Genomic DNA, 56570 nt, shown 5'->3' on the forward strand with positions numbered 1-56570 from the left:
CCAGGATCAAACTCTCCGTAAATGTTTGATTGCACGACCCGACCCTTCGACAAGCTCAGGGACCGAGACGGCACATCTAGTGTGACTGACCGCCGGAATGGGCGGACCAGACACAAGTTTGAAACTGACAGAACAAATCATTACTGACTTGCTTTGTTGTTTAAATGTTTTCCAAAGGAATCTCTTCCGCGGTGCTCCCTAGAAAGGAGCCCTACGACCGAGGTTTTTGGCATTTGACATTGTGCACGCTGTTGAGTTCTCAAGGATCGGACGCACCCGACTTCAGGCCCTATAATGGGCTGTCGCTTCGGGGCAACTTGTATAACTTACCTGCCCGGCCAGACCCTGTCAAATCAAGGCCGGCAGCCTGTTTCGAGTGCACTAAAGCGACTCACAACAACTACCAACCAAGCCATAACAAGAAGCCGGGGAGAGTTACTATCTTAGGCCTCCCCCGCACCGATCCGAAACGGATACAAGCACTGGGCGAAGCTAAAAACCTTGGTTCCACGTGAGGCCGGGAAGCTCTGCGGCTTTCCGCACCTGTGGGGTACGTTTGAATACATTACGGTCCCCGCGCGGAGCCGTCAAAACCAGAAAACGCCCGGGCGTGTCACACCCCGAAAGGCAGAACGACCGGGCGGCATCCGACTGGATCAGACGACGGGATCAGACAACGAAAACGCCGGCCAGGGTCTTCTTCCCGCGGCGGAGCACGGCTACTCCCCCGGGGAGAACGGCCCCTTCGATGGTCTGCTCGTCGCTCAGCACCTTCACGTTGTTGAGGTAGACCCCACCCTGGCTGATCGCCCGGCGGGCTTCGCTCAGACTGGCAGTGAGTCCGGTGTCGACCAGCAGCTGCACCACGGGGGCGCGCGGGGCGGTGGTGGTGTTGGGAAGTTCCCGCAGCGCGGCTTCGAGGGTGGCCTCGTCGAGATCGGACAGTTCGCCCTGACCGAAGAGGGCGTGCGCGGCCTGGATGGCGGCATCCGTTGCAGCCCGCCCGTGGACGAGGCTCGTCACCGAAACGGCGAGCGTGCGCTGGGCCAGCCGCTTGAACGGCTCGGTCGCCACGGCACCCGCGAGTTCCTCGATCTCGGCCCGGGTCAGGAAGGTGAACACCTTGAGCCGGTTGATGACGTCGGCATCGTCGGTGTTGAGCCAGAACTGGTAGAACGCGTACGGGCTGGTGAGGGTGGGGTCCAGCCAGACCGCGTTGCCCTCGCTCTTGCCGAACTTGGTGCCGTCACTATTGGTGATCAACGGGGTGCCGATGGCGTGCGCGCCCTCCCCCTCCGCCTTGCGGATGAGGTCGATGCCGCTGGTGAGGTTGCCCCACTGGTCGCTGCCTCCGGTCTGGAGTACGCACCCATACGTGCGGAAGAGCTCGAGGAAGTCCATGCCCTGCAGCACCTGGTAGCTGAACTCGGTGTAGCTGATGCCGGCGTCAGAGTTCAGGCGGGCGCTCACGGCATCCTTCTTGAGCATGCTGCCCACCCGGAAGTACTTGCCGATGTCCCGCAGGAAGTCGATGGCGCTGAGCGGCGCGGTCCAATCGAGGTTGTTCACCAGGGTGACGGCGTTGTCGCCCTCCGAGCTCAGAAAGCGCGAGACCTGGTCCTGGAGGTAGCCCACCCACTGACCGACGACATCCCGCGAGTTGAGGGTGCGCTCGGCGGTGGGACGCGGGTCGCCGATCAGGCCGGTGGAACCGCCCACCAGACCGAGCGGCTTGTGGCCGGCCAGCTGCAGCCGGCGCATGAGCAGCAGTTGCACCAGGTTGCCGAGGTGCAGGCTCGGGGCGGTGGGGTCGAACCCGCAGTAGTAGGTGACGGGCGGACCGGCCAGCAGCTCGCGCAGTTCAGCGGCATCCGTGGACACCTGCACCAGGCCTCGCCAGGAGATCTCCTCCCACACGTCGTCGAAGGTCGGGTCATTGGCTTGCAGGGCGAGGATGGCTGGATCTGACACGAGCCAAGGTTATCAGCGCCCTCCCACGGCACCCCCTCGATGTCCCGAAGTTCATCACCTGGCCTTGACCTGCGTTAGTTAAGTCTGCAAACTGAATTCATACAGATTCATCTTTGATGCTTCATATTTGATCGCTTTGCTGGAGGTAGAGACCATGTTCGTGATCACCGCCGACCAAATCGGCAGCCGCACCGACCGCGACCGGGCCGGCGAGATGATCGCCGCGCTCAACGGCGAATTCGGTTCAGCCTTCATCCTGCCGCCCGACCAGACGGCCGGCGACGAGATTCAACTGCTGCTGCGGGATGCCGCCACAGCGCTGGCCGTGCTTCTCGCCCTGCACCGGGAGGGCCATTGGAGCATCGGCCTCGGCCTCGGCGAGGTGCGCACTCCCCTGCCGGCGTCGACCCGGCAGACATCCGGGGGTGCGTTCGTGGCGGCCCGCGCCGCCGTGACCCGGGCGAAAAAGGCCGAGGCACGGTTCGCCCTGGCCGTCGACCCGGCTCCCGACCCTGCTCCGGATGCCGGGCTCGCCGACGGTGCCGGCGAGTCGGGCGCGGGCTCGATTCTCGATGCCGAGGAGGTGGAGGCCCTGATCACGACGCTGCTCCTGCTGCGTCAGCGCCGCACGACGGAGGGCTGGACGGCCGTCGACCTGCTTCAGGCCGGACTGTCCCAGGTGGAGATCGCCGGCCGGCTCGGCATTTCGACCGCGGCTGTCAGTCAGCGCATTCGCAGCGCCCTCTGGAGGGTCGACCGGTCGGCCCAGCCCGCACTCGTTAGGCTGCTGGAGAACCTCGAGCACGCTACGACCGAAACGGACCCTGCCGGATGAACTCCTCGACCCTCCCGATCGTGGCGTACCTGTACTGGCTGCTCCTGCTGCTCGTCACGTCCGGTTCGCTCGCCTTCGCCATTCTCGCGTTCCGGCGCCAGAAGCTGCCGTTCGCCGCCGTTTCAGCCGGCGCTCTCGCTGCGGCCCTCCTGGTGGCCGCCCTCCCTTCCCCCGGTGGATCCGCGGTCTCGGGAGTCATCCTCGGCATGCTGGCACTCGGCCTGGCCGTGGTCGGCGGCGGCCCCGCGGCGCTGCTCGCGCTGCGGCTCGCCACCAACAACTCGGTACCTCAGGGCGAGCACGGCGGAATCCTGGTCGAGAACGGTGACGTCGGTGGGGCGCCGGCGCCGGCTCCCGCTTCGACACCGGCGACCGTGGCCGAGGCCGCTGGTGCTGGTGCTGGTGCTGGTGCTGGTGCTGGTGCTCCCGATGGTCCCGGTGCGGCGGGCGCTTCCGGCGCCTTCGTGCATGAGGTACTGCGCGGCGGTCTGATGATCGGCATCCTGGAGCGCCTCGCCGTGGCGGGTGCCATCCTGGCCGGTTTTCCGGAGGCCATCGCCGTCGTCGTGGCGATCAAGGGCGTCGGCCGGTTCACCGAACTGGCCACGGCCGAGGCCCGGGAGCGATTCATCATCGGCACGCTGGCCAGCCTGATCTGGGCCTGCGCGTGTGCCGCGCTGGTGCAGATCGCCCTGACCTAGAGCAGGTAGACCCTGCTCCTGACCGCGGGTGTCGGCCCCGTTTCGACTCTCGGCGCACCTTTCGGAAGCGGGCGCACGGTAGAACCTGCGCCGGCTTCCGAAAGGTGCGCCACGAGCCTCGCCCGAGTGACGGATGCGATCACCCGCCGACGCGCTTAGAGACGCTCGGGCGGGGCGACGAGCTTCGGATGCCGTCGGTACGTCGACACGGTCGCGTCGCCCGGGATCCAGAATCGCCACGGGTACTCCGCTCCCCCGCCGGCCCCGCCCACCCCGGTGCGGGGCCCGGAGAGGAACGGAGCCGGATGCTCGGGCAGCGTCAGCTCGAACGGTGCGTGACCGAGGTCGGCGCCGTCGTCTCCCAGGCCGATGCCGAGCGCCAGCGTGAGCCGCGCCGGGCCTCGCGCCAGGTCGAGGTCCAATCGGGAGGTAGGCCGACGCATCCGTGCCTCGGGCAGACCGGCCACGATCTCGCCGGCGCGCAGCAGCACGGCCGACGCCTCACCCTCCGGCGAGCAGACCACGTTCGCGCAGACGTGCCTGCCGTAACTGAAATACGCGTAGACGTGGCCGCTCGGGCCGAACATCGAGGCGTTCCGGCGGGTGCGTCCGCGAAACGCGTGTGAGCCGGGGTCGACGCCCTCGCCGAGGTAGGCCTCCACTTCGGTGATGCGCAGCAGCACCCCGGCGCGCCCGATCAGCGCACCCAACAGCAGTGGCGCGACCGTGGCCGCCGGTCGCGCCAGAATGCCGCCGGCGAGTGTCACATGCCGAGCGCAGCCGCAAGCGCGCGCACCCGGGTGACGAGCACCGCGCGCTGCTCGGCCACGCGCACCGGGGCGGTGCCGCCCTGGCCGTCGCGACGGGACACCGAACCGGTGATGGTGAGCACCTCGCGCACATCCGGCGTGAGGTGCGGCGACAGTGTGAGCAGCGCGGCGTCGTCGACCTCGTGCAGGTCGAGCCCGTTCTGCTCCGCGTACTTCACCAGCGCGCCGGTGATCTCGTGCGCATCGCGGAAGGTGACCTGCTGCTTGACGAGCCACTCGGCGACATCGGTGGCCAGGGAGAATCCCTGGGGGGCGAGCTCGGCCATCCGTTCGGTGTGGAAGGTCAGGGTCGCGATCATTCCGCTGAAGGCCGGCAACAGCACCTCGAGGGTCGCGATCGAGTCGAAGACGGGCTCCTTGTCTTCCTGCAGGTCGCGGTTGTACGCGAGCGGCAGTCCCTTGAGCGTGGTCAGCAGGCCGGTCAGGTTGCCGATCAGGCGGCCCGACTTGCCGCGGGCCAGTTCGGCGATGTCCGGGTTCTTCTTCTGCGGCATGATCGACGACCCGGTGGAGTAGGAGTCGTCGAGGGTGACGAAGCCGAACTCGCGGGTGTTCCAGAGGATGATCTCCTCGGCCAGCCGGGACAGGTCGATGCCGATCTGCGCGGTGATGAACGCGAACTCGGCGACCAGGTCGCGGCTTGCCGTGCCGTCGATCGAGTTCTCCACCACGGCGCTGAAACCGAGGTCGGCCGCGACCAGGTTGGCGTCGAGGCCGAGCGTGTTGCCGGCCAGCGCCCCCGACCCGTAGGGCGAGAAATCGGCGCGCTTGTTCCAGTCGGTGAACCGCTCGAGGTCGCGAACGAGCGGCCAGCAGTGCGCGAACAGGTGGTGCGCCAGCAGAACCGGCTGGGCGTGCTGCAGATGCGTGCGGCCGGGCATGATGGCGTCGCCGTTCGCCTCGGCCTGCGACGCCAGGGCGTCGATCAGGTCGATCACGTGGGCGGAAATGCCCTGCGCCTTGTCGCGCAGCAGCATGCGCACCAGGGTGGCAACCTGGTCGTTGCGGCTGCGTCCGGCGCGCAGCTTGCCGCCGAGTTCGACGCCGACGATGTCGATCAGGCCGCGTTCCAGGGACGAATGCACGTCCTCGTCGGATTCCGCGGGCAGGAAGCTCTCGTCGAGAACAGCCTGCATGAGGGTATCGAGGCCGGCGATCATGGCGACGAGTTCCGGGTCGGTCAGGTAACCGGCCGCGGCCAGGGCCCGCGCGTGAGCCTGGGAACCACGGATGTCGTAGGGAGCCAGCGGCCAGTCGAACTGGGTCGACTTGCTCAGCTTCGCCAGCTCCGGTGACGGCCCCCCGGCGAAGCGGCCGCCCCAGAGGGCGCCCGCCTTGCCGGCGCGGTTCTCGGTCGTGTCCTTGTCGCCAGCCACGTCGCCCTACTTGCCGGCGAGGTCGCGGCGAGCCGAGATCTTGCTCGGCAGCGACCACAACTCGATGAAACCCTTGGCCATGGACTGGTCGAAGGTGTCACCGGTGTCGTAGGTGGCGAGGTTGAAGTCGTAGAGGCTCTGCGCGGACTTGCGGCCGGTGACGACGGCGGTGCCGGCGTGCATCTTCAGACGGATGTCGCCGGTCACGTGCTTCTGCGTCTCGTCGATGAACACGTCGAGGGCGCGCTTCAGGCCGGAGAACCAGAGGCCGTCGTAGACGAGTTCCGCCCACTTGGACTCGACCGTGCGCTTGTACCGGGCCAGGTCGCGTTCGACGGTCATGTTCTCGAGTTCTTCGTGCGCGGCGATCAGGGCGATGCCGGCCGGAGCCTCGTACACCTCGCGGCTCTTGATGCCGACGAGACGGTCCTCGACGATGTCGATGCGTCCGACGCCCTGGTTGCCGGCGAGCAGGTTCATCATTTCGATGGCCTGCAGCGGGGTGACGGCGACGCCGTCGATCGCGACGGGAACACCCTGGTCGAAGCTGATGACGACCTCGGTGGGCTCGCGCGTCACGGCCGGGTCCTGCGTGTAGGTGTAGAGGTCTTCGATCGGGGCGTTCCACGGGTCTTCGAGGAAGCCGGTCTCGACCGCACGCCCGTAGACGTTCTGGTCGATCGAGTAGGGGCTCTTCTTCGACTGCGCGATCGGCAGGTTGTGCAGGGCCGCGTATTCGATGGCTTTGTCGCGGGTGAGCGCGAAGTCGCGCACCGGGGCGAGCGAGGTGAGCTCGGGTGCGAGGGCGGCGACGGCTGCCTCGAAACGCACCTGGTCGTTGCCCTTGCCGGTACAGCCGTGCGCGACGCTGTTCGCGCCGAGCTCCTTGGCCGTGGAGGCGAGGTACTTGGCGATCAGCGGGCGGCTGAGCGCGGAGACAAGCGGGTACCGCTTCTGGTAGAGCGCGTTGGCCTTGAGGGCCGGCACGACGTAGTCGCTGGCGAACTCGTCTTTCGCGTCGACGACGATGGACTCGACGGCGCCGCAGTCCAGGGCGCGCTGGCGGATGACGTCCATATCCTCGCCGCTCTGTCCGACGTCGATGGCGAGGGCCACGACCTCTTTGCCGGTCGCATCCTTCAGCCAGCCGATGCCCACCGAGGTATCGAGTCCGCCCGAATATGCCAGCACAACGCGTTCAGCCATGGTTCTCCCTAAAGATAGATCTGTTCAAGTTTACGGTTACGCTCTGACACCCGAGAGTGCCTGTTCCGGTCGAGAGTGACCGTTATACCGGGCACTCTCGACCGGAAAGGTCACTATGCGGGGGTGTTCTGGGCGAGCAGCCAGACGAGCAGGGCCTTCTGGGCGTGCAGCCGGTTCTCGGCCTCGTCCCAGATGATGCTCTGCGTGCCGTCGATCACGTCGGCGTCCACCTCGTAGCCGCGGTCGGCCGGCAGGCAATGCATGAAGTGCGCGTCGGGCTTGGCGAGGGCCATCATGGCCGCGTCCACGCGGTAACGACCGAGGTCGCCGAGGCGCGTGGCCTTCTCCTCCTCCTTGCCCATCGACACCCACGTGTCGGTCACGACCACGTCGACGCCGGTGACGGCCGCGAGCGGGTCGGTGAAGAGCTCGACGGAGCCGCCGGTGCGCTGGGCGATCGCCGTGGCATCCGCGACGACCGCGTCGCTGGGCGTGTAACCGGCCGGGGAGGCGATGCGCACGTGCATGCCCGCGGTCGCGCCGGCGAGCAGGTAGGACTGGCCCATGTTGCAGGCGCCGTCGCCGAGGAACACGATCGTCTGGCCGGCCAGATCACCACGGTGCTCACGGATGGTGAGCAGGTCGGCGAGCAACTGGCAGGGGTGGAAGTCGTCGGAGAGGGCGTTGACGACGGGCACCGTGGTGCCGAGTGCCATCTCCTCGAGTCCGGCCTGACCGTAGGTGCGCCAGACGATCGCGGCCACCTGGCGTTCGAGCACGCGGGCCGTGTCGGAGGCGGTTTCCTTGCCGCCGAGCTGGCTGTTCGCGGTGCTGATGATCAGCGGGCTGCCGCCGAGGTCGGCGATTCCCACGGCGAAGGAGACCCGGGTGCGGGTCGAGGACTTGTCGAAGATGACGGCCACGGTCTGCGGGCCGGCCAGGGGCTTGACCGCGAATCGGTCTCGCTTCAGCTCCAGTGCCAGGTCGAGGATCTCGGCCTGTTCGGCCGGTGAGATGTCGTCGTCGCGCAGGAAATGGCGGGTCACGGTGTCACTTTCGCTGTCAGGAATAGATTGTTCAACTCTAGAGGCTGGCCAGAGCGAGCCCGAATCGGCGCTCGAAATCGGCCAGTTCGGCATCGCCGACGATCAGGGGCGGGGCCAGACGGATGGTGGACTCGTTCGCGGCGTTCACGATCAGGCCGTTGCTCTGGGCCGCGGCCGTGAGGCGCGAGGCGACCGGCTCGGTCAGCCCGACGCCGATGAGGAGGCCGCGCCCGCGCACCTCGCCGATCAGCGGCGAGCCGAACCCGGCGAGGATCTGCCGCAGCTGCTCCCCGCGGCGCGCGGCGTTGGCGACCAGCCCGTCCGCCTCGATGGTGCCGAGCACGGCGTTCGCGGTGGCCGTGACGAGCGGGTTGCCGGCGTAGGTCGAGCCGTGCTGGCCGCGCTGGAACAGCTCCGACGCCGCGCCGAACGTGACGAGGGCGCCGATGGGCAGTCCGCCGCCGATCCCCTTGGCCAGCGTGATCGCATCCGGCAGGATGCCTTCTCGCTGGTAGGCGAACCACTCGCCGGTGCGGCCGGCGCCGGTCTGCACCTCGTCGATGATGAGCAGCACACCGTGCCGGGTGCACAGCTCCCGGGCCCGGCGGAGGAACCCGTCGGGCAGGTCGATCACCCCGGCCTCCCCCTGCACGGGCTCGAGGAACAGGGCGGCGACGGTGTCGTCGATGGCGGCGTCGAGCGCCTCGAACGTGGCGCGGATGTGCTCGACCCCGCCGGGCACGGGCAGGAACGGCTCGCGCATGGACGGCTTGCCGGACAGCGCCAGCGCCCCCATGGTGCGGCCGTGGAACGAGTCGTGCAGGGAGAGGATGCGGGTGCGTCGCCCGCCCACGGTGTTCAGCCGGGCCAGTTTGAACGCGGCCTCATTGGCCTCGGCGCCGGAGTTGCAGAGGTAGACCCGGCCGGCCGGGCCCGCACCGGTGAGGCGTTTCAGCCGTTCGGCCAGTTCCAGCTGCGGCGGCGACGCGAAGTAGTTGGAGACGTGCGCGAGCCGGCCGACCTGGTCGGTGACCGCGGCGACGAGTGCCGGATGCGCGTGGCCGAGCGAGTTCACGGCGATCCCGGCGAGGAAGTCGAGGTATTCCGTGCCCTCGTCGTCCCAGACGTAGCACCCCTCGCCGCGCACGAGCATCGCCAGCGGCGGCGCGATCGTGCGCATCAGGGCGGCGCTGAAACGCTCGCGCCAGTCGTGGGTGCCGGAGTCGGCCATCTGTTCGCTTCTCACTTCTGTCGGTGTCATGCGGGGACTACTTCGGTTCCGATCCCGCTGCCGGTGAAGACCTCGAGCAGGATCGAGTGCGGCACGCGGCCGTCGATGATGGCTGCCTTCGCAACGCCGCCCTCGACCGCGTCGAGGCAGGCCGTCATCTTGGGGATCATGCCCGACTCGAGATCGGGCAGCAGGGCGCGGAGCGAGTCCACGTCGATGACCGACACCAGCGAGTCGCGGTTGGGCCAGTCGCTGTACAGCCCCGCGACATCGGTCAGGATGACCAGTTTGGCGGCGCCGAGGGCGACCGCGAGGGCCGCGGCGGCGGCGTCCGCGTTGATGTTCAGAGACTGGCCCGGGACATCCGTGTCGGGCGCGATCGAGGAGACGACCGGGATGCGGCCCGCGGCGAGCTGGGCGTGCACGGCCTCGGGGTCGACGCCGATCACGTCGCCGACGAGGCCGAGGTCGACCTCCTCACCGTCGATCACGGTGCCGCGCCGCCGGCCCTGGAACAGCCCGGCGTCTTCGCCGGAGAGGCCCGCCGAGATGGGGCCGTGCTGGTTGATCCGGCTGACGAGCTCACGGTTGATCTGGCCGGTGAGCACCATGCGCACCACGTCCATCGCCTCGGGGGTGGTCACCCGGTAGCCGCCGCGGAACTCGCTCTCGATGCCGAGCCGGTCGAGCATGGCGGAGATCTGCGGGCCGCCGCCGTGCACGACGACGGGGCGGATGCCGCAGTAGCGCAGGTAGACCATGTCCTCGGCGAACGCGGCCTGCAGTTCCTCGCTGACCATGGCGTTGCCGCCGAACTTGACCACGATGATCTGGTCGTGGAACCGCTTGAGCCAGGGCAGCGACTCAATCAGCGTGGCGGCCTTGACGGCCGCCTCCGCGCGGCTGTTCGTCTCGTCGCGGCCGGTCTGGTCGCCGGGGGTTCCGTGGGCCGGGGTCAACTCGAGTACGCGCTGTTCTCTTCGACGTAGGCGTGGGTGAGGTCGTTGGTCCAGATCGTGGCCGTCTCGGTTCCCTCGTGCAGGTCGATCACAACGGAGACGGAGCGGGGGGTCAGGTCGACGAGCTCGCGCGGCTGGTCGGGCTCCCCCGCGGTGCAGACCTGCACGCCGTTGATGGAGACGTCGATGCCGTAGGGGTCGAAGGCGGCATCCGTCGTGCCGACGGCCGCGAGCACGCGTCCCCAGTTGGGGTCGTTGCCGAAGATCGCGGTCTTGAACAGGTTGCTGCGGGAGACCGCGCGGGCGACCGTGACGGCGTCGGCCTCGGAGGCGGCGTTCCGCACCGTGATGGCAACGTCGTGGGCGGACCCCTCGGCGTCGGCCTGTAGCTGCAGGGTGAGGTCCTGGCAGATGGCGACGAGGGCATCCGTGAATTCGGCCAGGTCGGCGGTGACGCCGCTGGCCCCGGAGCCGAGGAGGGTGACGGTGTCGTTGGTGGACATGCAGCCGTCGGAGTCGAGCCGGTCGAAGGTGACCCGGGTGGCCTGGCGCAGTGCCACGTCGAGCTGGTCGGAGTCGAGCACGGCGTCGGTCGTGAGGACAACGAGCATGGTGGCCAGGCCGGGTGCGAGCATGCCGGCGCCCTTGGCCATACCGCCGATCGTCCAGCCGGCGTCGGAGACGAGCATGGTCTGCTTGGGTGTGGTGTCGGTCGTCATGATCGCCTGCGCCGCGGCCAGGCCGGCCGCCTCGGAGCCGGCATTCTCACCCTGCAGGGCGAGGGTGGCATCCCAGACCCCGGCGGTGATCTTGCCCAGGTCCAGCTGTTCGCCGATCAGGCCGGTGGAGCAGACCAGCACCTCACCGGCGGAGATCTCCAGGCGGTCGGCGATGGCTTCGGCGGTGGCGTGCGTGGTCTGGAACCCGATGCTGCCGGTGTAGCAGTTCGCGCCGCCGGAGTTCAGCACGATGGCCTTGACCCGGCCGGCCTTCATGACCTGTTCGCTCCAGAGCACCGGGTTCGCTTTGCAGCGGTTGCTGGTGAAGACGCTGGCCGCACTGGTGAGCGGGCCGAGGTTCTGCACCACGGCAAGGTCGAGACCGCCGGAATGCTTCAGTCCGGCGGTGACTCCGGCGGCGGCGAACCCGGAGGGAGCGGTGACACTCATGGGGCAACTCCATTCGTGCAAAGGCCCGTGGTTTCGGGCAGTCCCAGGGCCAGGTTGGCGCACTGGATGGCGGCACCGGCGGTGCCTTTGGTGAGATTGTCGACGGCCGTGATCGTCACGACGCGGCCCACGGCCTCATCGACGGCGAGGCCGATCAGGGCGGTGTTGGCGCCGAGCACGTCAGCCGTGCGCGGAAACCGCCCCTCGGGAAGTACATGCACGAACGGCTCGTCGGAGTAGGTCTGCTCCCAGGCGGCACGCACCGCGGCCGCCGACGTGCCGGGAACGAGGCGGGCAGTGGCGGTGCAGAGGATGCCGCGACTCATCGGTACGATCACCGGGGTGAACGAGATGGTCGGGTGTGCGGCCCCGGCCCAGCGCAGGCTCTGCTGGATTTCAGGGATGTGGCGGTGCACTCCGCCGACCGCATACGGGTTGGCCGAGCCGAGGATCTCGCTGGCCAGGTTCGGCAGCTTCAGGCTCTTGCCGGCACCGGAGGGTCCGACCGCGAGCACGGCGACGAGGTCGTCGGGCTCGATCACACCGGCACGGATGCCCGGGGCCAGGGCCAGCGCCACCGTGCTCGCGTTGCAGCCGGGGGCGGCGATGCGGCGGGAGCCGGCCAGCCGGGCGCGCTGCGTGCCGCCGGCCACGGGCAGCTCGGGTACGCCGTAGGTCCACGCGCCGAAGTAGTCGCCGCCGTAGAACGCCGCCCAGTCCGTTTCGCTCTCGAGCCGGTGGTCGGCGCCGCAGTCCACGACGAGGGTGTCGGCGGGCAGGTGCGCGGTGAGTGCACCGGATGCCCCGTGCGGCAGGGCGAGGAACACCACGTCGTGCCCGGCGAGGGTTTCGGGCGTGGTGTCGACCAGGGTGAGGTGAGCGAGCGAGCGCAGGTGCGGCTGAACGTCGATCAGACGCTGGCCGGCATTGCTGTGCGCCGTGACCGTGCGCACCTCGAAGTCGGGGTGCCCGGCCAGCAGACGCAACAATTCACCGCCCGCATAACCACTCGCACCTGCCACCGCCACCGAAAAAGACATGTTCCAAACTTAGCGCGCCGCCTCGCGCGCCGAGAATCGCCATTCGCGCCGATAATCGCCGCTCGGGCGGCGACTGTCGGCAGATCGGGCGACTCTCGGCGCGCGTGGGGCGGAGCGGTCGGGCGGCACCGGGGCTCCTACTCGCGCAGGGTGGCCCCGAAGCGGGCGGCGGCCACCGCGACGCCGGCGAGCTTGGCGTCGCTGGCCTCCGCGGCGGTGAGGGTGCGATCGGGCGCCCGGAACCGCAGCGCGAACGTCAGCGACTTGCGGCCGGGCACCACGCCCGTGCCCCGGTAGTCGTCGACGAGTTCGGCGTGGTCGAGCAGCGGCCCGCAGCCCTCCCGCAGGGTGCGCAGCACGTCGCCGGCGGGCACGGCGGCGTCCACCACGAGGGACAGGTCCTGCGTGGCGGCCGGCATCGTGGCGATCGGGGTGGCGCGCAGCTCGGCTCCGGCCTCAGCGAAGACCGCGGTCAGGTCGATCTCGGCGACGGCGACGACCGCGGGCAGGTCCGCGCCGCGGGCGACGCGGGGCAGCAGTTCGCCGGCGTAGCCGACCGAGGTGAGCCCGGCATCCGTCGTCACGAACAGCTCGGCGGTGCGGCCGGGGTGCATCGCCTGGTGCGAGCCCTGACGCACGCTGATCGGCACACCGGCGGCCAGCGCCACCTGCTGCACGGCGGCAAGGGCATGCTGCCAGCTCGCCGGCACGACCGGCTGCCCCGGCTGGGGCCGCACGACGGAGCCGGTCAGCACGACCGCCACCGACAAGGGCTGCGGCGGGATGCCGGCGTTCAGCTCGGCCTCCAACTGCGCACTCGGGCGCACCGCGCCGGGCGGCACGACGGCGCTGCCGTAACGGATGCCGGCCACGGGCCGGAACACGAGGCCCAGTTCGAAGACGGCCAGGTCGACGATCCCGCGCGAGCGGTTGCGGTGTGCGATCTGCAGCAGCCCCGGCAGGATCGACGTGCGCAGGAACGGCGCCTCCCCGTCGAGCGGGTTGGCGACGCGGATCTGCGGAACGGCAGGCCCACCGGCCGGCACCACCGGCAGCCCGAACAGGTTGTTGGATTTCTCCGACACGAACGGGTACGCGAGCACCTCGGTGTGGCCGGTGGCGGCGAGCGTCTGCGCGACCTGGCGGCGCAGGATCTGGGCGTGGGTGAGGCCGCGCCCGGGCGGGGCGACGGGCAGTACCGACGGGATCCGGTCGTAGCCGACGATGCGGGCGACCTCCTCGGCCAGGGTCCACTTGTCGGTCAGGTCGGGGCGCCAGCTCGGCGCGGTGACGTTCAGCCCGGCCGGGGTCTCCTCGAGGGAGGCGCCGATCTCGGCCAGCGAGGAGCGCACCTCACCCGGGGTGTACTCGAGCCCGATCAGGCCGGAGATGAAGCCGGTCGGCAGCGCGATGGGCAGTCTCTCGGGGGTGGCGTCGTGCAGGGAGCCGAGGCCGTCGGCCTCTCCCCCGGCGAGTTCGACCAGCAGCTGCACGACGCGGGCGGCGGCGACCGCGGCCACGGCCGGGTCGACACCGCGCTCGAAGCGGCGGGACGCCTCGCTGGGCAGCTTGTGTCGGCGGGCCGTGCGCGCGATCGACACGGGATCGAAGTTCGCGGCCTCGATCAGCACATTCGTGGTGCCGGCGCCGATCTCGGTGCTCTGGCCGCCCATCACGCCGGCCAGGCCGATCGGCCCGGACTCGTCAGTGATCAGCAGATCTTCGGCGTTCAGGGTGCGGGTCACGTCGTCCAGGGTGACGAGCTTCTCGCCCGCCGCCGCGCGGCGCACGGTGATGCCGCCGGTCAGCGTGTCGAGGTCGTAGCCGTGGATCGGCTGGCCGAGCTCGATCATCACATAGTTGGTGACGTCGACGATCAGCGAGATCGAACGGATGCCGGCCAGCTTCAGCCGGGCGATCAGCCAGGCCGGAGACGGCCGGGTGGGGTCCACACCGCGCACCGCGCGGGTGACGAACACGCTCGCGCCGACGCGTCCGCGGATCGGGGCCCGGTCGTCGACCGTGACCGGGAAGGCGACCGTGGACGCGTCCGCGGTCAGGGCGAGGGCGGGATCACGGAAGGCCGCGCCGGTGGCGTGCGCGTATTCGCGGGCGACGCCGCGGATCGAGAAAGCGTAGCCACGGTCGGGCGTGACGTTGATCTCGACGGCGGTGTCGTCGAGGCCGAGGAGGGCGATCGCATCCGTGCCGATCTCGGGATCGAGGCCGAGGCTGCCGAGCACCAGGATGCCGTCGTGCTCATCGCCGAGGCCGAGCTCGCGGGCCGAGGCGATCATGCCGTCGGACACATGCCCGTAGGTCTTGCGCGGCATGATCGGGAACGGGCCGGGCAGCACGGCGCCGGGCAGGGTCACGACGACCTTGTCGCCGACGACGAAGTTGTGGGCACCGCACACGATGCCGTGCACGGCCGGGCCGCCGTCGGCCGCGAGCTCGCCGTCGGCGGCGACGCGCACCTGGCACCAGTTGATGGTCTTGCCGTTGGTCTGCTCTTCGCCGACGAACTCGAGAACCTGGCCGACCACGATCGGGCCGGTCAGCTCGAAACGGTGGATCTCCTCCTCTTCGAGACCCACGCTCACCAGGGCGGCGTGCACGTCTTCGGGCGTGGTGCCCGGGGCCAGGTCGACGAACTCGCCCAGCCAGCTCAGTGGTACGCGCATCAGACGGTCATCCCGTACTGCTGGCTGAACCGGACGTCGCCTTCGACCATGTCGTGCATATCCTTCACATCATTTCGGAACATCAGTGCCCGTTCGACGCCGACGCCGAACGCGAATCCGGAGTAGACCTCCGGGTCGATCCCGGCGGAGCGCAGCACATTGGCGTTGACCATGCCGCAGCCGCCCCACTCGATCCAGCGGGCGCCGTCCTTGAACGTCGGGTGCCACAGGTCGAGTTCGGCGCTGGGCTCGGTGAACGGGAAGTAGTTGGGGCGAAGGCGCACCTTCGCCTCGGGGCCGAACATGGCCTTCACGAAGTGGTCGAGGGTGCCGCGCAGGTGCGCCATGGTCAGTCCCTTGTCGATGGCGATGCCCTCGATCTGGTGGAACACGGGAGTGTGCGTGGCGTCGAGCTCGTCGGTGCGGAAGACGCGTCCGGGCGCGACGACGTAGACGGGCAGTTCGCGGGACAGCAGGGCGCGCAGCTGCACCGGCGAGGTGTGGGTGCGCAGCACCAGGTGGGCGTCGGGCGGGTCGATGAAGAAGGTGTCCTGCATGGCGCGGGCCGGGTGGTCCTCGTCGAAGTTGAGCGCGTCGAAGTTGAACCACTCGCTCTCGAGCTCGGGGCCCTCGGCGACCTCCCAGCCCATGCCGACGAAGACATCCGCGACCCGTTCCTGCAACAGGGTGAGCGGATGCCGCGCGCCGGCCTTCCAGGTGGACGCCGCCGCGGTCACGTCGACCGTTTCGGCCGCGAGCTGGGCGGTGGCCTCCGCCTCGGTGATCGCGGTCTCGCGGGCGGAGAACGCCTGGGCGACGGCACCGCGGGCCTGGCCGAGGAGCTTGCCGGCGGCGGCCTTCTGGTTGCCGGGCACGCTGCGCATCAGCGCGTTGAGCCGCGCCAGCGGGGAGGCCTCGCCGGTGTGCTCGGTGCGCACGGTTTTCAGGGCTGCGGAGTCGTTCGCGGCGGCAATGGCGGCGAGGGCGGCCTCGACGGCCGCGCTCACGACTGGTTCGGAGATCTCAGTGGGGTCAGACACAAGGCACAAGTTTAGTGCTGCTGCGCCTACGGCTTGCCCATCTGGTTGCCCAGCGCCGCCGGGTAGACCAGCTCGGGGTCGAGGGGCTTCTCGGGCGGAGCCTTCGTCTCCGTCGTCACGCCACCGGACTTGGAGCCGGTGCGACGGGCGATGACGCGGGCCAGCCAGGAGAGCAGCAGGTTCATCGTCAGGTAGATCGCGAGCACAACCAGGAAGAAGGAGAAGGAATAGCGGCTGCCGAAGAAGTTCGTCATCGAGGTGCCGCTGCGGAGCAGTTCCTCGTAGCCGACCACGAAGGCCAGGGACGTGTCCTTGAGGAGTACGACGAGCTGCGCGATGATGATCGGCAGCATCTGCCGGAACGCCTGGGGGAACTCGATCCGCAATCGTGTCGCCACCGGGGTGAGCCCGATGGCCAGCCCGGCCTCGCGCTGGCCGCGGGGCAGGCTCTTGATGCCGGCCCGGAGCGCCTCGCCGATGATCGCGCCGTTGTAGACGGAGAGAGCGGCGACGCCGGCCCAGAAGGAGCCGGTGGAGAAGACGAGCAGGATGAAGAGCATCATCAGCAGCACGGGCATGCCGCGCACGAATTCGAGCACGACCGTGGTCGGAATCCGAATCCATTTGGTGTCGGACACGCGTCCGAACGAGAACAGAACGCCGAGCAGCAGCGCGAACACCGCGGCGACGCCGGCCATCCGGAGGGTGTTCAGGGCTCCGCGGCCGAGGGTGCGCCAGACCTCGCGGTCGGAGAAGACATCCCAGCGGGTCGGATCCCACAGTCCCGGCTGCACGGCGCCGTTGGCACTGGTCTTGGGCGCGCCCAGGGCCAGGATGAGCCAGACGAGGCCCGCGGCGATGAGCAGTGCGGTGACCACGGAGAAAATGCGGGACCGCAGGATGGCCTTCGGGCCGGGAGCGTCATAGAGCACGGAGGTCATCGGAGTACCGCCACCTTCTTCTCGACCCGCGCGGCGATCAGGCCGAGCGAGATGGTGACCAGGAGGTAGAAGGCCGCGACCGCGAGCAGGATGGCGAGCACCTGGTCGCCGCGGTCGTTGGTGACCTTGCGGGCGGCGCCGAACAGTTCGAAGACGAAGAATGCACCGGCGACGGAGGTGTTCTTCGTCAGGGCGATGAACACGTTGATCAGCGGCGGGACGACCATGCGCACGGCCTGCGGCATGACCACGAAGGAGAGGGTCTGGGTGAAGGTCAGTCCCACGCTGCGGGCGGCCTCGGCCTGGCCCACGTGCACGCCGTTGACGCCCGAGCGCAGCGCTTCGGCGACGAACGGCGAGGTGTAGACCGTGAGGCCGATCATGGCGAGCACGAAGTAGCCCGGGGAGAACTGCAGGTACGGCAGGATGAAGGCGCAGAAGAACAGCACCAGGGTGAGCGGGGTGTTGCGCACGATCTCGGTGTAGACCGTGGCGAATCCGCGCAGGGATGCGACGGGCGAGATGCGCATGGCAGCGATGATGATGCCGAGCACGAGCGCTCCCGTGCCGGACAGAAGCAGAAGGCCCAACGTGTTCTTGAAGCCTTCCAGGAACACGGGAAGGTTTTCGATGACTGCGTCCACAACTCACCTCCTCTTCTGTAGTGACTGTCTGGGTATCGTGCGGGTGCACGTGGAACGTGATGATCGGGGCGGCCGTTCTTTGAGACCGGCCGCCCCGGTCAGCGTGTGGTGCTGGTTGTGCCTAGTACCGGTTGACGGTCGGCGGGGTCGGGGTCTCGAGCACCGTGCCGGCGGTCGCTTCCCAGGCCTTGGCCCAGGTGCCGTCGTCGAAGGACTCTTCGAGGACATCGTTGATGAAGGTGCGGAACTCCGTGTCGTCCTTCTTCAGGCCGATGCCGTAGGGCTCCTCGGTGAAGGGGTTGTCGACAACCTCGAACTCACCGGCGTTCTGGTCGGCGAGGCCGGCCAGAATGACGTTGTCCGTGGTCACGGCGACAACCTCGCCGCTGCGCAGCGGGCCGAGGCAGTTGGAGTACGTGTCGGTCGCGATCACGTTGTCGGTGTACGCGGCGATGTTCTTCTCCGACGTCGAACCGCTCACGGTGCAGACGGGCTTGCCGGCGAGGTCGTCCGGGCCGGTGATCTTGTCGGGGTTGCCGGCGAGCACGAGCAGGTCCTGACCGGCCAGGTAGTACGGTCCGGCGAAGTCGACGACCTCCTTGCGGGTGTCGTTGATCGTGTAGGTCGCGACGACGAGGTCGACCTGGCCGTTCTGCAGGAAGGGCTCGCGGTTCGCGGACACGGTCTCGGTCCACTTGATGTTCTCGGCGGAGATGCCGAGCTTGGCGGCGATGAGCTTGCCCATCTCCACGTCGAAACCGACCGGCTTGTCGTCCGGGCCCTTGAGGCCGAAGAGCGGCTGGTCGAACTTGGTGCCGATGGTGATCTTGCCGGCCTCGTTCAGCTTGGCCATGGTGGTACCGGCTTCGAACTCAACCGTTTCCTCAACCGGAGCAGCCTCAGGCGTCTCAGCGGAATCGGTGCATCCGCTGAGAGTGAGGGCGCTTGCGAGGGCAATGGCCGAAATCATTAGACCTTTTTTGAGTCTCATGGGTATCTCCTGATTGCTGTGTCGTCCTGCACACCGGTTAGTGGGCAAGTATTTTGGAGAGGAAGTCTTTCGCTCTCGTGCTCTGGGGGTTCGTGAAGAACTGCTCGGGCGTGGTCTCTTCGACGATCTCGCCCTCGGCCATGAAGATGACGCGGTCGGCGGCACGACGGGCGAAGCCCATCTCGTGCGTGACGACGATCATGGTCATGCCGTCGTTGGCGAGGTTGATCATGACCTCGAGCACCTCGTTGATCATCTCGGGGTCGAGCGCGCTGGTGGGCTCGTCGAGCAGGATGACCTTGGGGTCCATGGCCAGGGCCCGTGCGATCGCGACGCGCTGCTGCTGCCCGCCGGACAGCTGGGCCGGCATCTTCTTCGCCTGGTTGGCCACACCGACGCGCTCGAGGAGCACCATGGCCTTCTCCTCGGCCTCGGCCTTCGACAGCCCGCGAACCTTGATCGGTCCGAGGGTGACGTTCTCGAGAACGGTCTTGTGGGCGAACAGGTTGAACGCCTGGAACACCATGCCGACGTCGGCACGCAACTTGGCCAGCGCCTTGCCCTCGGCCGGCAGCTTCACGCCGTCGATCGTGATCACGCCGGCGTCGATGGTCTCGAGCCGGTTGATGGCCCGGCACAGGGTGGACTTGCCGGAACCACTGGGCCCGATCACCACGACGACCTCACCCCGGTTGACGACGGCGTTGATCTTCTTCAGCACGTGAAGTTCACCGTAGTGCTTGTCGACGTCGCTGATCACGACGAGAGGCTCACCGCGCAACACCGTGATGTTGGACGTCGCCGGCGCAGAATCTGTAGGCTCCATGTCCCCCAACCTAGGCTAGAGGGAGGGTCCTTCAGAACCACCGGCGTGCGTGGTTACCGAGCTGTGATGATCAGCTGCGCTGCGCGAAAGCACTTTCGTACAGGCAAACACTGGCGGCCGTGGCCAGGTTCATCGATTCGGCGTGACCGTAGATGGGCACCGAAATGGACCGGTCGACCAGGGCGAGGTCCTCGTCGGTGAGGCCGCGGGCCTCGTTGCCGAACAACCACGCTGTCGGCGCGACCAGGAGCCCCTCCGTGCGGGCGGCGAGAAGGTCCGTGCCCTTGACGTCGGCGGCGAAGATCTGCAGGCCGGCGAACCGGGCCCGCTCGCGCACGTCGGACAGCGTGGCGCTGACGGCGACGGGAAGGTGGAAGATGGACCCGGTCGAGGAACGCACGACCTTCGGGTTGTAGAGGTCCACGCTGCGGCCGGTGAGGATCACGGCGTCGGCGCCCGCGGCATCCGCCGCACGGATGATGGTGCCGGCGTTGCCGGGGTCGCGCACCTCTTCGAGGATGGCGATGAGCTTCGGCTCGCCCGCGAAGATGTCCTTGACGGAGGTCGGGAACTGGCGGCACACCGCGACGAAGCCCTGGGGCGTGACGGTGTCGGCCATGGTTTCGAGCACCTGCTCGGTGACGAATTCGAGGTCGGCACCCACCTCTTGCGCAACCTGCGCGATTTCGGGGTGACGCTCGAGGGCGGTGGGGGTCACGAACAGTTCGACGACGAGTTCGGGTCGGAAGTTCAGGGCTTCGGAGACGGCCTGGGGGCCTTCCAGCAGGAACAGCCCCGTCTCAGAGCGAGCGGCTCGATTCGCCAGTTTCGCGACAGCCCGCACACGCGGAGAACGGGGATTATCTAACATGCCTCCAGCTTACTTGCCGAGGCCGCACCCGGGGCGCTCTGGCAGGCGCACTGGCACGCAAAACGGGAGCGGGCGCTGGGCCCGCTCCCGTGAAGAGTGCGTGATGGTGCCGGTGCCGGCGGAAAGCTACGCGGCGACCTTGGGTGCCGACGTGTCGGCGGGCAGTGCTGCCTTGGCGCTCTCGACGATGGCCGCGAACGTGGCGGGCTCGTTGACGGCCAGCTCGGCCAGCATGCGACGGTCGACCTGGATGCCGGCCAGGGCGAGGCCCTGGATCAGACGGTTGTAGGTCAGGCCGTTCGCACGGGACGCAGCGTTGATCCGCTGGATCCACAGGCGACGGAAGTCACCCTTGCGTGCACGACGGTCACGGTAGCTGTAGGTGAAGGAGTGAGTCAGCTGCTCCTTGGCCTTGGTCACCAGACGCGAGCGCTGGCCGCGGTAGCCCTTGGCGCGTTCGAGAATTACGCGACGACTCTTGTGGGCGTTGACGGCCCTCTTTACTCTTGCCATTTTCTTAGTTCCTTACGGGGTACGGGTCTAGCGACCGAGAAGCTTCTTGATGACCTTGGTGTCGGCCTTGGCCAGCACCTGGTCGTGGTTCAGGCGGGACTTGCGCTGGGTGCTCTTGACCTCGAGGTTGTGGCGCAGGCCGGCCTGCTGCTTCATGATCTTGCCGGAACCGGTGACCTTGAAACGTTTCTTCGTCCCGGAGTGGGTCTTCATCTTAGGCATCTTTTTCCTCCAGTTTCGCTGCCTTATCAGCAACTTTGTCAGCCTTGTCGGCTACCTTTTCTGCCCGATCGGCAGCCTTGTGTGCGTTGATCTCAGCCTTGGCTTCCGCTTTGTTCTTCAGCGGGCCAACGACCATGACCATGTTTCGACCGTCGATGGTCGGGCTCGATTCCACGGAACCGAACTCGGCTACATCCTCGGCAAATTTTTGGAGCAGACGTACGCCCTGGTCGGGACGGGACTGTTCACGGCCACGGAACAGAATCATGGCCTTGACCTTGTCGCCGGCCTTCAGGAAGCCTTCGGCGCGTTTGCGCTTGGTCTCGTAGTCGTGCTTATCGATCTTGAGACGAAAACGAACCTCTTTCAGGATCGTGTTCGCCTGGTTGCGCCGGGCTTCTTTCGCCTTCTGCGCAGCTTCGTACTTGAACTTGCCGTAGTCCATGATCTTGGCAACTGGCGGCTTGGAGGTCGGTGCAACCTCAACGAGGTCAAGGTCGGCCTCCTGTGCAAGGCGCAGCGCAACATCGATGGCCACGACCCCTACCTGTTCGCCGTTGGGACCAACGAGACGAACTTCGGGGACGCGGATACGGTCATTTGTACGGGGATCGCTGATGCGTCTCTCCTCTTCTCATGCATCGTGGCTACAGCCAGGTGACGGATGTCGCCCGGAGACGAAGAGAGGAAGATCGCGTCTGGATTGCCGAGGATTTCTCCTCGTACATCACAGACGACACCCTGTCTACCTTCACGAACCGGACTCCTGTCGGAGTCCAGCGCCGCGAAGGCGGAGTGCAACTACCCGGTAACCTTGATGAAGCGGTATGCGCGGGTGGGAGATTATCCACTTTCGTACCGAGACTTGCATCTCGGAGCCCGGACGAGTCTAACAGAGGAATGCAGTGAGCAATAGCAACGACCAGGATGCCGCCCAGGCGACACGCGATATCGCCGATGTGCCGGCCGTGGAGATCATCACGACGGCCTCCGTCCACCTGATGAGCGCCGCCGCGGTCAAGGTCGGCCTCGCCGACGACCCGGACAACCAGATCGACCTGGACGAGGCGCGCAAGCTGATCACGGCCCTGGCCGGACTGATCACCGCCGCCGCCCCGGACATCGCCGACATGCATGCGCGCAGCCTCCGCGACGGCCTGCGGTCGCTGCAGCTGGCGTTCCGCGAGGCCTCGGCCATCCCCGACGCGATCGGCCAGGGCCCGGGCGAGAAGTTCACCGGCCCGGTCAACTAGCCCCCCTCACTCAGAAACCCGGCGAACCGACAGCTTGGGGGGGGTGCGGATGTCACCGCACCCCCCTTTTCTTGTCGGTTCGGCGGGTTTCTTCAGGTCTGGCATCGGGGGCACCAGGCGGTCACCCGCAGCTCGAGGTCCGAGCGGCCGAGGAGTCCGCGCTGGATGGTGCTGCCGCAGCGCCGGCAGGGCTGGCCGGCACGGCCGAAGACCCAGCTCTGCATGCCCCGGCGGCCGTTGCCGGTCGTGATCCGGTCCGTCCGGTCGCGGTTCGCCAGGATCAGGCGACGGGCCAGGGCCACCAGCCCCGGCACATCCGTCACCTCGCCGACCGGTCGGGTCGGCAGCAGGCCGCGCAGGAAGCACAGTTCGGTGACGTACTCGTTGCCGAGTCCGGCCAGATTGCCCTGGTCGGCCAGCGCGACGGCGACGGGCCGGTCGGGCCGGCTCTCGACGCGCCGAACCGCCTCCTCCGCGTGCCAGTCAGGGCCGAGCAGGTCAGGCCCGAGGTAGTCCAGCAGACCGGCCTCGGCGGAGATCGGCACCACCTCGAGAAGCCCGAGCTCGAAGCCCACCGCAACCCACTCCGCCGTCTCGAGCACGATGCGGGCCTGGAATGCGGGGCGGCGCCACGCGCTCCCCGGGCGGTAGACGTGCCACGACCCCTCCATCTTCAGATGCGAGTGGATGCTGGCCTCCCCCACGCGCATCAGCAGATGCTTGCCGCGGCTGAGAACCTCGTGCACGGTCTCCCCGGTCAGGTCGACGGTGGCGAAGGCCGGCACCCGCACATCGCAGCGGGTGAGCCGGCCACCGGCGAGGGCTCGGTGGAGGTTCTGGGCGCTGCGGTAGACGGTGTCGCCCTCAGGCATGGCGGTTCTCAAGCATGCAGTTTCAGCCCCCGCGGGGTGACGTCGAAGCCGGCCGCCTGCAGGGCGGTGCCCACCGGGGTTCCGATCACGAACACCCCGTTGACGGTTTCCACGCCGATCTTCGCGACCCGCCCGGCGGTGACCGTGCGGGCGAGGGACGCGGCGGCGGCGGTCACCACGGCATCCGTTTCGGCGGCCGGTTCCGCACCTCCGTCCGGCGCGGCCGGGTCGGCTGCCACGTCGAAGGCGAGCACGGTCTTGCCGCCGCGCTCGACGTAGAGCACCAACGCGCCGTCGACGAGCACGACCAGCGCACCGGCCTTGCGCCCCGGGCGGTGCCCGGTTCCGGTCGGCAGCGGCGGCCAGGGCAGCACGGAGCCGTACGGGTTGGCCGGGTCGGTGGCGGCCAGGGTGACGGCGGCGTGCTGCGCATGCTGCCCCTCGGCCACGAAGGACCGCAGCCGGTCGATCGTGCCGACCGTGGCGAACTGGGCGGCGCCGAGCCCCTCGATGAAGTAGCCGCGCCGGCACCGGCCCATCTCCTCGAAGCCGCTGAGGGTGCGGTAGGCGAGCGCGAACCCGCCGGTCACGCCCTCACCCATCACCGCGCCGCGCGTGACGACGCCGTAGCGTTCAAGCAACGTCTCGCCGAGGGCGTGCGCCCGCCGGGTGGGTGAGTCGTCGGCGACGGGCACGATCGACCAGCGGCCGGACACGGTGGGCGGCCCGGTGCGGGAGGGCAGGGTGCCCCGCGCCGGGATCCGCCCGCCGTGCAAGCGTGCCCGCGGGGCCGGCCGGCGGGTGCTGTGCGCCGCACGCCCGCCGGAGAGCAGGGCGCGCACGGGGGCGAACGTGTCGTTGCCCACCAACCCCGCCCAGACCAGGTCCCAGAGGGCGGCGGCAAGGGCGGCGTCGTCCTGGCTGCCGACGGCATCCGCCAGCTGCCGGAAGAAGAACCCTCCCCCACCGGCCAGGGTCGACAGGATCTCCTGCTGCAGCGCCGTGGTCTCCAACGGGGTGGGCAGCGGCAGGGTGAGCGGCGCTGTGTCGCGCAGGTGCAGGCTGACCCAGCCGTCGTTGCCGGCCAGCGTGCCGGCGCCTGCCCAGAGCACCTCGCCCGTATTGGTGAGCTCGTCGAGCAGGGCCGGCCGGTAGTCGGAGACGCGGGACGGCAGCACGAGGCTCTCCCAGGCCGACGCGGGAATGCGCGCGCCCTCCAACTGCTCGATGACGGATGCGACGCCGTCGATTCCGCGCAGGCGCCCGCCCACGTGCTGCCAGGCCGGCAGGAACCGGCCCATGGTGACCTGGTCGACCGGCTCCACCTCGTGCCGGAGCGCGGCCAGGGACCGACGGCGGAGGCGCCGCAGAACCTCGGCGTCGCACCACTCCGGCCCGGACCCGTGCGGACGGAATTCGCCCTCCATGAGGCGGCGGGCTCCGCCGAGGCGTCGGAGGGCGACAAGGGCGACCGCCGGGCCGAGTCCGAACCGCGCGGCCACCTCGGCGAGGGTGAACGGCCCGTGGGTGCGGGCGTAGCGGCTGATCAAGTCGCCGAGCGGGTCGGGCACCGGCTCGGTGAACACCGCCGGAACCCCCTGCGGCAGGGGAACCCCGAGCGCGTCACGGAGCCGGGCGGAGTCTTCGATGGCCGCCCACCACTGCTGGCCGGCGAATCCGACCGAGATGATGCGGCGGGTGCCGACAAGGACCTGCAGGCCCTCGGCTGCTCCCGGGGCAACGGCCGGGTCGAGGCGGGCGGCCACCTCCGCCTCGGTGAGCGGTCCGAGGCCGCGGAGCAGGTCGGCGATGCCTTCCACGCCGCGCGCCTTCCGATCGGGGGCGAGCCGTTGCAGTTCCAGGTCGGTCTGTTCGATCACGGCCGGGTCGAGCAGCTCCCGCAGCTCCACCCGGCCGAGGAGCTCCGCCAGCAGGCTGGAGTCGAGCGAGAGCGCGGTGGCGCGTCGCTCGGCGAGCGGGGAATCCCCCTCGTACATAAACGCGGCCACGTAGCCGAAGAGGAGGGTGCTCGCGAAGGGGCTGGCGGCATCCGTCTGGGTCTCGACCAGGCGCAGTGCCCGACTGTCGATGCGGCGGGTGAGGGCCAGCAGCGCGGGCAGATCGTAGACGTCCTGCAGGCACTCGCGCACGGTCTCGAGAATGATCGGGAAGGTGGGGAAGGCGCGGGCCACGTCGAGCAGTTGGGCGGCCTTCTGCCGCTGCTGCCACAACGGCGACCGGCGACCCGGGTTGTAGCGCGGGAGCAGCAGGGCCCGGGCGGCGCACTCGCGGAACCGTGCGGCGAACAGAGCCGATCCGCCGACCTCGTCGGTGACCAGCTGTTCGAGCTCGGCCGGGTCGAAAACGAAGAGGGAGCTGCCGGGCGGGTCGGACTCGGTGTCGGGGATGCGAACGACGATGCCGTCGTCGCTGGCGACGCAGGCCCCGTCGAGCCCGTAGCGCTCCCGCACGCGGGCACCGACGGCCAGGGCCCAGGGGGCGTGCACCTGCAGCCCGAACGGGGAGTGCAGCACCACCCGCCAGTCGCCGAGTTCGTCACGGAAGCGCTCGACGACGAGGGTGTGATCCGTCGGAAGGTGGCCGGTCGCGGCGCGCTGCTCCGCCAGGAAGGCCAGCAGGTTGTTGCCGGCCCGCTCGTCGAGGCCGCCGGTCCGGCAGCGAATCCGCGCCTCGTCGGCGGGGAGCGCCGACAGCTCCCGCAGGAACGCCCCGATCGCCTCGCCGAGCTCGGCCGGCCGCCCCAGGCCGTCGCCCTTCCAGAACGGCAGCCGCCCCGGCTCGCCGAACGCGGGGAGCACGAGCACCCGGTCGTGTGTGATCTCCTGGATGCGCCAGCTGGTCGTGCCGAGGGCGAAGACGTCGCCGACCCGGGACTCGTAGACCATCTCTTCGTCGAGTTCTCCGACCCGGCGGCCGGTGGTCTCGTCGCCGCCGACCATGAAGACGCCGAACAGGCCTCGGTCGGGGATGGTGCCGCCGCTGGTCACGGCCAGACGCTGGGCGCCGGGACGGCCCGTGAGGATGCCGGTGTCCCGGTCCCAGACGATGCGCGGGCGCAGTTCGGCGAACTGGTCGGACGGGTACCGGCCGGCGAGCAGGTCGAGGGTGGCCTCGTAGGCAGACCGCGGGAGCGAGTGGAAGGGCGCGGCGCGGCGGACGGTGTCGAACCATTCCTCGGCGTGGATGGGTTCCAGGGCGGTGGCTGCCACGGTCTGCTGGGCGAGGATGTCGAGCGGGTTGGACGGCACCTGGAGCGATTCGATCAGGCCGGCGGCCATGCGCTCGGCGGCGACGGCCGCATGGATGAGATCGGCCCGGTGCTTGGGGAAGATCACGCCGCGGGAGACCTCGCCCACCTGGTGCCCGGCCCGGCCGATGCGTTGCAGTCCGCTCGCCACCGACGGCGGGGACTCCACCTGCACGACCAGGTCGACGGCGCCCATGTCGATGCCGAGCTCCAGGCTGGACGTGGCCACCACGCACCGCAGACGCCCGGCTTTGAGGTCGTCTTCGATCAGGGCCCGCTGCTCCTTGCTCACGGAGCCGTGGTGGGCTCGGGCGAGCAGCGGCTCGGCTCCGTCGCTGTGGCCGCTCGCGCCCATGAGGGCGGCCGGCGCGCGGGACGCCGTTGCGCCGGCCGGCACCAGCGCCGGCTCCAGGGCATCTTCCAGGCGCTGTGCATAGATCTCGTTGAAGCGAGCGGTGAGGCGTTCGGCCAGCCGGCGGGAGTTCGCGAAGACGATCGAGGAGGTGTGCGCCAGCACCTCGTCAACGATGGCCTCCTCCACATGCGGCCAGATGGATCCGGTCTGCGGGGCGGCCGCGGCCGTGGCCCCCTCCCGCACCGGCACCGGGCCGACCTGGCTCATATCGTCGACGGGTACGACCACGCTGAGGTCGAATCGTTTCGTCGACACCGGCGCCACGATCTCCACGGCCGCGGATCCGCCGAGGAACCGGGCGACCTCGGCCGCCGGTCGCACGGTGGCCGACAGCCCGATGCGCTGCGCCGGATGCTCCAGCAGGTCGTCGAGGCGTTCCAGGGAGACGGCCAGGTGCGCGCCGCGCTTGCTCGCCGCGACCGCGTGCACCTCGTCGATGATGACCGTGTCGACGCCGCGCAGGGATTCGCGCGCGGCCGAGGTGAGCATGAGGAACAGCGATTCGGGGGTCGTGATGAGGATGTCCGGCGGTGTTTTGACCAGGCTGCGGCGCTCGGCGGCCGGGGTGTCCCCCGACCGCACCCCGACGGTCACCTGAGGAGGTGCGAATCCGAGTCTCTCGGCAGCCTGGACGATGCCCACCAGTGGCGCACGCAGGTTGCGTTCCACGTCGACGCCGAGCGCCTTGAGCGGCGAGATGTAGAGCACGCGGGTGCGCGGGGGTGCCGGAACCGCTGCCGGTGGCGCCGCCGCTGCGTTGGACGGGGCTGCGGAGGGCGCTGCCGCCAGGCGATCGATGGCCCAGAGAAACGCGGCGAGCGTCTTGCCGGACCCGGTGGGAGCCACGACCAGCGCGTGGGCGCCGCGGGAGATCGCATCCCACGCCCCGAGCTGCGCCTCGGTGGGTGCGGCGAAGGCCTGCGCGAACCAGGCCCGGGTCGCCGGTGTGAATCGGTGCAGAACCTCGTTCATGTGTCCATCCTCGCCGATACGTCTGACATCACCCACCGCGCCCGCTCGAACAAATTCGACGGAGATTTCGAGTCAAACACGCGATTTTGACCACAAACGGGGCGTTTTGGGCAAAATCTCCGTCGAATTCGTCAGGAGCACGGATGCGGCCGACTACTTGGAGGCGACGAGCTGCACGGTGAGCGAGTCGACCTGCGTGGCGATCAGGTCGCTCGCCGACCAGCGGGCGGCGAGCCGGGCAAGGGTCGCGTCGAGTTCGGTGCGGGTCAGGCCGTCCACGAGTTCGAGGCGCACGACCAGTTCCGGGCCGGCGAGCCGGGCGGCCGGGTCGCCCGGGGCCAGCTCCACTCCGAGCACGCTCAGTTCGGAGGCGACGGACTCGGCGAAGGCCTCCGCGACGGGCCGGCTGGCGTAACTGGGCGTCCAGGGCAGGGACTGCGCGATGGCCCACAGGGCGGGCCGGCGCACGACGAACTCGGTCGGCGCGGTCGGGTCGAGCACGACCAGGTCGGTGTCGTCCTGGGCCGCGGCCAGCGCCACCCGGATGCCGTCGGACGGCACGGGACGAGCCTGCGTGTTCCAGGCCGACATCGCGGCAACGGAGGAGAACACCGGCAACACCGTGCGTCCGTCGGGTCCGGCGACGGTGATGATCGAGAGTTCCTGGGTCTTGTCGACGACGAGACCGGCGTCGGTGGTGCCCGAGTCGCCGAGCGCGGTGACCAGGGGGATGAGCAGACGGGCCGTGCGCAGGGCGTCGACGACCGTCTCCTCGCCTGCCTCCCGGGAGTGGAACCGGTGCAGCGCCTCGAGCAGGAACTCCGGTGCCAGCCCGTCGTCGTCGGAGTGCAGGCTGGGCGAGAACGTGCGCCCGGCCCACGGCTGCCCCGCGGAATCGCCGCCGCCGGGGCCGCCGGGCAGGCCGGTGGAGCCGAGGTTACGCGCCCGCGACATCCAGCGCCTCGCCCAGGGTGAACGCCCCCGCGTAGAGGGCCTTGCCGACAATGGCACCCTCGAGGCCGAGCGGCACCAGTTCGCGCAGCGCGCGGAGGTCGTCGAGGCTGGAGATGCCGCCGGAGGCGACGACCGGGCGGTCGGTGCGCTCCATCACCTGGCGGAGCAGGTCGATGTTCGGGCCCTGCAGTGTGCCGTCCTTGGTCACGTCGGTGACGACGTAGCGGGAGCAGCCCGCCTCTTCGAGGCGGGCGAGCACCTGCCAGAGGTCGCCGCCCTCCTTGGTCCAGCCGCGGGCGGCGAGGGTCGTTCCGCGCACGTCGAGGCCGACAGCGACGGCGTCCCCGTGCCGGGCGATGACCTGGGCGGCCCACTCCGGGTCTTCCAGGGCGGCGGTGCCGAGGTTGATCCGGCTGACGCCCGCATTCAGCGCAGCGTCCAGCGACGCATCGTCGCGGATGCCGCCGGACAGCTCGATCTTCACGCCCGTGACCTCGCGGATCACGGTGCGGATGACATCCGTGTTGTTACCGCGCCCGAACGCGGCGTCGAGGTCGACGAGGTGGATCCACTCCGCACCCTGGCGAGCCCAGTCCCGGGCCGCGTCGACGGGGTCACCGTAGTTGGTCTCGGTACCGGCCTCACCCTGGGTCAAGCGCACGGCTTTGCCGTCGGCGACGTCGACGGCGGGCAGCAGAACGAGACGGGGGGCAGGGTTGTTCTCAGTCATGGGTGTCCTCGGTTGGGAGTGGTCGCGGCGACCGGTTCAGTCAGGAAAGGGGAAGCTAGTCGTGGAGGGTGCCCAGCCAGTTGCTGAGCAGACGGATGCCGGCCTCACCGGATTTCTCCGGGTGGAACTGGGTGGCTGTGAGCGGTCCGTTCTCGATGGCGGCCAGGAACGGCCGACCGTGCTCGGACCAGGTGAGAATCGGCTTCGGGAACGGCGGCATGACGTCGAGGGTCCAGTCCTGGGCGGCATAGGAGTGCACGAAGTAGAACCGCTCCTGCTCGATGCCGCGGAAGAGGGCTGACCCTTCCCCCGGCGTGACCGTGTCCCAGCCCATGTGCGGCAGAACGGGCGCGTCCAGCCGGGTCACGGTGCCCGGCCATTCGCCGAGGCCTTCCGTGTCGATTCCGCGTTCGACGCCGTGCTCGAACATGACCTGCATGCCCACGCAGATGCCGAGCACCGGGCGTCCGCCCGCGATCCGCCGGTCGATGATCTCATCGCCCCGCACGGCGGTCAGCGCCTGCATCACGGCGCTGAACGCCCCCACACCGGGCACGACCAGGCCGTCGGCCTCGAGCGCTTCACGGCGATCGCTGGTCAGCGTGACGACAGCCCCGGCCAGCTCGAGAGCCTTGACTGCCGAGTGCACGTTTCCCGTGCCGTAGTCGAAGACGACGACGTTGGTCACAGTGCACCCTTGGTGGACGGGATGCCCGACACCAGCGGGTCGAGCGCCTTGGCCTGCCGGAAGGCACGGGCGAAGGCCTTGAACTCGGCTTCGGCGATGTGGTGCGGGTCGCGACCGCCCTGTACCGTGACGTGCACGGTGAGGCCGGCGTTGAAGGCCACGGCCTCGAACACGTGGCGCACCATCGATCCGGTGAAGTGGCCTCCGATCAGGTGGAATTCGAAACCCGCCGGTTCTCCCCGGTGCACGAGGTACGGGCGTCCGGAGATGTCGACGACGGCCTGCACGAGCGCCTCGTCGAGCGGCACCAGGGCGTCGCCGTACCGGGAGATGCCGGATTTGTCCCCGAGGGCCTGCTTGATGGCCTGCCCGAGCAGGATTCCGACGTCTTCGACGGTGTGGTGCACGTCGATCTCGATGTCACCGCGCGCCCGCACCGTGAGGTCGGTCAGCGAGTGTTTCGCGAACGCGGTCAACAGGTGGTCGTAGAACGGGACCGAGGTCTGAATGTCGGACTCACCGGTGCCGTCGAGGTTGAGCGACAGGTCGATGCTCGACTCGCTCGTCTCACGCTGCAGGTGGGCGAAACGGGGCGGAGTGGACGCTGAAGAGAAGCTCATACGCCTAGTTTATTGGCCTGATCCGGTCACGGCTGCCCGAGCGCTTCGATGGCGGTGAGGAAGGCGGTCGTCTCCGCTTCGGTGCCGGCGCTGACTCGCAGGTGGCCGGGGATGCCGACGTCCCGCACGAGGACGCCGTCGGCCAGCAGGGCTTCGAACGTGGCCCGCGGGTCTTCGACCCCGCCGAACAGCACGAAGTTGCTCGCACTGCGCAGCGGCGAGTACCCGAGGCAAGTCAGTTCGGCCGAGATGCGGTCGCGCTGGGAGCGGATGTCGTCGACCATCGCGAGCATCGCCGGCGTGTGGGCGAGGGCGGCGACTGCGGCCGCCTGGGTGAGCGCCGACAGGTGGTACGGCAGGCGCACGAGGCGCAGCGCATCCGTCACGGCCGGGTCGGCGGCCAGATACCCGACGCGGGCTCCGGCGAAGGCGAACGCCTTGCTCATGGTGCGGGAGACCAGCAGACGCTCCCGGCCGGGCAGCAGGCTGAGCGCACTCGGCGCGTCGGTCGGGCCGAACTCGTAATAGGCCTCGTCGACGACGACGACACCGTCGGTCGCGTCGTAGACGGCCGCGATGGTGTCCAGGGACAGCGGTGTGCCGGTGGGGTTGTTCGGCGAGCAGAGGAAGACGAGGTCGGGGGCGACCCGGTTGACCCAGTCGACGGCCGTGGCCGGGCTGAGCTCGAAGTCGGCGTCGCGCCCGCCGGCGATCCAGCGGGTGCCGGTTCCGGAGGCGAGCAGCGGGTACATCGAGTATGTCGGTGCAAACCCGAGCACGGACCGCCCGGGACCACCGAAGGCCTGAAGCACCTGCTGCAGCACCTCGTTGGACCCGTTCGCCGCCCAGATGTTCTTGCGGGTCAGCCCATGGCCGAGGTATCGGGCGAGGGAATCGCGCAGTTCTGTGAATTCCCGATCGGGATACCGGTTGACGGTTTTCACCGCGACCGCCAGCGCAGAGACGATGTCCTGCGCCACCTCGTCCGGGATTCCGTGTGTGTTCTCATTCACATTGAGGGCCACCGGCACATGCAGTTGGGGGGCCCCGTAGGGAGTGAGTCCGCGCAGATTATCGCGGAGGGGCAGGTCGCTGAGACTGGTCACTCCCCCCATATTACCGGCGGACGTATCGCACGAACGGGTTCGGCCGAATCAGGGCCCGCTGGACCAGGACTGAGTGAATCAAAACTCGTTCGGCAGGGCGAGCCTCTGACCGGGCTGCACGCTGTCGGACGGGAGCTGGTTGAGGCTCACGATCTCGGCGATGACGTCGCGCGGGTCGGACGTCGGGGCGATGGTCTCGGCGAGTTGCCAGAGCGACTGCCCCGATTGAATGGTCACGTAGTCGAAGGCCGTGGCCACACGGCCGACCGTCGAGCTCTCGGCGGCTGCCAGTCCGCCGTTCAGAACGACGACGAGTGCCGCGGCCACGAGCGGAAGGCCCGCCAGCGCCGTGAAAACAACGCGACCGCGCCGGGTCAGACGCAGTCGGCTGCGCCCTGTCGCGATGGGGGCGCCAAGATCAAGTGCAGTGCTCATATCCAACCTCCTGTAAGAAGACGCATCCGGCTCTCGGCCGGGAGAGCCGGATGCGAACTTATGTTCCGAATGTATATTCGATATTTCGAACAATCAAGCCCTATTCGGTACTTTCTGAAAAGATTTTTCCGACACACTCGAATACATGTTTGTTTTCTGAGCGTGAGATGGATACAGTTTCGATTGTCTGATTGAAACTCAATCAGGCACCCCCGACATTCGCGTGAAACGGTCGCCGTCACGGCTGCTGCCAGCGCACCACTCAAAACGAGGAGCGACGAACGTGGCACAAGACACCAGCGGTCCCCGCGACAAGGGCGGCACCAGACGGCGCAAGAGCCTGAGCGAGAAACAGCTCGCCATCCTCGACGTGATCCAGCGCTCGGTCAGCCAGCGCGGTTATCCGCCGAGCATGCGCGAGATCGGCGACGCCGTCGGGCTCGCCTCCCTGTCGAGCGTCACCCACCAGCTCAACCAGCTTGAACTGAGCGGTTATCTGCGCCGCGACCCGAATCGTCCCCGCGCCCTCGAAGTTCTGATCGAGATTCCGCAGTCGCCCGAAGACGCCACGTCCGGCACGGAGAGTTTCCACACCGGGGTCCAGGTCGGTGATGCCGCGATGGTGCCGCTCGTCGGCCGCATTGCGGCCGGAATTCCGATCACCGCCGAACAGCAGATCGACGAGATCTTCCCGCTCCCCCGCCAGCTCGTCGGTAAGGGCGATCTCTTCATGCTCAAGGTGACGGGCGAGTCCATGATCGACGCGGCCATCATGGATGGTGACTGGGTCGTCGTTCGGCAGCAGAAGACCGCGGAGAACGGCGAGATCGTCGCGGCCATGCTCGACAACGAGGCCACCGTGAAGGTGTTCCGCCAGCGCGACGGACACACCTGGCTGCTCCCCCGCAACACGAACTTCGAACCGATCGTCGGCGACCACGCCGAGATTCTCGGCAAGGTCGTGGCGGTGCTGCGCTCGGTGTAGGCCGGATCACGGCTCGGGGTCTCGCGGTCTCGACAGGCTCGACCAGCGTCGTGGAGACTCTGATTTGTCGGGTCACCACAGGGTTCAGGAGGCCGGGCACGAACACCGTTTTTCGGTGTCGTGCCCGGCCTCCTGCGTGAGTGCCGCCGGCGCGGACTACGCGGACACGGTCAGGCTCGCACGCACGGCGTGGGTGGCGGCGAGCATGTTCCGCAGAGACTGCACCGTCTCGGCATAGCCCCGGGTTTTCAGCCCGCAATCCGGGTTCACCCAGATCTGGCCGGACGGGATGGCCCGGGCGGCTCGCTCGAGCAGGTCGGTCAGCTCGGCGACACTGGGAACCCGCGGCGAGTGGATGTCCCACACACCCGGGCCGATCCCGTGGTCGAAGCCGGAGGACTGGATGTCCCCGACGACCTCCATGCGCGACCGTGCCGCCTCAATGCTGGTCACGTCGGCGTCCAGATTGCGGATCGCGTCGATGACGACGCCGAATTCGGAATAACACAGGTGCGTGTGGATCTGCGTCGCCTCGGCCGCACCGGCGGTGGCCAGGCGGAACGAGCCCACCGACCAGTCGAGGTATTCTGCGTGGTCCTCCTTCTTCAGCGGCAGCAGTTCTCGCAGTGCGGGCTCGTCGACCTGGACGATCTGAATTCCCGCTCTCTCGAGGTCGGCGATTTCATCGCGGAGCGCCAGGGCCACCTGCCGGGCCGTGTCGCCGAGCGGCTGGTCATCGCGCACGAACGACCACGCGAGGATCGTCACCGGGCCGGTGAGCATCCCCTTCACCGGTTTGAGCGTCAGACCCTGGGCGTACGCCGACCACTCGACCGTGATCGGCTGCGGCCGGGACACATCTCCCCAGAGGATCGAGGGGCGCACGCACCGGCTGCCGTACGACTGCACCCAGCCGTTCTCGGTGACGGCGAACCCGTCGAGATTCTCGGCGAAGTACTGCACCATGTCGTTGCGCTCCGGCTCGCCGTGCACCAGCACGTCGAGGCCGATTTCTTCCTGCACCGTGACCACGCGCGCTATCTCGGCCCGCATCAGGTCTCGATAGTCAACGGTGCTCAGCGACCCCTTGAGTAATTGCGCCCGGGCCCGACGGATGTCCCCGGTCTGCGGGAACGATCCGATCGTGGTCGTCGGCAGGAACGGCAGATTCAGGGTGGCCTCCTGGGCCGCCACCCGTGCGGCGTAGTCCACGCGGGTGAAGTCGGTCGGGGTGAGGGCCTCCGTGCGCACGCGTACGGCGCCGTCGTGCACGCCGGGCGCGACCCGTCTCGCGTCGAGGGCTGCGGAGGCTGCCGCGAGGTCGGCGGCGATGGCAGCACGCCCCTCGGAGAGCCCCCGGGCGATCGTGGCCACCTGGGTGACCTTCTGGTCGGCGAAGGCCAGCCAACTCTTCAACTCGTCGCTCAGCGCCGATTCGTCGTCGACGTCGTGCGGCACGTGCAGCAACGACGTCGAGGTGGAGACCGTGACCCGGGGTGAGAGCCGCGCCAGACCGGCCACGGTCACGAAGGCCGTCGCCAGGTCACCGCGCCAAATGTTGTGGCCGTCGATGACGCCGGCAACCAGCGTCGTCGTCTCCAACCCGGCCGTCACGGCCGGCACTTTTCCCCGCACCAGGTCGAGCCCGATGGCTTCCACCGCGGTCGCTGCGAGAACGGGCAGGGCGTCGTCGAGACTGCCGTAGGGTGCTGCGACAAAGATGGAGGGGCGCTCGGCGAGGCCCCCGAGCGTGGTGTACGCGGAGTGAACGGCGGTCAGGGCATCCGCTCTCGGGATGTCGATGCTCTCGCTGACGAGGGCAGGTTCGTCCAGTTGCACCCATTCGGCGCCGGCGGCGCGCAACCGCTGCAGCAAGGCCGCGTAGACGGGCACGAGGTCGTCGAGGCGTTCCAGCGGGCTGAAGCCGGCGGGAGCCGCGTCGCTCGGCTTGCTGAGCAGCAGGAACGTGACCGGGCCGACGATGACCGGACGGGTCAGGAATCCGGCTGCCTTCGCCTCCACGAACTCCTGCACGAGACGGTCACTGGCGAGGGAGAACGCGGTCTCAGGACCGATTTCCGGCACCAGGTAGTGATAGTTGGAGTCGAACCATTTGGTCATCTCGAGCGGCAGATGGTCGCCGGCACCGCGGGCGAGAGTGAAGTACCCGGCCAGGTCGAGGCGCCCGTCGGCATCCTGGAGATGAGCGAACCGGGCCGGGACGGCGCCCACCGTGCACAGGGCGTCCAGAACCTGGTCGTAAAACGAGAACGATTCCGGGATGGAGGAGTCATCCCGGCCGAGTCCGAGCCGCACGAGGCGCTCCCGGGTACTCCCGCGCAGGGCAGCAGCGGTGGTTTCGAGCTCCCCCGCGGTGACCGATCCGGCCCAGAACGCTTCGACGGCCCTTTTCAGTTGACGGCGCGGGCCGATGCGGGGATAGCCGAGGATGGTGCCGGCGGGGAACGTGGGGAACGTGGTCATGAGTACTCCTTGGCGGGGTCAGAGGCAGACGGGGCAGAGACAGAAGGGGCAGGGACGAGAAGACCGCAGCCGTCCAGAACGGAGAGCACGGTCTCGTGCTGGTTGAAGGCGTACAGGTGCAGACCGGGAGCGCCGCCGGCGATGAGTTCCCGGGCCAGTTCGGTGGCCTGACGGATGCCGATGTCACGCTGGCCCTCTTTGGTCGGCTCCACCTCGAGCGCGATCGCAAGCTCGGACGGAAGTTCCTCGCCGGACAACTCCAGGATGCGGCGCAGCCGGGCCGGACTCGTGACCGGCATGATCCCGGGCAGGATCGGGAACTCGACCCCGGCGGCCCTGGCCCGTTGGATGAAGCTGAGGTAGTGGTCGGCATGGAAGAACAGCTGGGTGATCGCCAGGTTCGCGCCGGCGGCCTGCTTGGCCAGCAGCGTGTCGATGTCCTGGGCCGTCGACCGGGAACGCGGGTGACCGTTCGGGAAGGCCGCCACGGCGATGCGCACCTTTTTCCGGTCGCGCTTGATCGAGCGTGCTGCGGGGAGTCCGGGGATGACGGATTCGCGGTACGGCTCCCGCTCGGCCTGCACCCGGTGGATCAGCTGCACCAGTTCCGCCGCACTGCCCAGGTCGCCGAGGAAGGCCTCCCCCTCACGAACGCCCTCCGGCGGATCACCGCGCAGGGCCAGGAAGCTCCGCACCCCGGCATCCAGGAATTCCCGGATCAGCTGGCTGGCTTCCGCGTTCGACGATCCCACACAGGTGAGGTGGGCCAGCGGGTCCACCGTGGTGGTGCGCAGGATGTGGGTGAGCACGTCCAGGGAGGATCGCCGGGAGGAGCCGTTCGCGCCGTAGGTGACCGAGATGAACTCGGGGCCCGCAGCGGCGAGCCGCTCGATGGTGGCGTGCAGCGCGGACGTGGCGGCATCCGATTTGGGCGGATACAGCTCGAACGAGAACGGGATGTTCCCGCAGTCAGGGTCCGAGGTGTTGGGCATTGCTCCTCATTCGACAGTTGCCAGTGGCGGGCACTGGGGCCGGGCGGCCGCGGACCGCCAGTCAGGACAGGCGGGTTTTCGCGGGCGGGTGCCGGGCTCGGCTGTCGCTCCATGCCGCCGGCCGGAAGGCCCGCGGCAACGATTGAGAAGACTCTAACAAGCACGCCGCACGGGAGGCAGGCCTGTGACCGAATGTGTCACGAGACCAGACCTCAGCGGCACCGGCGAGCAGGCACGGCGCGGAAACGAGCGCAACGAGACGCGTTCTGTTACGGCGAGGCCTGACCGGAGTCGGTGCGGAACGGCAGCGGAGATCAGCCGGCGACGGCCGGCCGAACAGCGAACGGCTCGAACTGGGCCTGGATCTCCTCGGTCACCAGCGCAGTCACCTCGGTGCCCGTCTCGGCATAGTCGGTGGAGAGAACGGTTCCCTGCTCGTGCAGAACGGCGATCAGGTCGCCCCGCTCGTAAGGGATCAGCAGCTCGAGCTTGATCGACGGCCGCGGCAGCAGGTCGGCGGCGGTCGCGAGCAGTTCGTCGATCCCCTCACCGGTGCGGGCGGAGACGAAGATGCCCTTCGGCCAGAGTCCACGCAGCACGAGCCGGTCGTCCTCGCTGATCAGGTCGCTTTTGTTGAAGACGACGATTTCGGGGATCTCCCGGGCGCCGACCTCGGCGATCACCTCGCGCACGGTCGACAACTGGCTGGCCGGGTCTGGGTGCGAGCCGTCGACGACGTGCACGATGACGTCGGCGTCGGCGACCTCCTCGAGGGTGGAGCGGAACGCCTCCACCAACTGGTGCGGCAGGTTACGCACGAACCCGACCGTGTCGGTCAACGTGTACAGCCGTCCGTCGGTCGTGGTGGACTTGCGCACCGTGGCGTCCAGGGTGGCGAAGAGGGAGTTCTCGACGAGAACGCCGGCTCGGGTGATGCGGTTGAGCAGGCTGGACTTACCGGCGTTGGTGTAACCGACGATGGCAACGGATGGCACGGCGTTGCGCTTGCGATTGGCCCGCTTGGCCTCGCGGGCGGGTTTCATTTCCAGGATCTGCTTGCGGAGCCGGGACATCCGGGTGTGGATGCGTCGGCGGTCTAGTTCGATCTTGGTCTCTCCGGGGCCGCGCGAACCCATGCCGGCACCGGCACCACCGACCTGGCCACCGGCCTGGCGGGACATCGAGTCACCCCAGCCGCGCAGGCGGGGCAGCAGGTACTCGAGCTGGGCGAGTTCGACCTGCGCCTTGCCCTCCCGACTCTTGGCGTGCTGGCTGAAGATATCGAGGATCACGGCGGTGCGGTCGATGACCTTGACCTTGACGACATCCTCGAGCGCGCGCCGCTGGCTGGGGGCGAGCTCGGTGTCGGCGATGACGGTGTCGGCGCCCATCATTTTGACGATGCCGGCGACTTCCTCGGCCTTGCCCTTGCCGAGGTAGGTGCTGGCGTCGGGCTTGGCCCGGCGCTGCATCAGGCCGTCGAGCACGGTGGCGCCGGCGGTCTCAGCCAACGCGGCGAGTTCGCGCATGGAGTTCTCGGCATCCGCCACGGTTCCGTGCGTGTACAGGCCGATCAGTACGACGTTCTCGAGCCGCAACTGACGGTATTCGACCTCGGTGACGTCCTCGAGTTCGGTGGAGAGGCTCGGCACCCGGCGCAGGGCGTTGCGGTCTTCACGGTCCTGCTGCGCTCCGTCGTGGCCCTCGTCGTCCGGCGACGGGGCAGACTCGGCCTGCAGCGCCTGGGCGGAGCCGCTGCGGAAGAGCGAATAGCCGGCGGCCTTGCTGTCGGCGCTGGCGAGAACGCGTGCGACCACGTCGTCGGTGTCGTCGGTGTCGATTGACTCAGTCATTCCTTTAACACTAGTTCCTCGATGCTTGGTAAGTTCCCTCTATGCCTTCCGACCACTACTTCACCCCGGCGCCCGACAACACCCTGAAACTGCGCCAGGTGACCGTGCAACTCGGCGGCCAGACCCGCGAACTGACCACCGCCAATTCGGTGTTCAGTCCCGACCACATCGACACCGGTACGCAGGTGCTGCTGAACAGCGCGCCCACCCCTCCGCCCGGCGGTGACTTCCTCGACCTGGGCTGCGGCTGGGGCCCGATCAGCCTGCACCTGGCTCTCGCCTCCCCACGGGCCACGATCTGGGCCGTGGACGTGAACGAGCGCGCCCTCGACCTGGTGCGGTTGAACGCCGAGAAGCTCGGCCTCACCAACGTCACCGCGGTGCTGCCCGAGCAGGTGCCCACCCATGTCACTTTCCGCACCATCTGGTCGAACCCGCCCATCCGGGTGGGCAAGACCGAACTGCACACCATGCTGCGCACCTGGCTGCCGCGCCTGGAGCCGGGTTCGGATGCCTGGCTCGTCGTGCAGCGCAACCTCGGCTCCGATTCCCTGCAGCGCTGGCTCGACGGTGACCTTCCCGACGAGTTCAGCACCTCTCGCCACACCATCAGCAAGGGCTTCCGGGTGCTGCGGGTCGACCGCAAGGGCTAGCTAGCCCGCCCCGCGGACCTGCGCGGCGGTCGGCGCGGCTCAGCCGAGGTGGAAGACCCCGTCGAAGACGAGTTCCGCCGGGCCGGAGAGGGACACGTGTTCGCCGTCTTCGGTCGGGAACATGCGCACCCCCAGCGTTCCGCCGGTGACCTCGACCTGCCATTGATTGGGGGCGCCCGCGCCGGCCCAGTGCCGGGTGGCGAGGGCCGCGGCGGCCGCGCCGGTGCCGCAGGAGAGGGTTTCACCGCTGCCGCGCTCGTGCACCCGCATCCGGATGCGGCCGACGCCGTTGACGATCAGCGGGTCGTGCGGCAGCACGAATTCCACGTTCGCTCCGGCGGCCGGGTTCGGGTCGAGCTGGGGCACGAAGGTGAGGTCGACGCCGGCGAGTTCGTCGTCGTCGGCCAGGGCCACGACCACATGCGGGTTGCCCACGTTGATGCCGAGGCCGGGTCGGGCCACGGGCAGGTTCTTCGCCCGCACGAGCGGTTCGCCCCCATCGAGTCGCCACCGGCCGAGGTCGACCTGGTAGCCGGCCGCGCCGCGCTGCACGTCGCGCACGCCGCCGCGGGTGCCGATGCTGAGGGTTTCACCCCGGTCCAGGGTGGCCAGCCCCTGCTCGACCAGGAAACGCGTGTAGACCCGGATGCCGTTGCCGCACATCTCGGACACGGTGCCGTCGGCGTTCCAGTAGTCCATGAACCAGTCGGCACCGTCGTCTTCGGCGAGGGCGGCCGCACCGGCGGCCAGGTTCTTGGAGCGCACCGCGCGGATGATGCCGTCGGCGCCGATGCCGAAACGTCGGTCGCAGACCGCTCGGATCTGGCTCGGGGTGAGGACGATCTGCCCGTCCGGGTCGGAGAAAAGCACGAAATCGTTGCCGGTGCCGTGGCCCTTGGTGAATAGCAGATCAATACCCATGGGATCAGTTTAGGAGGCCGGGCCGGGCGTCCAGTGTTCGGCCGGCTGGGCAGGGTCGGCGAGACGGGCCAGCGCGAGGGCGACCCGGTCCGGGGCGCCGGCGTCGATCCAGTGCGTGTCTGCGGAGCGCTTGAACCAGCTCACCTGACGCCGGGCGTACCGGCGGGTGATCTGTTGCGTCTCCTCGATTGCCTGCGCCTGACTGATCGTTCCCGCCAGTTGGCCGAGCGCCTGGGCGTAGCCGATGGCCCGGCTGGCGGTGACGCCGCTTTCGATCCCGTCCGGGATCAGGCCGCGCACCTCCTCGACGAGCCCGCGGGCCCACATGCCCTCCACCCGGGCGTCGAGGCGGGGGGTGAGCTCGGCGCGCTGCACGCGAAGGCCCACGGTGACCGCGGGCATCCAGTAGACGGGTTCGTCGGGCAGAGCGGCGGTATGGGGTGCCCCGGTCAGTTCCACCACCTCGAGGGCGCGCACCAGGCGACGCCCGTTGCTGGCGCCGATACGAGCCGCCGCGACGGGGTCCACGGCCTTGAGCCGGGCGTAGAGCGCGCCGGGGCCCTGTTCGGTCAACTCCGCCTCGAGTCGGGCGCGCAGCGCGGCGTCCGTGCCGGGGAACTGGAAGTCGTAGACCACGGAGGACACGTAGAGGCCGGATCCTCCGACCAAAATGGGCACGCCGCCGCGGGAGAGCACATCGGTGATCGCCGCACGGGCCTCCGTCTGGAACCGGGCGACGGTGGCCTCGTCGGTCACCGCGAGCACGTCGAGCAGGTGGTGCGGGATGCCGCGGCGTTCCGCCACGCTCAACTTGGCCGTACCGATGTCCATGCCGCGGTAGAGCTGCATGGCGTCGGCGTTGATGATCTCCGCCGCACGCCCGTCCCCGGCCAGGCGTTCGGCGAGGTCGAGCGAGAGATCGGACTTCCCGGTGCCGGTCGGCCCGACGATGACGACGAGCGTCGGCTCGGCGCCGATCGGTCCGGGAGCAGCGACCGCCGGCTTCGGAGCGGGCACCGGCCTAGCGCTCCCCGTCGGTGACGTCGTAGATCGGAGTGGTGCTGGAGGCGTTCGTGACCGGCGACCCCACGCGCAGAGTGGGGAGTCCGAGGGACACCGCTCCGGGCGCACCGCCTGGACCACCGTGGCTGGGCACGCCGCAGGACTCAGCCTCGAGGCGGTCCCACGCATCGCCGGCGATCGTGCGGCGGATGCGCAGCGGCGTCCCGTCGACGGAGTCGGCGATCAGGTGGAACGGGGCGGCCTGCGTCACGGTGACGGTCACCAGGTCGCCGGGCCGGGGCTGTTCGGATCCTGCCGGCACGTCGAAGTGCACGAGCCGGCTGTCGGGTGCCCGGCCACTGAGCCGGTGTGTGTCGGCATCCTTGCGGCCCTCGCCGTTGGCGACGAGGAGTTCGACCTCGCGACCGACCAGGGTCTGGTTCTCCTCCCAGGAGATGCGCTCCTGCAGCACCGCGAGGCGCTCGTAACGGTCCTGAACGATCTCTTTGGGGACCTGATCGGGCATCGTGGCCGCGGGAGTCCCAGGACGGATGGAGTATTGGAAGGTGAAGGCGGTCGCGAACCGGGCCAGTTCGACAACCCGCAGGGTCTCCTGGAAGTCCTCCTCGGTCTCCCCCGGGAAACCAACGATGATGTCGGTGCTGATCGCGGCGTGCGGCATCTGGGCGCGTACCCGGTCGAGGATGCCGAGGAACCGCGCCGACCGGTAGGAGCGACGCATGGCCTTGAGGATCCGGTCCGACCCGGACTGCAGCGGCATGTGCAGCTGCGGCATGACCGAGGGGGTCTCGGCCATGGCGTCGATCACGTCGTCGGTGAAGGCGGCCGGGTGCGGGCTGGTGAAACGGATGCGTTCCAGCCCCTTGATCTCGCCGACCGCGCGCAACAGCTTGCCGAACGCGAGCCGGTCTCCGAATTCCACCCCATAGGAGTTGACGTTCTGGCCGAGCAGAGTGACCTCGATGGCCCCGTCATCGACCAGGGACTGCACCTCGGCGAGGATCTCGCTGGGCCGACGGTCCTTCTCCTTGCCGCGCAGCGCGGGCACGATGCAGAACGTGCAGGTGTTGTTGCAGCCGACCGAGATGGAGACCCAACCGCTGTAGCTCGAATCGCGTTTGGTGGGCAGGGTGGACGGGAACGTCTCGAGGGAATCCAGGATTTCCAGCTGGGCCTCGCCGTTGTGCCGGGCCCGCTCGAGCATGCTCGGCAGGGATCCCATGTTGTGCGTGCCGAAGACGACGTCGACCCAGGGGGCCTTCTTCAGGATGACGTCTTTGTCCTTCTGGGCCAGGCAACCGCCGACGGCGATCTGCATGCCGTCGTGGCGACGCTTGACCGAGGCCAGTTGACCGAGGTTGCCGTAGAGCTTGTTGTCGGCGTTCTCGCGCACCGCGCAGGTGTTCAGCACGACGATGTCGGCTTCCGCGCCGTTGGCGGGCACATAGCCGGCTGCCTCGAGCGAGCCACTGAGCCGCTCGGAATCGTGCACGTTCATCTGACAGCCGAAAGTGCGCACCTCGTAGGTGCGCGTGCGTCCCTCTGAGTCGTGCGCCGCCGACGACGGAGCAATCAGGGTCGGTGCGCTGAGGCTGGGTGAGGGGGGCGTGGCGGTGCTGCTGGTCATAGTGTCTTCCAGCTTACGCGGGAGACCTGCGAAACCGGGCCGTGGTCGGTTCTGCGTCCGGAGCCGGCCCCGACCCCGGGACCACGGACTACTGAAACCGGACGCGCGACGTCGATCCGCCGCGGGAGTCCATGGCCGCCTTGACCGCGACGCGCACGATGGACGAGTTGTACCCCTTGCGCATCAGGAACGCGTTCAGCCGGCGATCGATGGTCTGGTCATCGAGCCGGCTGAGCTGACCCACCCGTTTGCACGCGATCTCGATGGCCCGTTCCGTCTCGTCGTCGGGCATCTCGTCGAGCTTCTCGACGATCAGCTCCGAGTCGAGTCCGCGGCGGCGCATCTCGGCCTGCACCCCGGAGCGGCCCAGTCCCTTGCGCTCGTGGTGGCTGTGCACGATCTGGTCGGCGAGTCGCCCCTCGTCGATGTAGCCGAGTTCGATGAAGCGCTCGATGACCTCTTCGATCTCGTGCGGGTCGATCTCGGTTCCGGCCAGAACCGCGCGGGCCTCGGATGCCGACAGTGAACGTGCACGCAGGCGCAGCAGCAGAACCGCTTCGCCACGCTCACGGTCGACCACGGCCCGCGCCGCCGCGCTCTCCGGCGTTTCTTCCGCCTCGTCGCCATCAGGCTCATCCGCGTCTTCGACGCCGTACGGGACGGCGTACGGAGCATCGCTGTCGGGCGGGCCGACGTGGGGAGCGGAAGCGACCGGGGCGAGGGTCGCCGGCGCGGCACCGCCGAGGTAGGCGACGGGCGCCAGGCGTTCCCCGCTGGGTTCGGCCACTCCGGGCTCAGCCGGCTGTGCCGCGGAACCCCGCCCCGCGCTGGTGCCGCGGGCCGCGCTCTTGCGGCGTGCTGCGCTCAGCGATGCGACTTCGTCGGCCGGCTCGAAGTGGACCATGCGCTACGCCCCCTTGCGGGCGGCGAGCCGCGCCTGAACGGCCTCGGCCTTGGCGGCGGCGGCTTCCTTGGCGGCCGCCGCGGTCACCAGCGCCGCCGCGGCGTCGATTGCCGCCTGAGCCTTCTTGGCTGCCGCACCCTCCGGGCTGATCCCGAGCTTGAAGAGGATCTTCTGCTCGATCTCGTTGGCCATGTCCGCCTCGCGCAGCAGGAAGTTGCGCGAATTCTCCTTGCCCTGGCCCAGCTGGTCGCCGTCGTAGGTGTACCAGGCGCCGGACTTCTTGACGATGCCGTGGTCCACACCGAAGTCGATCAGGCTGCCCTCCCGGGAGATGCCGATGCCGTAGATGATGTCGAATTCGGCCTGCTTGAAGGGCGGTGCCATCTTGTTCTTGACGACCTTGACCCTGGTGCGGTTACCGACGGCCTCGGTGCCGTCTTTCAGGGTCTCGATCCGACGGATGTCGAGGCGCACCGACGCGTAGAACTTGAGCGCCTTGCCGCCCGCGGTGGTCTCGGGGCTGCCGAAGAAGACACCGATCTTCTCGCGCAGCTGGTTGATGAAGATCATGGTGGTGTTGGTCTGGCTCAGTCCACCGGTGAGCTTGCGCAGGGCCTGCGACATCAGCCGAGCCTGGAGGCCGACGTGCGAGTCGCCCATCTCGCCCTCGATCTCGGCGCGCGGCACCAGGGCGGCGACGGAGTCGATCACGATCAGGTCGATGGACCCGCTTCGCACCAGCATGTCGGCGATTTCCAGGGCCTGCTCACCCGTGTCGGGCTGCGAGACGAGGAGGGCGTCGATGTCGACGCCGAGCTTGCGGGCGTATTCGGGGTCGAGGGCGTGCTCGGCGTCGATGAACGCGGCGATGCCGCCGTTTTTCTGAGCGTTGGCGATGGCGTGCAGGGTGAGGGTGGTCTTACCCGAGGACTCCGGCCCGTAGATCTCGACGATCCGGCCGCGGGGCAGGCCGCCTATGCCGAGAGCCACGTCCAACGCAATCGACCCGGTGGAGATCGTTTCGACGGGGGCGCGTTCGTCGCTGCCCAAACGCATGATCGAACCCTTGCCGAACTGGCGGTCGATGGCCGCGAGGGCGGTGTCGAGTGCCTTTTCGCGATCTGCTGATGATGCCATGAGTGGTCTCCTTCGGTCGTGCGTTTCGGCGCCTATAGGCTGTCGAACCTGGCTGCCGGGAGGACCCCGGCACCCGCTCTCAACAAGGCATGTGCTCTCTGTCGATGACAAAATCCGACTGTACGCGGCACGTCCGACACAGGCCGAAACGGGGAGCGGCAGTGAAAAGTCCGTCTTCGACTCCTGCTGTGGAGGAGCCTATCAAGATGCGAACACGCATTCGACAATTCCGCGTAATTGGAGGCGTGTCGCACGATTCTGTTCCGAGGACACGTTGGACGCCCCAGAAATTTCGGGGTAGTCGCGGTCGGGGTTGTCGCGGGATGTGGCGCGTATGTCTAGCTTCGCGCGGCGGGAAGGCCGGCGCCGTACCAGCGGGCCTTCGGGACATCCGTCTCGGCACAGAGGGCCAGCCAGACGTCGCGCGCCGAAGCACCGCCGGCCAGAGCCTGGTCGGCGGTGCATCCGAACGGGGTCAGGATGAGATCGCGAGTGAGGACGCGGCCGTAGCCGTCGCCGAACTCGTCGCTCAGAGCCTGTCGGAACTCGCTAAGACGCATGCGGTGGAACTAGCGCACCATCATGCCGTCGTAGGTGGCCACGAGTTCGTCGGGCACGGTGTCGGGGAATCGATCGATTCCCTCGATGACGGCGAGCCGATCGCCGACTTCGCGCATGATGACCGAGATCGGGGTCTCCAACGCCTCTGCAACGGATGCCAGAATCTCCGAAGAGGCTTCTTTCTGGCCACGCTCCACCTCACTCAGATATCCGAGGGCCACGCTGGCCTTGCTCGCTACCTGACGGAGTGTGCGCCCTTTCTGCAGGCGGAAGTCCCTGAGCACATCGCCGATTTCCTGTCGAACAAGAATCATCGGAACCTCCTTCTCGTACTGATTCGTCGTGCGTATCGAGTACTGCTTGATACTTCTGGCGCCCACTCAACCGGGAGGTTTCGTGTGTTGGATCGCAAGAGTACTACAACCTTCAACACCCTGACACTACCGACAACGACTGGGCTTTTCTTGTGAATACGCTCGTTGTAACCGCCGAATTCGGGGAACTATTCCACCGGTTCACGGGCTATCAGCTGGTACACAGCTTCGATGGCAGCGGCCGCTGAAGCCGCTCGGATAGCGGCCCGGTCGCCGTGCAGCCGGAGCGGGATGACCGACGTCTCCCCCTCCCGGGAGAGGCCGACGAAGACGGTTCCCGGAACCTGAGCGCCCTGGGAGTCGGGACCGGCCACGCCCGTGGTCGCCACGCCGATATCAGCCGGCCGACCGTCGACGGCCAGGCAGGTGCGCACCCCCGCGGCCATTTGAGCGGCCACCTGCGGATGCACGGGTCCATGTTCGTCGAGCAGGGCCCGGTCTACTCCGAGGAGGGTGTGCTTGAGGGCGGTCTGGTAGGCCACGACTCCCCCGTTGACGACGACGGATGCGCCGGGGATGCGGATCAGTTCGGCCGTCAGGCCTCCGCCGGTGAGGGACTCGGCGACGGCGATGGTGAGGCCGCGACGGGTGAGCTCGGCGATGAGTTGCGCCGTGGCATCCGTGGCATCCGTGGGTGTCGGGTGGTCAGTCATGGTCGTGGTGGCGGCGATTCTCGCGCCGCGCGGCCACGAGGTAGTCGATGCCGGTGATCACCGTGAGGATCAGGGCGAGCGCCATCGCGGTCCAGTTGACCCAGTAGATCCAATCGCCGAAGACGAGCCAGAGCGGCAGGAGCGCAAGCGAGATGGCCACGGACTGCAACAGGGTCTTGAGTTTGCCGCCCCGGGACGCCGGGATCACCCGGTCCCGCAGCATGACGAAACGGAACACGGTGATGCCGATCTCCCGGACCAGGATGACGATGGTCACCCACCACCACAGCTCGCCGAGTATGGACAGGCAGACCAGTGCGCTGCCGGTGAGCACCTTGTCGGCGATCGGATCCAGGATCTTGCCGAGGTCGGTGACCAGGTTGTGCCGGCGCGCGATGGCCCCGTCGATCCCGTCGGTGGCGATGGCCACGATGAAGAGGGCGGCCGCCCACCAGCGGAGCGCGCCGTCCTGGCCGGCGTCGGCGAGAAGCATCCAGACGAAGAGCGGGGCGAGCAGGATGCGCACGACCGTGATCAGGTTCGGGAGGTTCCAGTTGCTGGGCCGGACAACCGGCGTGGATGGTGTGGCCATGGGTCAGTCCCTGTCGGTCAGTTGCCAGGCGTCTTCATCGGGGGAAGCGTCCTCTTCAGGGTACCCCTCCGACATTTTGGCGACCGGGTCGTCGGCGTAGCGCGGATCCGGCGGGCCGGGCGTCTGGTGGGCAGCGGATGCCTGTGCGCTGGCGGTGGCGGCGTGGTGTTCGGCATCGGAGCCGCGCAGCAGGGCCAGCACGCCGGGCAGCTGCTCCACGGAGACGAGCACGTCGCGCGCCTTCGATCCCTCGGACGGACCGACGATCTCACGGGACTCGAGCAGGTCCATCAATCGACCGGCCTTGGCGAAGCCGACACGGAGCTTGCGCTGCAGCATCGAGGTGGAGCCGAACTGGGTCGACACCACCAGTTCCGCCGCCGCGAGGAGCACCTCGAGGTCGTCGCCGATGTCGGAGTCGATCTCCTTGCGGGGGGCGACCATGGAGACATCCGGGCGGTAGTCGGGTCTGGCCTGCAGGGTGACGTGCTTGACGACGCGCTCGATCTCGGCTTCGTTCACCCAGGCACCCTGCACCCGGATGGCCTTGGACGCGCCCATCGGCAGGAACAGGGCGTCGCCCTGGCCGATCAGCTTGTCTGCGCCCGGCTGGTCGAGGATGACCCGGGAGTCGGTGACGCTGGTCACGGCGAAAGCGAGACGGGACGGCACGTTGGCCTTGATCAGACCGGTGACGACGTCGACGCTGGGGCGCTGGGTGGCGAGGACGAGGTGGATGCCGGAGGCACGCGCCAGCTGGGTGATGCGCACGATCGAGTCCTCGACGTCGCGCGGGGCGACCATCATCAGGTCGGCCAGCTCGTCGACCACGACCAGTAGGTAGGGGTAGGGCTTGAGGCTGCGCAGACTGCCGGCCGGGAGCACGATCTCGTTGTTCACGACGGCCTTGTTGAAGTCGTCGATGTGGCGGAATCCGAAGCTGGCCAGGTCGTCGTACCGCATGTCCATCTCTTTCACCACCCACTGCAGGGCCTCGGCGGCCTTTTTCGGGCTGGTGATGATGGGGGTGATCAGGTGCGGGACGCCCGCGTAGGCGGCCAGTTCCACCCGCTTGGGGTCGATCAGCACCATGCGCACGTCGCTCGGTTTGGCGCGCATGAGCAGGCTGGTGATCATCGAGTTGACGAAGCTGGACTTGCCCGATCCGGTGGATCCCGCGACCAGGAGGTGAGGCATCTTCGCGAGGTTGGCGAGCACGAAGCCGCCGCCGACGTCTTTTCCGACGCCGATGGTCATCGGGTGGGTGCTGTTCGCGGCGGCCGGAGAGCGGAGCACGTCACCGAGGGTGACGATCTCGCGGTCCGTGTTGGGGATCTCGATGCCGATGGCGCTCTTGCCGGGGATGGGAGAGAGGATGCGCACCTCGTTGGAGGCGACGGCGTAGGAGAGGTTCTTGCTCAGTGCGGTGACCCGCTCCACCTTGACGCCGGGCCCGAGCTGGATCTCGTACTGGGTGACGGTGGGTCCCCGGGAGAACCCCGTGACCTTCGCGTCGACCTGGAACTGGTTCAGCACCTCGGTGATGGACTTGACGATCTCGTCGTTGGCCGCCGAGCGGGCCTTGGCGGGCGGGCCCTTGGTCAGGGTCGTGTCCGAGGGCAGCACATAGGGGACGGCGGGCTGGTCGGCAGCCGGGGAGGCCGGGGGCACAAGGGACAACGGCACGTCGGTCGAATCGGCGCCGGCACCGGTCGCGGCCGGGTTGAGCGCACCGAAGCCGGGCAGGACCTCGGTCAGTCCCGTCTGGTCGTCGGCCAGGAGCCCGGTCGACGAGCCGTGGGGCAGGTCGATCGCGCCGGTGAACCGTTTGATGGCGTCTTCGGCCCGCAGCAGGTCTTCGAGGACCTCGGTGCCGTAGTGATCTTTGTTGGGGCCGACGGCCGGTGGGGTCGTCTCGAGGGCGGTGTCGAAACTCCCCCGTTTGTCGCCTCCGAGCAGAGTGTGGAGCGGGTCCGCCCCATGCGGGCCGGCCGCGCCGGGGTCGTCGGTCCCCGACCCGGAGCCGTGCTCCGTGCTGAGTGGCCCGCCGAAGTCGGGGTCTTCCTCACGCTTGCTCGTGTTGCGCCGCCACCAGGGCAGGGCTCCGGGGTCTTCATCGGTGTCGTCGACGCCGTCCAGTTCGACCTGCACGGCTTTCTCGTGCTTGGCCTCCCGGGCCGCGGCACGCTCCTCGGGATCGGGGAGTTGGGCGCCGAAGAGCCACGCGTACAGTTCCCGGCTGCGTTCGCCGATGCGGTTGGGCGGGGTCTTGGTGATGATGAACAGGCTCAGGACCAGCAGCAGGATGACGACGATGGTGGCACCGATCGACGTCGTCAGGTAGATCAGCGGTGCGGCGATCATCCAGCCGATGACGCCGCCGGCCAGCGCGAGGGTCTCCATGCCGTCGCTCGGGGCCGGTTGCCCGCCGAAGATGTGGCAGAGGCCCGACACGGAGACGAGCAGCAGGGACAGGCCGATTCCGATGCGCCCGTTGTCGTGCACCGAACTGGGTTTGCGGAACAACCAGAGCGCGAAGAGCAGCATGATCACGGGCAGGGCGAATGCGACGCGGCCGAACAGCCCGCCGAAGCTCCACGCGTCGAGGGTCTGGGCCACGGGGTTGTTGATCAGGAACCACTCGATCACGGCGCCCGCGATCGACAGGAGCACGAGGAAGAAGGGCAGGCCGTCGCGGCGCTCCTCCTTGGAGAGCTGCTCGGGGCCGAGTGCGCGGGCGGCGCCGCCGGTGACGTGGGCCAGGGCCATCCAGGACCGCACGAACAGGCTGGGTTTTACCTCGACCGCGGTGAACTTGACGGTTTTCTGGGCGCTGGTGCGGGCTGCGGGCTTGCGCGCCGGAGTGCCCCGCGCAGGCGTGCTGCGGGCGCGACCGTTCGACTTAGTGCTCGTAGCCATGCAACTACGGTACTTCGAACCCCCGACATTGGGGTGCAGGCACGCCAGAACGCCGGCGGCGCCGCGGCATCCGTTGCCCCGGCCGGGTCAGGCCTCGATCACCAGGGGGACGATCATCGGGCGGCGGCGGAACACGGTGTTCACCCATCGGCCGACCGTGCGGCGCACGATCTGCTGCAGGGCGACGGGGTCGCGCACCCCGTGCTCGGCGGCCTCGGCCAGGGCTGCCGCGATCTTCGGCCGCACGGCGTCGAACACGGAGTCGTCTTCGGCGAAGCCCTTCGCGTGGATCTCCGGCCCGACGATCACCTTGCCCGTGGCCGCGTCGACCACGATGATGATCGAGATGAAGCCCTCCTCGGCGAGGGTGCGGCGGTCCTTGAGGTCGGCTTCGGTGATCTCGCCGACGGTGGACCCGTCGACGTAGACGTAGCCGAGGTCGAGCTGGCCGACCTTCGTCGCCACGCCGTCCCGCAGGTCGATGACGGTGCCGTCCTCGGCGAGGAGCACGTTCGCCTCCGGCACGCCGGTCTCGATCGCCAGCTTCGCGTTGGCCACGAGGTGCCGGTATTCGCCGTGCACGGGCAGCACGTTCTTCGGCTTCAGGATGTTGTAGCAGTAGGTCAGTTCCCCGGCGGCGGCGTGCCCGGAGACGTGCACCTTGGCGTTGCCCTTGTGCACGACGGCTGCGCCGAGCTTGGTCAGCCCGTCGATGATGCGATAGACCGCATTCTCGTTGCCGGGGATCAGGCTCGACGCCAGGATGACGGTGTCCCCGGGGCCGACCTCGATTTGGTGGTCCTGGTTGACCATCCGGCTGAGCACGGCCATCGGCTCACCCTGTGAGCCCGTGGACATGTACACGATTTTTTCCGCGGGGATGTTACCGGCCTTCTTGAAGTCCACCAGCACGCCCTCCGGTACCTTCAGGTGGCCGAGGTCGGCGGCGATGGTCATGTTGCGCACCATCGAACGGCCCAGGAGCGCGACCTTGCGCCCGTTGGCGTGGGCGGCGTCGAGAACCTGCTGCACCCGGTGCACGTGGCTGGAGAAGCTGGCCACGATCACGCGGCGGGGAGCCCGCGCCAAGACACCGTCGAGCACGGGGCCGATGGAACGCTCCGTGGGGGTGAAGCCCGGGACATCCGCGTTGGTGGAATCGACCAGGAAAAGGTCCACGCCCTCGGTGCCGAGGCGCGCGAACTCGCGCAGGTCGGTCAGGCGGTTGTCCAGCGGCAGCTGGTCCATCTTGAAATCGCCGGTGTGCAGCACCGTGCCCCCGGCGGTCTTGATGGCCACGGCCAGCGCGTCGGGGATGGAATGGTTGACGGCGACGAATTCGAGGTTGAACGGCCCGAGCCGTTCCGTCTGACCCTCCTTGACCTGCAGCGTGTACGGCGTGATCCGGTGTTCCTTGAGCTTCGCCTCGATGAAGGCAAGGGTCAGAGCGGATCCGATCAGCGGGATGTCCGCGCGCAGCTTCAGAAGGTAGGGGACGGCACCGATGTGGTCCTCGTGGCCGTGCGTGAGCACAACCGCGAGGATGTCGTCGAGGCGGTCCCGGATCGGGCTGAAGTCGGGCAGGATCAGGTCGACGCCCGGCTGGTGCTCCTCGGGGAACAGCACCCCGCAGTCGACGATGAGTAGTTTGCCGTCGATCTCGAAGGTGGTCATGTTGCGGCCGATTTCGCCCAGGCCGCCGATCGGTGTCACGCGGAGGGTTCCCGCCGTCAGGGGGGCCGGGTCGTACACGTCGATGGGCACAGGCCCTCCTCAGGGTTCGGTGGTTCGGTGCTGCGGTTAGCGTGTCGTTCCGGCGACCTTCGGCAGGGCGCCGCCGGCTGCGGCGTTGCGGTCGGGGCGGAAGTTGGAGAAGTCCACCCCGGGGATGTTCTTGACCAGGTCGATTTCGTCTTCGATCTGAGCAGCTTCCCACTCTTCCGGCCCGACGAGAGGGAGGCGCACGCGCGGGCTGTTGATGCGGCCGAGGCCGTGCAGGATGTACTTGACCGCAACGGTTCCGGGAACGTGCGTCATGCAGGCCCGCACCAGAGGTTCGAGCTGCCGGTGCGCGGCGGTGGCCGCCTTCAGGTCTCCCGCGTTGACGGCGTCGACCATCTGGCGGTACGGGGTGGCGGCGATGTTCGCCGTGACGCCGATCAGCCCGGTCGCGCCGATCGACAGGTGCGGCAGCACGTTGGGGTCGTCGCCGGAGAAGTACATCAGGTCGGTCTGGTTGAGCACCCGGCTGACCTGGGCGAGGTCGCCCTTGGCGTCTTTGACGGCGAGGATGTTCGGGTGCTTAGCGGCACGCAGGATCGTCTTGTAGTCGATCGGGATGCCGGTGCGCCCCGGGATGTCGTACAGGATCACCGGCAGGTCCGTGGCATCCGCGATCATGCGGAAATGGGTGAGCACGCCGGCCTGGGTGGGCTTGTTGTAGTACGGCGTGACGATCATGTTTCCGTCGGCGCCCGCCTTCTCGCTCTGCTTGGCGAGCTGCATGGCGTGGGCGGTCTCATTGGACCCGCCGCCGGTGATGATCTTCGCGCGCCCGCCCGAGACGTCCTTGCCGACCTCGACCAGGCGGATCTTCTCCGCGTCGGTGAGGGTGGACGTCTCACCGGTGGTGCCCGTGACGACGATGCCGTCGGCTCCGGCGTTGATGACGTCGTCGATGTGCTTCGCCACCCCCGGCCAGTCGACTTCGCCGTCGGCGGTGAAGGGAGTCACCAGGGCAACGAGGACCTGGCCGAAGGGATTCTGAGACATAGACACGAGAGACAGGCTACCGGTCAGCGTTCGCCCGCGCAGCGCAGCGGCGTCACGTTACGGGGCGACGCGCCCGTTCTTGTTGAAGGCGGCGTAGGTGAGCGGCATCAGGAGCGCGAACTGGTCTTCCATCTTCTCGGCGCACATCTCGATCTCGCGCTGCGGGAACGACGGGAAGTGGGTTCCCTCCCGCTTGGTGCGCAGGCTGAGGAAGTTCATCAGCGCCCGGGCGTTCATGGTCACGTACATCGAGGAGAAGATGTTGAGCGGGAGCACGATGCGGGCGACCTCGCGGGCAACGCCGGCGTCGAGCATCCGCTGGTACGACGCATAGGCGTGTGCGGAGGCCTCGCGGGTCGACTGGTCGACCAGGGCGGCCTGTTCGGCGGTGCCGGGCAGGAAGTCGTAGGCGCCGGGCTTGCCGACCTGCACGAGGTTGCGAGTGGGGGCCGGAACGTAGAAGACCGGGTTCAGCTCGCGGTAGCGGCCCGATTCCTCGTTGTAGGAGGCGATGCGGTGCCGCATGAATTCGCGGAACACGAAGATCGGCGCCTGCACGTAGAAGGTCATCGAGTTGTGCTCGAACGGGGAGCCGTGGCGGTCACGCATCAGGTAGTTGATCAGACCTGCGTCGCCCTTGCTCGCTCCGGCGTCGTCCGATTGCTCGAGGAGGGCCTTGGTCAGGGTCTGCTCCCCCTGCGTCGACACCCGTGCGGCGAACAGCACATCGGAGTCGTGGGCGCTGGCACGCACCAGCTCAACGGTTACATCGCTGCGAAACTCGATTTCAGGCACGGCTAAACGATACCTGCTCCCCACGTAACCTGTCGTCACACACCGGCGACCGGCCGGGAAGCCGGATAGCGTCTTTGCATGGACCCGATCATCGCGCTCAGCCTCGTGCTGGCCCTCGTCGCCGGAGCCACCGTGCTCGGCCTGGTCTGGCGGGCCCGTCAGGGGCGCGCCGCCGTGGTCGCGCCGGGCGCGACGGCCGCGCAGGACACACCGCTCACGCCGGCGGATGTCGCCAGCCGGCTTCCGTTCGGCGCGAACGGCACGCTCGTGCAGTTCTCCACCGATCACTGTGCCCGCTGCCCCGGCACCCACGTGTTGCTGGCCGGCCTGGCCGGGCAGCGTCCCGGCGTCGCGCACGTCGACGTGGACCTCACCCACCGGCGCGACCTCGCGAACCGTTTCGGGATCCTGCAGACCCCGACCACGCTCATCCTGGACGGAACGGGCCGGGTGCGCGCCCGGATCGGCGGCGTGCCGAACCGGTCCGACCTCCTCCAGCAGCTCGACCACCTCACCGGGAGCACCCATGACCAGCTCACCCCCGTCACCCGCTGACACTCGGCCGGACCTCGACCCGCGCGGGCCGCGCTTCGGTGCAGCGATCACCGCCGGGCTGCTCCTGGTGGTGGTGTTCCTGTCGTTGACCGGCGCATCCGTCGCCGCTCTCGTCGGCCTGGCCGGACTCGCGGCCCTCTTCGCCTGGGGCGCGTTCGCCGGCGCGGGGCGCCACCCGTACAGCATGTTGTTCAAGAGGTTCGTGCGCCCGCGACTGAACCCGCCGGTGGCGCTGGAGAGCGCTGCGCCGCCCACGTTCGCGCAGGGCGTGGGGCTGCTGGTCACGCTGACCGGAGTGGTGCTCGGACTGGTCGGGGTGGCGCCGGCGGTCGGCGTGTGCGCGGCCATCGCCTTCGTCGCGGCGTTCCTCAACGCCGTGTTCGACTACTGCCTCGGCTGCCAGATGTACCTGCTCCTGGTTCGAGCCGGACTCCTCGGTCGCCCCGTAGCCTGATCATTCGCTGGGAGGCACCCCCACGTGGCCCGAGCCTCCGGTTAGGCTGAAGCTTCACTTTCAGGAGGCAACACCATGGCACTCACCAGCGAAGCAACCACCGTCTGGACCGGCGATCTGAAGTCCGGCAGCGGTACCGTCACCCTCGACTCCTCCAAGACCGCCGAGTTCCCCGTCACCTGGCAGGCGCGGTCGGTCGGCACCCCCAACACGACCAATCCCGAAGAGCTGCTCGGCGCCGCCCACGCGGCCTGCTTCTCGATGGCCCTCGCCAACGGTCTCAGCGCCGGCGGTCACACCCCGGAGAGCATCCAGACCACCGCGGCAGTGACGTTCGAAGCGGGCGTCGGCGTCGTGGGCAGCCACCTGCTGGTCAGCGCCACGATTCCCGGCCTGACCGAGGAGGAGTTCGCGGTGTACGCCGAGGACGCCAAAGCCAACTGCCCGATCTCGAAGGCGCTGGCCGGCATCCCGATCACCATCGAAGCCGAACTGGCCTAGGGCCGGCCCGCCCTTCATGCGAGTTCTCGTTTCCGGCGCGTCCGGACTGATCGGCACGGAACTGTGCGCCCAGCTGGGTGCCGCCGGCCACACCGTGGCCCGACTGGTGCGCCGCGCTCCGCATGGGTCCGACGAATTCCGCTGGGACCCGGCCGCGCTGAGCCTGGACGAGAGCGCGCTCGAGGGCGTCGACGCCGTGATCAACCTGTCCGGGGCCTCCATCGCCCGCCTGCCCTGGACGAAGGCCTACCGCCGGGAGATCCTCGACTCGCGCGTGCAGGCCACGCGCACGCTGACAGATGCGATGCGTCGCCGGGCGACGCCGCCCGCCGTGCTGCTCAACGCGTCGGCGGTGGGCATCTACGGCGACCGCCCGAACGAGGTCCTCACCGAGGACTCCCCCGCCGGCACCGACTTCCTGGCGAAGGTCACACTCGCGTGGGAAGCGGAGGCCCACCGCGCCCCCGAGGCAACCCGGGTCGTCACGGTCCGCACCGGGCTGGTCATCGCCCGGGGTGGCGCCCTGAAACCGTTGCTGCCGATCGTCAAACTCGGCCTGGGCGGGCCGCTCGGCCGCGGAACGCAGCACTGGCCGTGGATCAGCCTGCACGACGAGGCCGCAGCCATCGTGCACCTGCTCACCTCGACCCTGTCGGGCCCGGTCAACCTGGTCGGCCCGACCCCGGCCACGGCGAACGACGTGATCCGGGCGGTTTCCGCCGGGCTTCACCGTCCGTTTCTGGTTCCGGTGCCGGAATTCGTGCTCACCCTGGCGTTGCAGGAGGCCGCTCGGGCACTCCTGCTCGCCGACCAAAGGATCGTCCCCGACCGGCTGCAGAAAGACGGCTTCGTCTTCGCCCACCGCACCGCGGCCGAGTCCGTGCACTGGATGCTCAGCCGCCCGTAGCGCTGAGCCTTCGGGTGGCTTCGACCTCACACGCAGCCGGGCGAGGGCATCCGTCATCACTCAACTTCGGAGAAAATCGCGGCGCGCCGCGTTCACCGGCCGCCGGGCCGGCGTGTCGCGAAAAACTCCGAAGTTGGCGACGGCCGGATGCTGGCGAGCCGGTTCGAGGGTCGGGCGCCGGGTTTCGACAGGCTCAACCACCGGATCGAGGGTCGGGCGCCGGGTTTCGACAAGCTCAACCACCGGTTCGAGGGTCGGGCGCCGGGTTTCGACAGGCTCAACCACCGGTTCGAGGGTCGGGCGCCGGGGTCAGGCTCGTTCGAGGGCGATGGCGGTGCGGATGGCGCCGCGCGCCCGACGCCGGTCTCCCGCCGAGTTGTAGGCCAGGCCGAGCCGGAACCAGGCCCGCCAGTCGTCGGGGTGCGCGTCGACGGCCGCGCGGTACATCGGGAATTCGGCGTCGGCCGCGTCGCGCAGGGGGCGTCCGCTGGGCCGGATC

The 56570-nt window shown here is 68.6% G+C and carries 53 protein-coding genes (1 of these 53 running past the window's edge); 9 read left to right on the forward strand and 44 right to left on the reverse strand.

What is annotated here, in order from left to right; all coding sequences use genetic code 11:
• Positions 1-669: 669 nt before the first annotated feature.
• On the reverse strand, positions 670-1971 hold the full coding sequence (gene tyrS, locus E3T49_RS14345; protein WP_134425589.1) for a tyrosine--tRNA ligase: 1302 nt from the start codon (positions 1969-1971) through the stop codon (positions 670-672).
• Between the two features lie 154 nt (positions 1972-2125).
• Between tyrS and E3T49_RS14350 the strand changes: the two genes are divergently transcribed.
• Both E3T49_RS14350 and E3T49_RS14355 read left to right on the forward strand, forming a co-directional pair.
• Positions 2126-2806 (forward strand): winged helix-turn-helix transcriptional regulator, encoded by a 681-nt coding sequence (locus E3T49_RS14350; RefSeq protein WP_134425590.1) that lies wholly within the window; start codon positions 2126-2128, stop codon positions 2804-2806.
• Positions 2803-3507, forward strand: coding sequence for a hypothetical protein (locus E3T49_RS14355; protein ID WP_134425591.1), 705 nt, complete (start codon positions 2803-2805; stop codon positions 3505-3507). Before E3T49_RS14350 ends, E3T49_RS14355 begins: the two co-directional genes overlap by 4 nt.
• A gap of 155 nt (positions 3508-3662) precedes the next feature.
• Here the strand turns inward: E3T49_RS14355 and E3T49_RS14360 are convergent, their stop codons facing one another.
• From E3T49_RS14360 to infC, 18 genes are all read right to left on the reverse strand, one after another.
• The gene (locus E3T49_RS14360; RefSeq protein ID WP_134425592.1) at positions 3663-4274 is read right to left on the reverse strand and encodes a DNA-3-methyladenine glycosylase; all 612 of its coding nucleotides are present in this window, start codon (positions 4272-4274) and stop codon (positions 3663-3665) included.
• Positions 4271-5713 (reverse strand): argininosuccinate lyase, encoded by a 1443-nt coding sequence (argH, locus tag E3T49_RS14365; protein ID WP_134425593.1) that lies wholly within the window; start codon positions 5711-5713, stop codon positions 4271-4273. Before argH ends, E3T49_RS14360 begins: the two co-directional genes overlap by 4 nt.
• A gap of 6 nt (positions 5714-5719) precedes the next feature.
• Positions 5720-6919: an argininosuccinate synthase gene (locus tag E3T49_RS14370; protein WP_134425594.1), complete on the reverse strand. Its 1200-nt coding sequence runs from the start codon at positions 6917-6919 to the stop codon at positions 5720-5722.
• A 113-nt stretch (positions 6920-7032) separates the two neighbouring features.
• Entirely contained in the window at positions 7033-7965 is a 933-nt protein-coding gene (gene argF, locus E3T49_RS14375) for an ornithine carbamoyltransferase (protein WP_134425595.1), read from the reverse strand.
• Positions 7966-8002: 37 nt separating this feature from the next.
• Positions 8003-9226 (reverse strand): acetylornithine transaminase, encoded by a 1224-nt coding sequence (locus E3T49_RS14380; protein ID WP_420898560.1) that lies wholly within the window; start codon positions 9224-9226, stop codon positions 8003-8005.
• Positions 9223-10155, reverse strand: coding sequence for an acetylglutamate kinase (argB, locus tag E3T49_RS14385; protein ID WP_134425596.1), 933 nt, complete (start codon positions 10153-10155; stop codon positions 9223-9225). Before argB ends, E3T49_RS14380 begins: the two co-directional genes overlap by 4 nt.
• A complete protein-coding gene (argJ, locus tag E3T49_RS14390) occupies positions 10152-11324 on the reverse strand; it encodes a bifunctional glutamate N-acetyltransferase/amino-acid acetyltransferase ArgJ (RefSeq protein WP_134425597.1) in 1173 nt (390 codons plus the stop codon). Before argJ ends, argB begins: the two co-directional genes overlap by 4 nt.
• On the reverse strand, positions 11321-12364 hold the full coding sequence (gene argC / locus E3T49_RS14395; protein WP_134425598.1) for an N-acetyl-gamma-glutamyl-phosphate reductase: 1044 nt from the start codon (positions 12362-12364) through the stop codon (positions 11321-11323). The genes argJ and argC overlap by 4 nt, the downstream gene beginning before the upstream one ends.
• A gap of 137 nt (positions 12365-12501) precedes the next feature.
• Positions 12502-15048 carry a phenylalanine--tRNA ligase subunit beta gene (pheT, locus tag E3T49_RS14400; RefSeq protein ID WP_134425599.1) on the reverse strand — a complete coding sequence of 849 codons (2547 nt, stop codon included), beginning with the start codon at positions 15046-15048 and terminating at the stop codon, positions 12502-12504.
• Positions 15048-16088: a phenylalanine--tRNA ligase subunit alpha gene (gene pheS / locus E3T49_RS14405; protein WP_134425600.1), complete on the reverse strand. Its 1041-nt coding sequence runs from the start codon at positions 16086-16088 to the stop codon at positions 15048-15050. Before pheS ends, pheT begins: the two co-directional genes overlap by 1 nt.
• Before the next feature lie 26 nt (positions 16089-16114).
• A complete protein-coding gene (locus tag E3T49_RS14410) occupies positions 16115-17029 on the reverse strand; it encodes an amino acid ABC transporter permease (protein WP_134425601.1) in 915 nt (304 codons plus the stop codon).
• Complete coding sequence (locus tag E3T49_RS14415) at positions 17026-17673, reverse strand: amino acid ABC transporter permease (RefSeq protein WP_134425602.1); 648 nt, start codon at positions 17671-17673, stop codon at positions 17026-17028. Before E3T49_RS14415 ends, E3T49_RS14410 begins: the two co-directional genes overlap by 4 nt.
• Before the next feature lie 121 nt (positions 17674-17794).
• Positions 17795-18643 (reverse strand): glutamate ABC transporter substrate-binding protein, encoded by an 849-nt coding sequence (locus E3T49_RS14420; RefSeq protein WP_241972843.1) that lies wholly within the window; start codon positions 18641-18643, stop codon positions 17795-17797.
• 58 nt (positions 18644-18701) lie between these two features.
• Positions 18702-19490 carry an amino acid ABC transporter ATP-binding protein gene (locus tag E3T49_RS14425; RefSeq protein ID WP_134425604.1) on the reverse strand — a complete coding sequence of 263 codons (789 nt, stop codon included), beginning with the start codon at positions 19488-19490 and terminating at the stop codon, positions 18702-18704.
• 70 nt (positions 19491-19560) lie between these two features.
• Complete coding sequence (locus E3T49_RS14430) at positions 19561-20361, reverse strand: TrmH family RNA methyltransferase (RefSeq protein ID WP_134425605.1); 801 nt, start codon at positions 20359-20361, stop codon at positions 19561-19563.
• 126 nt (positions 20362-20487) lie between these two features.
• Positions 20488-20874 (reverse strand): 50S ribosomal protein L20, encoded by a 387-nt coding sequence (gene rplT, locus E3T49_RS14435; RefSeq protein ID WP_134369906.1) that lies wholly within the window; start codon positions 20872-20874, stop codon positions 20488-20490.
• Between the two features lie 27 nt (positions 20875-20901).
• Positions 20902-21096: a 50S ribosomal protein L35 gene (gene rpmI, locus E3T49_RS14440; protein WP_104101228.1), complete on the reverse strand. Its 195-nt coding sequence runs from the start codon at positions 21094-21096 to the stop codon at positions 20902-20904.
• Positions 21089-21715 carry a translation initiation factor IF-3 gene (gene infC / locus E3T49_RS14445; RefSeq protein WP_104101226.1) on the reverse strand — a complete coding sequence of 209 codons (627 nt, stop codon included), beginning with the start codon at positions 21713-21715 and terminating at the stop codon, positions 21089-21091. The genes rpmI and infC overlap by 8 nt, the downstream gene beginning before the upstream one ends.
• A gap of 286 nt (positions 21716-22001) precedes the next feature.
• Here infC and E3T49_RS14450 point away from each other — a divergent pair, with 286 nt between their 5' ends.
• A complete protein-coding gene (locus E3T49_RS14450) occupies positions 22002-22349 on the forward strand; it encodes a DUF1844 domain-containing protein (RefSeq protein WP_134425606.1) in 348 nt (115 codons plus the stop codon).
• A 92-nt stretch (positions 22350-22441) separates the two neighbouring features.
• Here E3T49_RS14450 and E3T49_RS14455 read toward each other — a convergent pair whose 3' ends face one another.
• From E3T49_RS14455 to E3T49_RS14490, 8 genes are all read right to left on the reverse strand, one after another.
• The gene (locus tag E3T49_RS14455; RefSeq protein WP_134425607.1) at positions 22442-23221 is read right to left on the reverse strand and encodes a DNA-formamidopyrimidine glycosylase family protein; all 780 of its coding nucleotides are present in this window, start codon (positions 23219-23221) and stop codon (positions 22442-22444) included.
• 8 nt (positions 23222-23229) lie between these two features.
• Positions 23230-27876, reverse strand: a complete 4647-nt coding sequence (locus E3T49_RS14460) for an ATP-dependent helicase (protein ID WP_134425608.1) — start codon at positions 27874-27876, stop codon at positions 23230-23232.
• Between the two features lie 153 nt (positions 27877-28029).
• Positions 28030-28830 (reverse strand): SseB family protein, encoded by an 801-nt coding sequence (locus E3T49_RS14465; protein WP_134425609.1) that lies wholly within the window; start codon positions 28828-28830, stop codon positions 28030-28032.
• Positions 28814-29560 (reverse strand): bifunctional 1-(5-phosphoribosyl)-5-((5-phosphoribosylamino)methylideneamino)imidazole-4-carboxamide isomerase/phosphoribosylanthranilate isomerase PriA, encoded by a 747-nt coding sequence (gene priA, locus E3T49_RS14470; RefSeq protein ID WP_134425610.1) that lies wholly within the window; start codon positions 29558-29560, stop codon positions 28814-28816. Before priA ends, E3T49_RS14465 begins: the two co-directional genes overlap by 17 nt.
• Before the next feature lie 55 nt (positions 29561-29615).
• Complete coding sequence (gene hisH, locus E3T49_RS14475) at positions 29616-30248, reverse strand: imidazole glycerol phosphate synthase subunit HisH (protein ID WP_134425611.1); 633 nt, start codon at positions 30246-30248, stop codon at positions 29616-29618.
• The gene (gene hisB / locus E3T49_RS14480; protein ID WP_134425612.1) at positions 30245-30868 is read right to left on the reverse strand and encodes an imidazoleglycerol-phosphate dehydratase HisB; all 624 of its coding nucleotides are present in this window, start codon (positions 30866-30868) and stop codon (positions 30245-30247) included. Before hisB ends, hisH begins: the two co-directional genes overlap by 4 nt.
• Positions 30869-30894: 26 nt before the next feature.
• Positions 30895-31983, reverse strand: coding sequence for a histidinol-phosphate transaminase (locus E3T49_RS14485; RefSeq protein WP_134425613.1), 1089 nt, complete (start codon positions 31981-31983; stop codon positions 30895-30897).
• Between the two features lie 69 nt (positions 31984-32052).
• The gene (locus E3T49_RS14490) at positions 32053-32409 is read right to left on the reverse strand and encodes a LysM peptidoglycan-binding domain-containing protein (RefSeq protein WP_134425614.1); all 357 of its coding nucleotides are present in this window, start codon (positions 32407-32409) and stop codon (positions 32053-32055) included.
• A gap of 283 nt (positions 32410-32692) precedes the next feature.
• On the opposite strand from E3T49_RS14490, the gene lexA reads away from it, so the two are divergent.
• On the forward strand, positions 32693-33394 hold the full coding sequence (gene lexA, locus E3T49_RS14495) for a transcriptional repressor LexA (protein WP_134425615.1): 702 nt from the start codon (positions 32693-32695) through the stop codon (positions 33392-33394).
• A 156-nt stretch (positions 33395-33550) separates the two neighbouring features.
• Here the strand turns inward: lexA and metE are convergent, their stop codons facing one another.
• The 3 genes from metE to hflX form a co-directional block, all read right to left on the reverse strand.
• On the reverse strand, positions 33551-35878 hold the full coding sequence (gene metE, locus E3T49_RS14500) for a 5-methyltetrahydropteroyltriglutamate--homocysteine S-methyltransferase (protein WP_134425616.1): 2328 nt from the start codon (positions 35876-35878) through the stop codon (positions 33551-33553).
• Positions 35875-36870 carry a methylenetetrahydrofolate reductase gene (locus tag E3T49_RS14505; RefSeq protein ID WP_134425617.1) on the reverse strand — a complete coding sequence of 332 codons (996 nt, stop codon included), beginning with the start codon at positions 36868-36870 and terminating at the stop codon, positions 35875-35877. The genes metE and E3T49_RS14505 overlap by 4 nt, the downstream gene beginning before the upstream one ends.
• Positions 36871-37184: 314 nt before the next feature.
• Positions 37185-38723, reverse strand: coding sequence for a GTPase HflX (gene hflX / locus E3T49_RS14510; protein WP_134425618.1), 1539 nt, complete (start codon positions 38721-38723; stop codon positions 37185-37187).
• A 41-nt stretch (positions 38724-38764) separates the two neighbouring features.
• Between hflX and E3T49_RS14515 the strand changes: the two genes are divergently transcribed.
• On the forward strand, positions 38765-39376 hold the full coding sequence (locus E3T49_RS14515; RefSeq protein WP_134425619.1) for a class I SAM-dependent methyltransferase: 612 nt from the start codon (positions 38765-38767) through the stop codon (positions 39374-39376).
• Positions 39377-39415: 39 nt separating this feature from the next.
• Here the strand turns inward: E3T49_RS14515 and dapF are convergent, their stop codons facing one another.
• The 13 genes from dapF to thyX form a co-directional block, all read right to left on the reverse strand.
• Complete coding sequence (dapF, locus tag E3T49_RS14520) at positions 39416-40297, reverse strand: diaminopimelate epimerase (protein WP_134425620.1); 882 nt, start codon at positions 40295-40297, stop codon at positions 39416-39418.
• Between the two features lie 9 nt (positions 40298-40306).
• A complete protein-coding gene (miaA, locus tag E3T49_RS14525) occupies positions 40307-41314 on the reverse strand; it encodes a tRNA (adenosine(37)-N6)-dimethylallyltransferase MiaA (RefSeq protein ID WP_420898561.1) in 1008 nt (335 codons plus the stop codon).
• Between the two features lie 4 nt (positions 41315-41318).
• Positions 41319-42947: a tRNA (N6-isopentenyl adenosine(37)-C2)-methylthiotransferase MiaB gene (gene miaB, locus E3T49_RS14530; protein ID WP_134425621.1), complete on the reverse strand. Its 1629-nt coding sequence runs from the start codon at positions 42945-42947 to the stop codon at positions 41319-41321.
• Between the two features lie 88 nt (positions 42948-43035).
• Positions 43036-43851 carry a regulatory protein RecX gene (locus tag E3T49_RS14535; RefSeq protein WP_134425622.1) on the reverse strand — a complete coding sequence of 272 codons (816 nt, stop codon included), beginning with the start codon at positions 43849-43851 and terminating at the stop codon, positions 43036-43038.
• A 3-nt stretch (positions 43852-43854) separates the two neighbouring features.
• Positions 43855-44988 (reverse strand): recombinase RecA, encoded by a 1134-nt coding sequence (gene recA, locus E3T49_RS14540; protein WP_134425623.1) that lies wholly within the window; start codon positions 44986-44988, stop codon positions 43855-43857.
• A 338-nt stretch (positions 44989-45326) separates the two neighbouring features.
• Positions 45327-45548 carry a DUF3046 domain-containing protein gene (locus E3T49_RS14545; protein WP_134425624.1) on the reverse strand — a complete coding sequence of 74 codons (222 nt, stop codon included), beginning with the start codon at positions 45546-45548 and terminating at the stop codon, positions 45327-45329.
• Between the two features lie 9 nt (positions 45549-45557).
• Positions 45558-45863, reverse strand: a complete 306-nt coding sequence (locus E3T49_RS14550; RefSeq protein WP_134425625.1) for a helix-turn-helix domain-containing protein — start codon at positions 45861-45863, stop codon at positions 45558-45560.
• Between the two features lie 188 nt (positions 45864-46051).
• Positions 46052-46576: a CinA family protein gene (locus tag E3T49_RS14555; RefSeq protein WP_134425626.1), complete on the reverse strand. Its 525-nt coding sequence runs from the start codon at positions 46574-46576 to the stop codon at positions 46052-46054.
• Positions 46569-47168 (reverse strand): CDP-diacylglycerol--glycerol-3-phosphate 3-phosphatidyltransferase, encoded by a 600-nt coding sequence (gene pgsA / locus E3T49_RS14560; RefSeq protein WP_134425627.1) that lies wholly within the window; start codon positions 47166-47168, stop codon positions 46569-46571. Before pgsA ends, E3T49_RS14555 begins: the two co-directional genes overlap by 8 nt.
• Before the next feature lie 3 nt (positions 47169-47171).
• Complete coding sequence (locus E3T49_RS14565) at positions 47172-50087, reverse strand: FtsK/SpoIIIE family DNA translocase (protein WP_134425628.1); 2916 nt, start codon at positions 50085-50087, stop codon at positions 47172-47174.
• Between the two features lie 87 nt (positions 50088-50174).
• Positions 50175-51851: a ribonuclease J gene (locus E3T49_RS14570; RefSeq protein ID WP_134425629.1), complete on the reverse strand. Its 1677-nt coding sequence runs from the start codon at positions 51849-51851 to the stop codon at positions 50175-50177.
• A gap of 36 nt (positions 51852-51887) precedes the next feature.
• Positions 51888-52865, reverse strand: coding sequence for a 4-hydroxy-tetrahydrodipicolinate synthase (gene dapA, locus E3T49_RS14575; RefSeq protein WP_134425630.1), 978 nt, complete (start codon positions 52863-52865; stop codon positions 51888-51890).
• A 51-nt stretch (positions 52866-52916) separates the two neighbouring features.
• Positions 52917-53654: an FAD-dependent thymidylate synthase gene (thyX, locus tag E3T49_RS14580; RefSeq protein WP_134425631.1), complete on the reverse strand. Its 738-nt coding sequence runs from the start codon at positions 53652-53654 to the stop codon at positions 52917-52919.
• Between the two features lie 78 nt (positions 53655-53732).
• On the opposite strand from thyX, the gene E3T49_RS14585 reads away from it, so the two are divergent.
• From E3T49_RS14585 to E3T49_RS14600, 4 genes are all read left to right on the forward strand, one after another.
• Positions 53733-54209 carry a TlpA family protein disulfide reductase gene (locus E3T49_RS14585; protein ID WP_134425632.1) on the forward strand — a complete coding sequence of 159 codons (477 nt, stop codon included), beginning with the start codon at positions 53733-53735 and terminating at the stop codon, positions 54207-54209.
• Positions 54181-54663: a DUF4395 domain-containing protein gene (locus E3T49_RS14590; RefSeq protein WP_134425633.1), complete on the forward strand. Its 483-nt coding sequence runs from the start codon at positions 54181-54183 to the stop codon at positions 54661-54663. Before E3T49_RS14585 ends, E3T49_RS14590 begins: the two co-directional genes overlap by 29 nt.
• 75 nt (positions 54664-54738) lie before the next feature.
• Positions 54739-55164, forward strand: a complete 426-nt coding sequence (locus E3T49_RS14595; RefSeq protein ID WP_134425634.1) for an OsmC family peroxiredoxin — start codon at positions 54739-54741, stop codon at positions 55162-55164.
• A gap of 16 nt (positions 55165-55180) precedes the next feature.
• Positions 55181-56071, forward strand: a complete 891-nt coding sequence (locus tag E3T49_RS14600; RefSeq protein WP_134425635.1) for a TIGR01777 family oxidoreductase — start codon at positions 55181-55183, stop codon at positions 56069-56071.
• Between the two features lie 309 nt (positions 56072-56380).
• On the opposite strand, the gene E3T49_RS14605 is transcribed toward E3T49_RS14600, so the two are convergent.
• Positions 56381-56570, reverse strand: the end of a protein-coding gene (locus E3T49_RS14605) for a hypothetical protein (protein WP_134425636.1). Its footprint extends 248 nt past the window's final position; the window shows 190 of its 438 coding nt (coding positions 249-438); its start codon lies off the right edge, out of view — the gene reads right to left on this strand; its stop codon occupies positions 56381-56383.

Source organism: Cryobacterium cryoconiti (assembly GCF_004403065.1).
GTDB classification, from domain to species: Bacteria; Actinomycetota; Actinomycetes; order Actinomycetales; family Microbacteriaceae; genus Cryobacterium; species Cryobacterium cryoconiti.

What these genes read in the sequence shown, in the direction of transcription:
- E3T49_RS14350 (WP_134425590.1), top strand. Translation starts at nt 2,126, where the DNA reads ATGTTCGTGATCACCGCCGACCAAATCGGCAGCCGCACCGACCGCGAC.
- E3T49_RS14355 (WP_134425591.1), top strand. Translation starts at nt 2,803, where the DNA reads ATGAACTCCTCGACCCTCCCGATCGTGGCGTACCTGTACTGGCTGCTC.
- E3T49_RS14370 (WP_134425594.1), bottom strand. Translation starts at nt 6,919, where the DNA reads ATGGCTGAACGCGTTGTGCTGGCATATTCGGGCGGACTCGATACCTCG.
- E3T49_RS14380 (WP_420898560.1), bottom strand. Translation starts at nt 9,226, where the DNA reads ATGACACCGACAGAAGTGAGAAGCGAACAGATGGCCGACTCCGGCACC.
- argJ (WP_134425597.1), bottom strand. Translation starts at nt 11,324, where the DNA reads ATGAGTGTCACCGCTCCCTCCGGGTTCGCCGCCGCCGGAGTCACCGCC.
- argC (WP_134425598.1), bottom strand. Translation starts at nt 12,364, where the DNA reads ATGTCTTTTTCGGTGGCGGTGGCAGGTGCGAGTGGTTATGCGGGCGGT.
- pheT (WP_134425599.1), bottom strand. Translation starts at nt 15,048, where the DNA reads ATGCGCGTACCACTGAGCTGGCTGGGCGAGTTCGTCGACCTGGCCCCG.
- E3T49_RS14410 (WP_134425601.1), bottom strand. Translation starts at nt 17,029, where the DNA reads ATGACCTCCGTGCTCTATGACGCTCCCGGCCCGAAGGCCATCCTGCGG.
- E3T49_RS14420 (WP_241972843.1), bottom strand. Translation starts at nt 18,643, where the DNA reads ATGATTTCGGCCATTGCCCTCGCAAGCGCCCTCACTCTCAGCGGATGC.
- E3T49_RS14425 (WP_134425604.1), bottom strand. Translation starts at nt 19,490, where the DNA reads ATGGAGCCTACAGATTCTGCGCCGGCGACGTCCAACATCACGGTGTTG.
- E3T49_RS14430 (WP_134425605.1), bottom strand. Translation starts at nt 20,361, where the DNA reads ATGTTAGATAATCCCCGTTCTCCGCGTGTGCGGGCTGTCGCGAAACTG.
- rplT (WP_134369906.1), bottom strand. Translation starts at nt 20,874, where the DNA reads ATGGCAAGAGTAAAGAGGGCCGTCAACGCCCACAAGAGTCGTCGCGTA.
- rpmI (WP_104101228.1), bottom strand. Translation starts at nt 21,096, where the DNA reads ATGCCTAAGATGAAGACCCACTCCGGGACGAAGAAACGTTTCAAGGTC.
- E3T49_RS14455 (WP_134425607.1), bottom strand. Translation starts at nt 23,221, where the DNA reads ATGCCTGAGGGCGACACCGTCTACCGCAGCGCCCAGAACCTCCACCGA.
- E3T49_RS14460 (WP_134425608.1), bottom strand. Translation starts at nt 27,876, where the DNA reads ATGAACGAGGTTCTGCACCGATTCACACCGGCGACCCGGGCCTGGTTC.
- E3T49_RS14465 (WP_134425609.1), bottom strand. Translation starts at nt 28,830, where the DNA reads ATGTCGCGGGCGCGTAACCTCGGCTCCACCGGCCTGCCCGGCGGCCCC.
- priA (WP_134425610.1), bottom strand. Translation starts at nt 29,560, where the DNA reads ATGACTGAGAACAACCCTGCCCCCCGTCTCGTTCTGCTGCCCGCCGTC.
- hisB (WP_134425612.1), bottom strand. Translation starts at nt 30,868, where the DNA reads ATGAGCTTCTCTTCAGCGTCCACTCCGCCCCGTTTCGCCCACCTGCAG.
- E3T49_RS14485 (WP_134425613.1), bottom strand. Translation starts at nt 31,983, where the DNA reads ATGGGGGGAGTGACCAGTCTCAGCGACCTGCCCCTCCGCGATAATCTG.
- E3T49_RS14490 (WP_134425614.1), bottom strand. Translation starts at nt 32,409, where the DNA reads ATGAGCACTGCACTTGATCTTGGCGCCCCCATCGCGACAGGGCGCAGC.
- metE (WP_134425616.1), bottom strand. Translation starts at nt 35,878, where the DNA reads ATGACCACGTTCCCCACGTTCCCCGCCGGCACCATCCTCGGCTATCCC.
- E3T49_RS14505 (WP_134425617.1), bottom strand. Translation starts at nt 36,870, where the DNA reads ATGCCCAACACCTCGGACCCTGACTGCGGGAACATCCCGTTCTCGTTC.
- hflX (WP_134425618.1), bottom strand. Translation starts at nt 38,723, where the DNA reads ATGACTGAGTCAATCGACACCGACGACACCGACGACGTGGTCGCACGC.
- E3T49_RS14515 (WP_134425619.1), top strand. Translation starts at nt 38,765, where the DNA reads ATGCCTTCCGACCACTACTTCACCCCGGCGCCCGACAACACCCTGAAA.
- dapF (WP_134425620.1), bottom strand. Translation starts at nt 40,297, where the DNA reads ATGGGTATTGATCTGCTATTCACCAAGGGCCACGGCACCGGCAACGAT.
- miaB (WP_134425621.1), bottom strand. Translation starts at nt 42,947, where the DNA reads ATGACCAGCAGCACCGCCACGCCCCCCTCACCCAGCCTCAGCGCACCG.
- E3T49_RS14535 (WP_134425622.1), bottom strand. Translation starts at nt 43,851, where the DNA reads ATGGTCCACTTCGAGCCGGCCGACGAAGTCGCATCGCTGAGCGCAGCA.
- recA (WP_134425623.1), bottom strand. Translation starts at nt 44,988, where the DNA reads ATGGCATCATCAGCAGATCGCGAAAAGGCACTCGACACCGCCCTCGCG.
- E3T49_RS14545 (WP_134425624.1), bottom strand. Translation starts at nt 45,548, where the DNA reads ATGCGTCTTAGCGAGTTCCGACAGGCTCTGAGCGACGAGTTCGGCGAC.
- E3T49_RS14550 (WP_134425625.1), bottom strand. Translation starts at nt 45,863, where the DNA reads ATGATTCTTGTTCGACAGGAAATCGGCGATGTGCTCAGGGACTTCCGC.
- E3T49_RS14555 (WP_134425626.1), bottom strand. Translation starts at nt 46,576, where the DNA reads ATGACTGACCACCCGACACCCACGGATGCCACGGATGCCACGGCGCAA.
- pgsA (WP_134425627.1), bottom strand. Translation starts at nt 47,168, where the DNA reads ATGGCCACACCATCCACGCCGGTTGTCCGGCCCAGCAACTGGAACCTC.
- E3T49_RS14565 (WP_134425628.1), bottom strand. Translation starts at nt 50,087, where the DNA reads ATGGCTACGAGCACTAAGTCGAACGGTCGCGCCCGCAGCACGCCTGCG.
- E3T49_RS14585 (WP_134425632.1), top strand. Translation starts at nt 53,733, where the DNA reads ATGGACCCGATCATCGCGCTCAGCCTCGTGCTGGCCCTCGTCGCCGGA.
- E3T49_RS14590 (WP_134425633.1), top strand. Translation starts at nt 54,181, where the DNA reads ATGACCAGCTCACCCCCGTCACCCGCTGACACTCGGCCGGACCTCGAC.
- E3T49_RS14595 (WP_134425634.1), top strand. Translation starts at nt 54,739, where the DNA reads ATGGCACTCACCAGCGAAGCAACCACCGTCTGGACCGGCGATCTGAAG.
- E3T49_RS14600 (WP_134425635.1), top strand. Translation starts at nt 55,181, where the DNA reads ATGCGAGTTCTCGTTTCCGGCGCGTCCGGACTGATCGGCACGGAACTG.